Here is a 57,671-nt window from a genome sequence, read left to right as displayed (position 1 = left end):
GGTGTGATCGTGTACCAGGAGCAGGTGATGCAGATTTCAAACGTGCTGGCTGGGTACTCGCTGGGCGACTCGGACCTGCTGCGTCGAGCGATGGGTAAGAAAGATCCTGCGGAGATGGCGAAACAGCGCGATCGCTTTATGAGTGGCGCTGCTGCGAATAAACATCCAAAGGATACGGCGGGGAAGATCTTCGACCTGATGGCGCAGTTTGCAGGGTATGGGTTCAATAAGTCTCACTCGGCTGCGTATGCGCTGCTGGCGTATCACACGGCGTGGCTGAAGACTCACTACCCGGTGGAGTTTATGGCGGCGCTGCTGACGAGCGAAACGTCAAAGCCGGAGAATGTGGTCAAGTACATCTCAGAGTGCCGCGAGATGAATATTTCGGTGGTGCCGCCAAATGTGCAGGTATCAGATGCGAACTTCACGCCGATCAACGGGGCGATCGGGTTTGGATTGGCAGCGATCAAAAACGTGGGTCATAACGCGATTGAGTCGATCATCGCGGCGCGGACAGCCCTACAGGCTACGGGAAAGAAGGGGTTCTCCAGCCTTTGGGAGTTCTGCGAGAAGGTCGATCTGCGACTGTTGAATAAACGCGTGTTGGAGTCGTTGATCAAAGCGGGCGCGATGGATGCCTTTGGCGGTAGGGCGGCGCTGTGCGCTGCTCTTGATAAGGCAATGGAGCGAGCGCAGAAGTCTCAGCGCGATGAGGCGGCGGGGCAGCACGGACTGTTTGGGATCTTCGATGCAGATATCCATTCTCCTTCTTCGAATAACGGAGAGGAGGCGCTGCCCAGCGTGGCTGAGTGGGACGAACACACTCGACTGCAGAACGAAAAAGAGGTGTTGGGATTCTTTGTGTCGGGGCACCCGATGGACAAGTACCGGGAGAAACTTCGAAACATGAAGGTCGTCGATACAGTGACAGCCTGCGAGATGAAGCCTGAGCCGCAGGTATTTCGACGCGGACGAAATGAAGAGCCTCAGAATGAAATATCCATCGCGGGCGTTATTACAAGCTTAAAGGTCGCGAAGTCCAAGCGCTCGGGGGAGATGTATGCGCAGGCTTCGCTCGAAGACACCGTGGGCAAGATCGAGTTGATCGCGTTTCCGCAGTCGTACGAGAAGCTCGCGGAGAAGTTGAAGATTGATGTTCCCGTGGTGGTCCGGGGGGTACTGCGTGGGGAAGAAGATTCGGCGCCGAAGCTGGCGATCTCGAGTATTCAGGCGCTGGAGGACGTGAAGATCAAGCTGCCGGATTCGCTGCGAATCAAGGTGCCCCTGCATAATCCGGACGCGGCGTTGCTTGAGAAGCTGCATGCCATCCTAATAGGCGCTCCCGGGAAAGGAAAGCTGCTGCTCGATCTCGAAGAGCCGGGGGAGTTTTGTGCGGTGCTGGAACCTCACAACTGTCTGGTAGCTGCAGATCGGCTTTTCATCGATCAGGTGGAGGAACTGGTTGGCCGAGGAGGGGTTCGGATCATCGACTAGCCCTCGATGCCATACAATCGTTATAGAAATTAGCGAAGCATACCTAGACAATGGCAGAACACGAAACCGGAAGAACAGCGCATTCCCAGGCAGTATCCGCACCGACTCCCGAAGCGTGGATTAAGACGGAGTTGGCGCGGCACCCCCAACGTCCCTACCCGATGGATTTCATTGCAGGATTGTTCACCGATTTCAGCGAGATCCACGGCGATCGGGCCTTTGGCGACGATGCCGCGATGAGCTGTGGCATGGCGCTATTTCATGGCGAACCGGTGCTGGTGGTGGGGAACCTGAAGGGGCGGACGCTGAAGGAGCGGGTGGCGCGAAAGTTTGGAAGCCCCGATCCTGAAGGATATCGTAAGGCTCTACGGGCGATGAAGATCGCCGAGAAGTTTGGGCGTCCTGTCTTTACGTTCCTCGATCTGGCAGGGGCGAATCCTGGCATCGGAGCCGAAGAGCGCGGGCAGGGGGAGGCAATCGCACGGAATCTATTAGAGATGTCTCGGCTGCGGGTACCGACCATCGCCACCATTACCGGCGAGGGCGGTTCTGGGGGTGCGCTGGCACTGGCGGTTGCCGATCGTGTGCTAATGCTCGAAAACGCAATTTACTCGGTGATCTCCCCTGAAGGATGTGCGTCGATCATGTGGAAGGACGCCAGCAAGAAGCAGCAAGCTGCAGCGGCTTTGAAGTACACAGCCGTGGACGTCAAATTACTTGGTTGTGTCGATGAGGTGTTGCCTGAGCCGTGGGGTGGGACGCAAAACAATCCGGAAGAGGCCATGGTGCTCGTCGACGAAAGACTGCGGAACAATCTCGCAGATCTTCGCGCCTTGCCGCTCGAGTTGCTGCTGGAGCAGCGCTACACCAAGTTTCGTAATATTGCCCAGTTTTATACCACCGCTTAACGGTACGACCGTTTCTGGAGTAGCCAGCGTTGCAAGCCTTCAATTCGACACACTCAGGCCGCTCTGAGCGCACCTTGCAACTGGCGCTCTTCGTAACATCTGCGACCTGGTTCGTCGCTTCGGATGTCCTGGCGGGACGCTCAGCGCGTGGTCTTTCGGAGCGATTTGGCCTTGACGCAGAGAGACCCTTGCTTGCCGCGCTATTTCTTCTTTTCTTGCTGGCTGTGGGGTTTTCGATCCTCCAGGCAATTGCGCATCGACACTCAACCCTTCGCGAGGTTTTGGGCCTCCCGAAGCGGCCGACATCGGTGCGGGAATGGACCCTTGGGGCGGCTGTTGGCTGGGGTTGCGTGGTGCTGGCCGTCCTCCCGATGACGCTTACCGGAAAGTTGGATGTCCAACTATGGATGCAACCGCGGGCGATCTGGCTGTTGCTTTTGAATCTTCTGACTCTCGGGATCGCGGCGCTTGCGGAAGAGGTCGCGTTTCGCGGCTACCCTTTCCGGCGTCTGATTGAAGCGATTGGGCCGGTCGCGGCGACCATTGGAATGTCTATCCTCTTTGGGCTTGGACACGCACTGAATCCGGGGGCAACGTGGACTGGCGTTTTTGTGACGATGCTGGCTGGTCTGCTGTTCTCGGTGGCGTGGTTGAGAACGCATGGGCTGTGGCTATCCTGGGGACTTCACTTTGCCTGGAATGCCAGCATTGGGGTTCTGTTTGGCCTTCCAATCAGCGGAATCAGTGACTTCGCCAGCGTGGTGCAGACGCGGGCCTTCGGACCCCTCTGGCTGACTGGAGGGAGCTACGGACCTGAGGGGGCGGCCTTCACGGTGGTAGTTTTGCTGATTGGGGTCGGGGTTCTGATACCCATTACCCGTGACTATGCGTGGAATTACACCCATAAACCGATCGTCGCGGGTGGCTATGCCATTGAAGTTCAGCCGCCGCCAGCGCATGTGGCGATGGAACAGGAAGCGAAATCGGCGCCTGCGTCCTCTCTTGTCCAGATTCTTCCTGTGACCCCTCAGACGCGTTCGGTTGGCGAGGAACCGAAGCTCTGATGGCGTCAGACTAAGCCGCTTTTGTTCTAATTTTTGAGACACAAAGGCCGGTTCTATGTGGTCTGATCAAAATTCGTGAACCGGCTCTTGTCAAAGGGGAAGAGAAGGCGCAAGCTGGTGTGTATCTGAGGTGCTTCCCATGGCACTTTTCGAATACAGATCGGCTCTCCTCCTGGGTACTCTGGCGTTGTCGCTAGGGACGGCTCCTTGTCAGGTCTTTGTGGTTGGGGAAGGCACTGCGACTGCTGATATCTCCACGGATTTCTCCCCTACGCATGTCTCGCTTCCAGATACTCCAATGACGGAGCGTGGACGTCGAGAACTGGTTCGAAATCTTGAGGCGGAGCAAGGCTTTGCTCATCGTGCGTTGCCGGTGAGTGCGAGTGTGACGCTCCGAGCGAACGGACCGATTAGTCCCGGCGGGGCGGAGTACAGAAAGTTGATCTATCAAAAGGGGGAGGCTGCGGCACTCGGGGATCGCGTCATCATTACATCGATGGAGATCAAGCCCGATCGGATTGTACTGGATCTCAACGGCGGTCCATATCTAAAGCATCGCTTTCTAAGTCACATTCAGATCAACGATGCACCCGTCGCACAAACGAACGCGGAGCGGGCTAGCGGCTCGCGAATTACGCTGATCTTCGAGGGGCATGTTCCGGAGATCTCCGCGCCAGAGGTAAAGGCTCTGCTGGAGCCGGTGATCGATTTTGGAGTGAAGACCTCCGAACAGGCGTACGCGGATACGCTGCCACCCGTGTTGAAGGAAGCAATCGCTGCACATGAGGTTTTAGTAGGAATGAACCATCGAATGGTGCTGGCTGCGCTGGGCGCACCGGAAAACAAGATGCGTGACCAGCCGAGCGGGGATGCTAGCGGCGGCCGATATGAAGAGTGGATCTATGGGCATGTTCCGCAGACCATCCGGTTTGTTCGGTTTGTAGGGGACAGGGTGACGGTCGTGGAGATTGCTGCGCTGGGTAAGCCGATAGATATTCATGACAAAGATGAGATGGGCGGCTATAACTCCACTGCGCCGACGCGTGAGGTTGCGATGGGAGACAAGCCCGCTGATGGAACTGAGAAGACGAATGGGCCTCCAACATTGCTAAAGCCTGGAGAGGCAGTATCCGCCGGTCGTTCCGACAATAAGGTTCAATTTCCCGACGATAACAAGGGGGGAGCGTCTGCTCCCGCATCTCCCACGCCGCCTCCGTCGAACAACCTTGCGTTGGCCCAGTAGCCACGGTAAGGCCGTCGTCGTGTAGACTTGTAGGAGAGCTTCAATCGCAGTTCTTCTCCTCCGATTCCCGCCGTGGTTCGTCCCGGACAATCTTTACGAGAAGCACCGGATGATGAGATTCTGCTTGCCTGCAAGGGTGGCAGCCGATCGAGCCATCCAATGCGTGGGCCGAGATATTCGTAACGTTCGTATTAGGGAGAGCAAGCATTATGGCGAAGATTGCCAAGACCGGCGACCGTAAGAAGGTCATGGATACTAACAAGAGCACGGATTGTCCGAAGTGCTCCAAACCAACTCGCATTGTGAAGCGCGTGAAGGATCGCGAGCGCGGTACCCCCGGCGGAGTGTATATCTCCTGCTCAGCGTGCGATTTCTTCGAGAAACTTTAAGCGAGCGATTCCACGCAAAATCACAGGATAAGGAGCCCTACGTGGGCTCTTTGTCGTGTGTGGGCCTGCATTTTTGCAGTGTCTTCCCAAGAGCTAAGTTTCGTAGCGGACTATGCACCAAAGTTGTACAGATAATTTACAGGCGAGGACTTGACGATCGTTGCTTGAGACGGGCAGACTCGACGCTGGAAAGTAGGAACCCCGTTTTATGATGACCAGCAGCTCTGCACTGACCTCCTCTGCTTTTGCGCCTCTCCCGCACTTCAATCGCCCAACATTTCTGATGTGTCCACCTGAGTTTTATGACGTGAACTACGTCATCAACCCGTGGATGGCGGGGAATCTGCACCAGCCGTCGCGGGATACTGCGTTTATGCAGTGGAAGAATCTCTATCGGCAGTTGCAGAGGGTGGCGGATGTTCGGCTGTTGCATGCTCGGGAAGGCTCGCCGGATATGGTGTTTGTGGCGCATGCGGCGGCGGTTCAGCATGGAGTGGCGGCGGTATCGAGTTTCGCACATCCGCAGCGGCAGACGGAGGAGGGGCATCTGCGAAAGTGGTTGCAGGAAGCAGGTTTTCTGCTGTGGGAGACGCCGCGGGAGACTTCGTTCGAGGGTGAGGGGGATGCGCTTTTCGATGCGAATGGCGGGCATCTGTGGGCTGCGCATGGGGTTCGAACCTGCCGATATAGCCATAAGCATGTAGCAGATGCCTGGCATACGCGCGTAACTTCGCTGCATCTGGTGGATCCGCGGTTTTATCATCTGGATCTTTGTTTTGCGCCACTTAGCGGGGGCTATCTGGTTTACTTTCCCGGGGCGTTCGATGCGGCTTCGCTGGCAAAGATTCATGCGGCGTATGGGGCGGATAAGCGGATTATTGTCAGCGAGTTAGAGGCTACACAATTTGGATGCAATGTGATCAATGTCGGCCGGGATATTTTGATGGGGGCGGTGGAGACGGACCTGGCTAAACGGTTGATGGAGAGCGGGTTCGATGTGACTGAGATGCCATTGGGCGAGTTTCAGCGCGGGGGCGGGTCGGCGAAGTCGCTGGCACTGCGGTTGAGTGATTCGGCGTTGGCTTTGGGGGAGGTTCGGACCGAATCGGCGATCTGATTTCTACGGTAGGCGCGAATTTTTCCTGAGTGTGGTGGAGGGGCGTTTTTGCTGGGGGTTTTCCAGAAAAACGCCTTTTTCATGTGGTGTTTTGGTGGTGAAGTTGTGGTGTTTTGCGTGGTGGATGTGGTGTTTTAGCAGCGCTCTTTTTGGCTGCTAAAAATACGCCAACTTTTTAGACTTTTTTTTCGGGCGCCCCACCCAGCCACCTAACCGAACCCGTTCCTCGATTGAGGTTCTACATCTCACCCTTCGCAAGGGCGCGAAGGATGGGGCACCCGATCGTTTTGGGTGTGTCAGATTTTAGGTGGGCACCGCTTGTGTTGGGGTGGCGTCCGAACAGGATGCCTATTTACTGTTTGTTTTCGCCTGAATCTTCTCCATCGCGAGCTTCTCTGCAGTCGTCAGTGCATCGGCCGCCGGCACTTTCACATCCGGTTCCACGCCGGTCCCCTCCCAGTTTGTTCTCGTCGCTGGATCGAGCGACTTGGCAAACGGCACACCAATGGTGAAGTAGTCGGCAACCGTGTGCCCGATACCGGGTGCGCTCCGCCGCCGGTCGTCTCGCCAACAATCGTTGCGCGCTTTTAGTTCTTCAGATCAAATGCAAACTCGTCGGCTCCTGAGAATGTTCGCTTCGACGTCAGCACAAACACGGGCTGCCTGGTCAGCCTCGGTCCCGGCAGGTATGACAGGGTCCAGTTCTGCGTGGTCGAGTCCTCCTTGCGGTTGTATATGTCGATCAGGTGCGTCGGCTTATCGAACAGGTAGCTCGCAATCAGCGTGACCATCGCCGGTTGGCCGCCGCCGTTCTGCCGTAGATCGAAGATGATCGCATCCGTATGCGCTACAAAGCCCATGGCCTCGAAGGATGGGGCACCCGATTGTTATGGGTGAGTCAGAGTTTGGAGGGGCAGCCGGGCTTTAGCTCGTTCTGGATCTGCTCATGGGTCTGCTCATGGATTTGCGGTGTCGGAGTGTGGTGATTGCTCCGAGGATTCCGGTTGCCATCAGGGCCAAGGAGGAGGGTTCGGGAACGGTTGAGTTGGTGAGAGGTTCGATGGTGAGGGTACCGGGGTAAGGTGGGAGAAATGGGACGTCGATCTTGTACACGCCGTTGAAGGTTCCGGTGAGAAAGGTAGGAGCGTCAACGGGACCGGTCAAGAGAGCGGTTGTGAAGTAGATCTGCGTGAAAGCCCTTGCCGGGGGGATAGGGCCGCCCACGTAAAAGGCGTACCCGATTAACGTTTCGGTGGGCGATAGCTCGCCGATCTGGACGAGGTAGTCAACGGAGCCGGACTGGCCGAGAAAGAGGCCGCTCACGAAGGGCAGGTAGGGTTGAGGGGAGGCGGGGAGGTCGATGGTGAGGACGCCTGGGTGGCCGTCGGAGATGTGGGGGAAGTCGAAGGAGAGCTGGTCGATGGTGTCGGCGTGAGCGGTTAGGGGGATGGACAAGGCAGAGGCAAGGAGGGCAAGAGCGAAGAGAGTTTTGCGCATAAGTGGATCCCTTCTCGAATTTAAGTGAGATAAGGGTGCGCCTTGGTTTGGGGGGCGTCAAGTGAATTCCTGGCGTTGGAGGGTCGCTTCAGGTCAGTGCGCGGCTCTCGTTCTAGACCCTCACGTCGATTGAGGTTCTACACCCCACCCTTCGCAAGCGCGCGAAGGATGGGGCACCCGATTGTTATGGGTGAGTCAAATTCTGGATGGCTTCGGCGATCTCGTCGAGAATTGCCTGGGCGGCGGCGGCGGGGGCTGTGGCCTGGGTGATGGGGCGGCCTACGACCAGCATGGAGGCTCCGTCGGCGATGGCCTGGGCGGGAGTGGCGATGCGCTTCTGATCGCCGATGGCGGTGCCGGTGGGGCGGATCCCGGGGATGACGAGGAGTGTGTCGGGGCCGGTGGCTGCGCGGACGGCGGCGACCTCTTCAGCGGAGCAGACGACGCCATCTATGCCGGATTGCGTTGCGAGCTTTGCGAGGCGGAGCACCTGGTCGGCTGGAGAGGCGGTGATGCCTGTGCCTGCCAGTTGTGCGGCGTCCATGCTGGTGAGGACTGTGACGGCGAGGAGGCGGGGGGAGCCGGGGGCGCAGGCGGCTTCGGCTGCGGCGACCATCATGGCGGCTCCTCCGCTGGCGTGGAGGGTGAGGAGGCTTGCTCCTGCCTGTGTAGCGGAGCGGACGGCGCCGGCGACGGTGTTGGGAATGTCGTGGAGTTTGAGGTCGAGGAAGACGTTGAAGCCACGGTCTCGGAGTTGGTAGATGATGGTGTTGCCGGCGGCGTAGTAGAGTTCCATGCCGACTTTGAACCATTGGCAGGTCTGGCCGAGAGTGTCGACTAGTCTGAGGGCTTGCTCGGCGTCGGGATAGTCAAGGGCTACGGCAAGGCGAGCTTTGGGACCGGGCATGAGGTGAGTGTAACTTTTTGCTTCGTTGGATGCGTGGAGAAAGTTAAGAGCAGACGATTTGTGCGGGCTCTGGGTTGGATGCGCGGGTTTGATTTAAGAAGACCGTCCGCGCGGGGCGCGAATGATCACATCTGTACACGAGAGGCATTTGGGGCGCATTCGTGATGACTTCAAGAGAGCGCAGGATCTCCTTTGCTTCATCACGAGATCGACACACTGACCAAATCATCGATCCGACAATTCCGGCGTTATCCTCTTCGTGTGGAAAAGTTGCTTAGGCTGTCTGACTGGTCATGCCTAAATATCTAGTAGCCGGTACAGGAAAAAATAATCAACTGTCCTGGTGTGGTCTTACCTTGAAATGTGGCGGTGGTTGTCGTGAAGCCGGTTTCTATCCATGCCGAAGTACCCGTGGAAATACTAATCGGCTGCGGGCAGACCCACCCATGAGGGGCTTTAACATTCCCGCCCATTGTTACCGTTACGCTACAGGTGCCAGTAGCACCTGAGACAAATTGCCCTGCAGTAGAGCCACCGATGGCGCTTGTGGCTCCGCATCCGGCTATAGTGAAGGTTGATCCGCCAGATACGACGGCTGGAACACTTAGTACTTTGTTGCAGTCGATCGTCGCAGCCACGGTGCTTGTGTCGGACTGATTCGCTGCAGTCTTCTTCTCTGTATAGAAGTCAATGGATGAACTGTAGGCTGTATTGTCGCAGTTTCTGCCGATGAACTTGGCGTGGGTGTAACCCGACAAATCTGGTGTAGTGACTGACATCAAATCGCTGGACCGCAGGTACATTCCGGTTCCGGCCTGAGAGGTAGCGGTGTCCCTAACGTGAACGCCGCCTCCAGGCAGGAAATCGTAATAGCCTTGAACCGCTGTAGGGCTCTCAGCGTGGTACGCGTAGTTCCTGCCACCGTCAACTACAGACTTCTCAGAACTCGTGTCGTGAATCAGGGTTACTCTGGACCCAGAGGGCCCGCTTAGCGATAAGGGGGGGCCTCCTATAATCCTTCCATCTCCAGACGAGGAATAAATATAGGTGCAATCGCACCCAAAGGCGTCTACGGCTTCCGTGATTAAAATTCCAGATGTCACACTGATGTATGCGTCAAGAGGAGCCGTCTTATGATTGCCAAAGAAGCTAGGCGTATCAAGCGATAGGTTGCCTCCTCTCACAACCAGCGGATAGGTTGGCCACGGGATTGCCCCTGGATCTTCAAAGTGGGTGGAGTCCATTTTTATCTGGCCACCAGCGACAACTAATTGCGTATTGTCGAAGGAGCACGAACCACATTTAAGATTGAGACCGGGCCCTGAAGCCCCCCCGCCGAAAACAACACCGTTTGCAAAGATACCAAAGCCGCCACCACCGAAAACTACACCTTCGATGTCGATGTTCTCTCCAGCATTGATGCTACCCGATGTAGCAAACTGCTGAACTCCACCCTGGAGATAGAGGTGAGACATGAGCACGTGCCAAGTGTTATTGCCGATTCCCATCGTCAGCGCGCCACCGAAGAACTTGCTGTCACGAATTACAGCTCCTTCAGCTCCATTCGAACCTCCAAGAAACAAGAGTGTCGCGGAAGAGCTGGAAGCGGCAAAGTCGCAGTCCCGAATTCCTGAGCCTACTGGTCCGCTGGGAACGGTCGCTGGGCCGGTATTGATCAAGATTCCTGTCCCGCTTCCCGTATATGTCAGCGTCTCCTCTCCATTTCCTGATGCGCCGTAGCACTGGAGAATGGCGGGCTTGTGGGGATTGTCGAAGACTATTGAGGTGCCGAATTTCTCTCCCCCGACCGCTGGTTGATAAAAAATTATGCCACCGTTCGCTGGCAGATCAGCATAGGCCGCGTTGATCTTTGCGCCTGCATCTGTTCCAGGGTAGAGGTTGGCATGCTTCCATCCTGTCGGTGAACTAAAGTTTGTATTGGTGCCAGGGGTGTTGACGATGTTTTGGGTTGCGGACGGTGTAAGGTTTACGCTGCTCGCGGGCGTACCAACGGGTTTCTGAATGGGGGTAGCAAAAGTCTGGCCAAAGGATACGGCAGTCAGCATCGATGTAAAGATGCTAAACAAGAGGCCCTTCTTCATGATGTTTCTCCCGCAGAGAGTTATATCCTCACTTCGTAACTGTAACCTGTGTTCAAGACGCCACAACGAAGCCTGGAAAGCCTTCCAAAACCCAACTGTTCTTAATTTTAATGTCGAGTAGTAGATAACCTTCTGGAACTTGTGCGCCAAGGCGGAAATTTACTTCTCCTCCTTCGCGGTGCCGGGGGCCTCGTTTTGTGAGGGAATATTGGCGATAATAGAGGTCTATGTCGAAACGTGAATTTCAAACTGAAGTTAGTCAGCTGCTGCAACTGATCATCCACTCGCTTTACTCTCACCCTGAGATCTTTCTTCGTGAACTGGTCTCGAACTCTTCCGATGCGCTGGATAAGCTTCGGCATCTGACGCTCACGGATGAGGTCTATAAGGCGCTGCCGTTCGATCCGCGCATCGAGCTGGAGCTGGATGAGGAGAAGAAGACTCTTACGATCAGCGATACGGGCATCGGAATGAATGAGGAGGAGTTGACTTCGAACCTAGGTACGATTGCGCGGTCGGGTACGAAGAACTTTTTGTCGCAGCTGTCGGGCGATGCGAAGAAGGATTCGAACCTGATTGGGCAGTTTGGCGTTGGGTTCTACAGCGTGTTCATGGTTGCGGATCGCGTCGAAGTGGTATCGCGTAAGGTTGGAGAGGAGCAGGCTTGGCGCTGGGTGAGCGATGGCAAGACCGGGTTCGATATCGAACCGGCGGAGCGAGCCGTTGCTGGCACTACGCTGGTAATTCACTTCAACGAAGAAGGGAAGCAGTACGCGAATAGCTGGCGGCTGCAGGAGATCGTTAAGAAGTACTCGAACCACATTGCGTTTCCGATCTTTCTGACTTACGACAAGAGCCAGTGGAATGAGGCAGAGAAGAAGTCGGATAAGGTTCGCACGACCGAGCAGGTGAATGCGGCGAGTGCACTGTGGCGACGTCCGAAGAGCGAGCTGACGGATGAGGACTACAAGGAACTTTATAAGTCCGTGTCGGGTGGGTGGGATGATCCGCTGTTCTGGTTCCATACCAAAGCGGAGGGGAGTCTCGAGTACACGACGCTGTTCTATATTCCGGCGAAGGCTCCTCTGGATCTGTACAACTCGGAGTACAAGGTGGGGGTGAAGCTGTATGTGAAGCGCGTCTTCATTATGGATGATGCAAAAGAGCTTTTGCCGCAGTACCTGCGCTTTGTGCGGGGGATCATCGACAGCGAAGATCTTCCGCTGAATGTGAGCCGCGAGATTCTGCAGCAGAATCGCGTGCTGACGAGCATTCGTACGGCCAGCGTGAAGAAGATTCTCTCTGAGTTGAAGAACATTGCTGCGAATCAGCCGGACGAGTATTTGAAGTTTATTGCGGAGTACAACCGTCCTCTGAAAGAGGGCCTGTACGGGGATTATGCGAATCGCGAGACTCTGCTGGAGCTGGTGCGATTCAAATCGACCAAGGTGGATGGGCTGACGAGTCTTGCGGATGTGAAGTCGCGGATGAAGGATGATCAGAAGAGCATCTACTACATCACGGGGGGCGCGGAGTCTCTGCTGCGGACTTCGCCGTTGCTCGAGATCTACAAGAAGAAGGACGTTGAGGTTCTGATTCTTGATGATGACTTTGATGAGGTGATCTTCTCGGGTGTAGACAAGTATGGCGAGATCGATCTGAAGGCAGTGAATAAATCTTCTACGAGCGAAGATCTGAAGGGCGGGGAAGAGCCGGATAAGGCAGAGGGACTGAAGCCGCTGATCGAGATGCTGAAGAAGACGCTTGGGGACCGCGTGAAAGACGTGCGAGCTTCGGTGCGGCTTGCGGATAGTCCTTCGTGCATTGTGTCGGATGAAGAGGAGCCGTCGCTGAAGATGCAGCAGATGATGCGTGCGATGGGACAGAAGGATATTCCTGCACTGAAGCCTACGCTGGAGATTAATCCTGATCATGAGATTGTGAAGAAGCTGCTGGCGCGGTCGGATGATTCGGTGGCTCAGGATGCGGCGTGGCTGCTGTTTGATCAGGCTCTCCTGATGGAAGGCGTGGCGCTTCAGGACCCCGCGGCGTTTGTGCAGCGACTTAATCGTGTTCTGAATCTTTCTGTCTAGGGTGTTTCGTGGCGGCTGTGGGTGCAGGCAGCCGCCACGCGTTTCCGTTCCGAGGACGTGCGGGCTGACGGACTAAACGTTTCATTTCGTTGAAAGCGCGAATGTGATCGGTCTGTTGCAGCAGCAGTAAGAGCGGGAAGGGCCGGAGTACCGGGGTTTTGGTTGATTGCTGTGTCGCTTCGGCATTTGCATCAAATCAGCGAGAGGGACATCTGGTTTAAGTATGAAGAAGAAGAATTCCAGCGCGGAGATGACCCTGTCGGATGATCAGTTTCAGGCGATCGCTCGCGCGCTGAGTGATCCGCGGCGGTTTGCCATCCTTCAGCAGGTGGGCGCCTCTGAGGGGATGGAGTGCAGCGCGCTGCAGGAGCATGAGTGTATTAGTCCGGCTACGGTGTCGCACCATATGAAGGAGTTAAGCGAGGCAGGGCTGATTGAGATAAAACGCGTGGGTCGAGGCGCGAACCTTTATTTGCGCCGGCCAGTGTTCGACGCTTATGTCAGGCGGCTTGCTTCTATTTAGTTTCGGTAAATCGCGAATCAGATTCGACCGTCTCCGCATCTATTTGAGAGCTGCACTGTTCGATAGATATCGAATAAAGGAGATTGAGATGGGAAAGCTTGCAGGTAAGGTAGCGGTTGTGACCGGTGCGTCGAAGGGTATTGGCGCGGCCATTGCCAAGGAGTTGGCGGCGCAGGGTGCGTCTGTTGTGGTGAACTACGCATCGAGCAAAGAGGGCGCCGACAAGGTGGTCGCAGAGATTGTGAAGGCGGGCGGGAAGGCGATTGCCGTAGGGGGCAGCGTCGCGAAGGCTGCGGAGATTGATGCGCTCTTTGCCGAGACGAAGAAGGCTTATGGCAGAGTCGATATTCTGGTGAACAACGCCGGGGTGTATGAGTTCGCTCCGCTGGAGGGGATTACGGAAGAGTCGATCGACCGGATGCTTGACATCAATGTGAAGGGATTGTTGCTCGCCACCAAGGCTGGAGTGGCTCTGTTTCCGGCAGAGGGCGGCAGCGTGATCAATATTGGGTCGGTCGCGAGTGAGCAGACGCCTCCGATGTCGGCGGTGTACAGCAGCACGAAGGGCGCCGTGGATGCGATTACGCGCGTGTTTGCGAAGGAGCTGGGGCCGAAGAAGATTCGCGTCAACGCGGTGAATCCTGGGCCTGTTGTAACGGAGGGCTTCAAGTCGGCTGGTGTGGAGGGAAGCGACTTTGAAAAGCAGATGCTGCAGGGCACGCCGCTCGGCCGTATCGGACAGCCGGATGATGTGTCCACCGTGGTTGCGTTCCTGGCCTCGGACGATGCCAAGTGGGTGACCGGTTCTCTGCTGCAGGCCGCGGGTGGGATGCGATAAGGGGAGTTGCTGAAGAGCGCTTCGGGCTTTGGAAGGAAGCTCGGAGCGCTTTTTTTTGTTTGCAGGTAGGGGAATAGCAGCGTAATTACGTTGGTCAGGTTCACAAAACGCAACTTCAACCGTAATTTCAAAACAAGGAGCAGAAGATGTCTACGATGTCCAACACGGTAGCGATTCCAGCCGACGACCTGCGACGGAGTCTTGTGGTGGCAAATCCGGATAACAGCAATGCGCAGCATCTCGGAGTCGTGGGCGACACCTACACGATCCTGCTGTCCGGAGCAGATACTGCAGGTCGATTCACCCTGATCGATATGCATGTTCCTCCCGGAGGCGGACCTCCCCCGCATCGTCATGATTTCGAGGAGAGCTTTACTCTTCTCGACGGTGAACTCGAGGCTACCTTCCGAGGGGAGAAGCGTATTGTGCGCGCTGGAGAGACTATCCACATTCCAGCGAACGCTCCACACCAGTTCCATAATGGCTCGCCGGAACCGGTGAGGATGCTTTGCATCTGCTCGCCGGCAGGCCAGGAGGAGTTCTTCAAAGAGTTGGGAACAGTGGTTGCGATGCGTACCACTCCGCCTCCCGCGGTCGATGCGGCGCAGGGAGCAGCGTTCCTCAAGAAAGCGGTGGAACTGGCTCCGAAGTACCGAACCGAACTGCTCAAAGAGGCGAAGTAGAGCCGATTCGAGGCGAAGCATGGCGTGATCGTTGACCGGTGCTCGCCGGCATCGTCCTATGAGATGGAGAGAATGTAACAGCGTTTGGATCTCATAGAGAACATAGACGAGGAACTCCGGCATGTCCGGAAGGCCATCGAGGAACGTCCCCTTTTCTTCCCCATGGAGGAAAAGCGCAGCACCCGCTGCTGCTTTCGCTCGGCAATGTCCGAGATGCGACAAACCGGGGCAAGAGAATGGTGAACGCTGGAGATTTCCCGGTGCTTTTCAGCTGCTAGCCCCCGGGGCGGAGCCAGAACCGCCTGGAGGCGGCGCGCCCGCGCAGGCTGGGATTTAGGCCAATGGAGCCAGAACCCCGTGGAGGCGGTGCGCTTGAGCCAGAGCGGACAAACGGGGCGCAACTATGGCGCGCGGGCGGGGATTTAGGCCACGGAGCCAAAACCGCCTCGAGGCGGTGCGCTTGAGCCAGAGGGGACAAAACGGGGCGCAATTATGGCGCGCGGGCGGGGATTTAGGCCAACGGAGCCAAAACCGCCTGGAGGCGGTGCGCTTGAGCCAGAGGGGACGAACCGAGGCGCAACTATGCCGCGCGGGCGGGAATTTAGGCCAATGGAGCCAAAACCGCCTGGAGGCGGCGCGCTTGAGCCAGAGGGGACGAAAAGGGGCGCAACCATGGCGCGCGGGCGGGGATTTAGGCCAACGGAGCCAAAACCGCCTGGAGGCGGTGCGCTTGAACCAGAGGGGAGGAACTGAGGCTCAGCCATGCCGCGCGGGCTGCCCAAACCGCGAGCCACATGAATGGGTGCACGTTTTGTTGCTCCGCTGCCGTGTGGTGAGTTCATCATTCTACTCTGTTGGATGCTAAGGAGTATCCTCTCAACGCGTCGATCATTTGTACTGGGATCTCTGTGGTGAGTGGCACATCTTCATACTTGTGACCCGGATGACCAGCCGGACCAACTGTTATCGCTGTTGTAAATCACGAAGTTGCGGTCATCCTGCATCACCGCAAAAGCACCCCAATGGCCTTGCGTGTTTGTCGCCAAAAGAGGCCAGCCGTCGTACGTCTGCCACACTAAGTTGCCGTCGCCCTGCATGACCACCTTATTGATCAAATGGTATTGATCGTAAAAGTTCGAGACAGCCCAACCTGAAAAATTCCCAGCTGAGCCATAGATGACAAAGTTGCCGTCCGTCTGCATGGCGACATAAAATTGTCGGTCGAACGAAATTAGCCGGTCCCCTCTTACCATCGTCCCATTCGTCGGCGACGCGAGACCGCCCCCCGGCGGGGGATCATACCAAACCCAAGGAGCTAGGATGCCGCCCGAAATATCTGCCATCTTCCACCTCCCGATGTATTTTTGAAAGGCTTCTTGGGACTAGCCCGGCGCGATTTTCGATGGAAAATTGGCCTGCCTGCTAGCCCTCTCCACGGCGTCCAGAACGCATCGCGTTACCTACCGGACGCTGACGCTACGCCTTCTACTTAGGCGTTGTCAAGCGAAACCAATCGACAAAATAGTACGTTAACGCACGGAAATTCCGCTAACTCTATAAGGCTTTATTAATTCACGTTCTGCTTGCGTTCCTGTGCTTGTCGCCGACCGCGTAAGTGCCAAAAAACACAAGGTTCGCTGATCGTTGGCGTACGATTTCTGACGTTCTGTATGGTGACCCATGATTCATGGTCCTCCTTCAAAAAATTACGCTTCGTCACAGAATTATCGGTAGAACGCGCGCTTTACGCCACTGTGACTCCCGGATCTCCGGTTAGTCGGAAGCTGCGCGCTTCTTCCTTTATGCTGAAGGGAAGCGAATGATGCAGACAGTTTTGACGATCGCTGGATTTGATCCGTCTTCGGGTGCGGGTGTGACCGCGGACCTGATGGTGTTTGCGGCGCATGGGCTGTTTGGGACTTCGTGCATTACGAGTTTGACGGTGCAGTCGACGCAGGGGGTGCGGGATAGTCTGCCGGTGCCGGTGGAGATGGTGAGGGCTACACTCGATTGCCTGGAGAGCGATCTGCCGGCGGCGGGGATCAAGATTGGAATGCTGGCTACTGCGGAGAACGTGGTCGCAGTGGCGGAGTTTCTGGAGGGGCTGCGCGGACGCGGGTTGCGGGTTCCGGTGGTGCTTGATCCGGTGATCCGGTCGAGCTCGGGAAGGGAACTGCTCGATGCGGAGGGGGTGGGGGTGCTGCGGGAGAGATTGCTGCCGCTGGTGGATTGGGTGACGCCGAATCTTGAGGAGCTGGGGATTCTGGCGGGGCGGATTGTGATGCAGCGGGGAGATCTGCCGGAGGCGGCGCGGGATCTGCAGGCGATGTGGACTGGATTGAACGTGGTGGCGACGGGTGGGCATCTGATGCCGCCGGACGATCTGCTACTGCGAGCGAATGGTGAGTTGGACTGGCTGCAGGGGGAGCAGATTGTGAGCCGGTCCACCCATGGGACGGGGTGTGCGTTTTCGAGCGCTCTGCTAAGCCGGGTGGTGCTGGGAGATGATCCGCTGGGCGCGGCGAAGATGGCCAAGCGGTATGTTGCGGAGGCGATTCGGACGGCTGAGCCGAGAGGCAAGGGGCTGGGGCCGGTGAATTCGCTTTGGCCGCTGCGGGATGAGTAGTGGTCTTCGGGTGGTGGGGTGGGCTTTCCGTCGCGTCGAGATTTCCATTGTGCTGAATCGGGAACCGTGGAGTGGCGGTACGGTTTCTGGGTGGACGATGGCGGGGAATAAAGACAGTTAAGTGCAGAAACTACATCGATTGGGTCATTGCGACGTTCTTCCTGGACTGTTTCGATATCGGTGAGGGTTTTCAGGTTGAGTTGTCGTCATCGGAACATTCCGGATAATGCCGCGGTGGGGTTCGCCGATAGGGATTAGGACGGAGGATTCAGGTCCATGTCCACAGTAGCTTTTCCCGGGGTCTTTCGACCCGAACTCGTAAACCAGAACGCCTCGAGCGTTCCAACTCTTTCGCCTGGGAACCCCCAGCCGAAAAACGCAGACCTGACGATTCATCGGATCAGCCAGACGCATCACGGGCGCACGCTGCTGACGCTGGGACATGCAGCCGAGTACCTTGCGAACTCGCGGCGTTATTCGATCCAGGCGTTCGACAATAAATCTGACGATGAGGCGATCCACATCCTGATGGGGCTGAGCCGGAGTGTGTTCGAAGACCTTGCCCAACCAGCAGCGCTGACACGCCGGATCTGGAACTGGTTGATCGAACGGGTGGTGCGTTTGTTGGCTTAGACGGCGATGCTGCTAGGCTGGATGGGTATGGCACTTACGGTGATTTTGAACGGCCAGTCCCGCAGCTTTGACGCACTTGAGGAAGCTGCCAACCTTGAACAGCTTGTCGTGGAGCTTGGATTGAAGGGCGACCGGGTAGCGATCGAACACAATGGCGAGATCGCTCCTCGGTCGAGTTGGTCCCAGACAGCTTTACATGGAGGGGATCGGCTCGAGGTGGTTCACTTTGTCGGCGGCGGGGTGTGATGGGTCGGTTCGTTCGCTGTCTCTCTTGCTACCAGATGCTTCAGAAGCGACTCCCAGCGGTCGCCGTAGTCGTCCCAGCCTCCGAGAAGCTGGACGCGACGAAGGGCGGCCTCGCTCATCTGCGATTGGAGGGCGGGGTCGTCGGCGAGTTGCTGCATGCGCTCGGTGAGGGCGGCTGCGTCGCGGACAGGAACTACAAAGCCTTCGACGCCGTTGGTAAAGAGATCTTCGCCGCCTGTGTTGGTGGAGCAGAGAACGGGACAGCCACAGGCGAGGGCCTGACCCTGCACGAGTGCCAGACCCTCTTCGATGCTGGGGAGGACCATGACGTGACTGGTGCTCATGAGGTGGGGGAGTTGCTCCTGCGGGAGCGGGCCGAGGAACTCGACTTGTTGTTGAGGGAGGCGGTCGAGAACGGACTTCATGTCGGGATGAATGGAGCCGGCCAGGCGCAGGCGTTTTGCGGGGTGGCGTAGTTGGGCGAAGGCCTCCAGCAGATAGGGAACTCCCTTACGCAGGGTGACGGAGCCGGCGAAGAGGACCTCGAAGCGATCGGTGGGGGACTCTCCAGTGCGGGTGAATTTTTCGAGGCGAACGCCGTAAGGGATGACGTGGACCTTGTCGGTTGGGATGCCCATTTCGACGAAGGAACGGGCTGCGAAGCTGGATGGGACGGTGATGGCGTCGGCAAGGGCGTAGATCTTTTCTTCGCGGACGATGTCGCGAATGTCGGTGACGGGGCGGTCTACGTTCCAGCGCTGGTACTCCTCGGAGACGATAGTTTCCTGGTAGCGCTGGTGGGAGGAGCCGCGGTCGCAGATAAGGCGGCCGCCACGGGACTGTATCTCGTGACCAGTCTTGAGGCTGGAGCCGGAGATAGCGATGACGGCGTCGGGCGTTGCGGCGGCGCGGACTTTGCGCAGGGTCCACTCATCGAATGAGAGCGCATTCGCATAACTTATTTGATCCATTAGCCATGGATGGTGGATACCAAAGCGTTGCATGAGGATTTCAGGGGTGTGGACCCAAGGGAACGTCTCGACGATTTCGTGGGGGAGGCCTTCGCGTTTGAGGCGTGTCCAAGGCCAGGTAGAGTAAATGCGCTGGAGATGACCTCGGCGATGCAGCTGGCGGGCGAGTTCAAAGTGATGAAAGACACCGAAGACCGTCTGAACGATTTGCATAGCGCCGGTGGGCGATTGACCTCGGTTCATCGTAACAAAGGTCTTTGGCGGACTAGGGAAAGGGTGTTCTGGGCGGGTGGCAGCCAAGTGCTGTGCCCACCGCCGCAGTGCCACTATACATAATATGTGTTATCGGACACAAAAACAGTTTTCCCGGCCCGGCCTCGGCGATCGAGATCATGGACAGAATGAGATCGAGTTCCTCTGCGAATCGTGTGCGTTTCATAAGACAGCCTCCTACCGTTGTTAATGTCCCGGTCGGAGTGGTTTTGTGCGGGTGGAGAAAACTTTCTTATTCAGACCAGGAGGTTGCTTATTTCAGGCCCAGATTCTGACTGCCCGGATACCCAACATAAAACAACCGATTACTAGAAGAATGATCCCAATTGAAATCTCCGCCGGCTTGAGTTTCACCGGCGAAGGTATATTCTTTCGCCGCTGAATTTGAATCCCCATATACACGGCATAAAGACCTGCCAGGGTCGTTACCCACAAGCTGATATTGGAACTATGTTCGAAGACCCATGTCATATGAAACCTCTCCAGTTAGCAGAATACGTGCTGTCCCCAGGTCGCCGCGACTGACGATCCGCCGCCCCACACTACATAGTATCTATCGCAAAGGTGGTCGATTCGCTACAGGCTCCCTTTTTACCACCACCACCACCGCCGACAGGTGGTGGCAGCAACCAGTCCGGTGAGGGAACCTTCAGAGTGATCGTAGTTCCGCTAGCCGCTTCCGCGTACCTGGCAGCCTGTTGCATAGCAGCCGTAAAGTACTGGACGATGCCTCCCTGACGAATACTCGTGAGAAAGTTGTTCACGTCACTTGTCGCCATCCCATCAACTATGGCCCATCCAGCCTGCAACTGAGCTAACGTCACCTGAGGGTAAGAGGCCTGCATGTTCGCCAGGATCTGATTCTGGTTGAGGTAAGAGCTCTTGCAGTCATAGGACTGGAGGTTGGCGTAGTACGAGGCGAGCTGACCATCAATATTATTGGCCTGCCAGTCATTTGCAGCTGAGATGAGCGTGTTTCGATAGGCGTTCCAGTTCCCTGCGCTCGTTGTTGGTGAAACAATTGTGTTGCCAGCTGTAAGACATGCGACTCCGGCTGAGGTCGAGTAGATGGGGTTCGATGATTGTGCGGTTGCTCTGCGGGGGGATAGTCCGACCGTAGCTGCGAGCGCTACGGAGCTGGAGGCTGAAGTCAGGAATGCTCTGCGGTTCATATCTCCGTTGTGTTTCTGTGGTGTGCGGAAAGGCTATGCGTTTCTCCTGCCAGCGATACTCTTTTATTTCAGATATTTACTTCATGACTCTGTCGTGTTCCTGACACTTCGCTACAGAAGTGCATAAAAACGCTGGCGCGATTTGTGATCACGCCAGCGGGGTGGTGAGATCACAAGCTATCGAACCAGGCAAGGAGCGCCGCCACAACCATTCCCGAGAGTACAGGTTGGATCGTTGGGGCTACAGTTTGACGGACGCAGGCTGTTCTTGTGGGTTGGCTGAATGCTCGGCACGAATAGTCAGGTGAAGGCGAGAACGAAGAGCGATAGTTTTAGTTTCATAAAGAAACTGTATGTACTTGAATCTACGAACCAAAGCCTATGACAAATGGCGAAGGTTTGCGATAGGGTACTTGAACCGTTCGAACTCAGTTCCCTTCAATCGGTGTGCCTTCTTCCATGGCTCCGTCGATATCCGGCGGCAAGTAGAGGCCGTGCCAGTGAACGACCTCCGAATCTTTCGTGAGGTTCCGAATCTCAACAGACTGCGTTTCTCCTTCACGCATACGGAACAACGGTCCGGGAATCTGCCCGTTGTAAGCTACGGTCCGTATGTGATGTTTCGGCGAAGCCTCTAGGGTGTATGGCGCAATCTCAAGCGTCACGTCCGGCGCCGCAGCGGCCGCGCCGGACAGCGCGAATGATCCGACCGCCATTCCAGAAAGTTGAGTGAAACGTCTGCGTGTCAGTGCATGGGGAGACACGGAATTGGGCATAGTTCTTTGTAGCTCCGACTGAGTTCAACGAAATGCGAAGCAGTTAGACCGAAATGGGCCTATTTCAACGTACGAGCAAGACGGTCAGCTAGTTGGAAACCTGGCCAACGAGATTAAGATCAATCGCAACGTCATTCTCAGCTTTCCAGAACATGAAGCTTGGATTCTTGAGGCCCCACTGAACATAGGGAACGACAAATTGCGCCCTCGCCGTTGCCTTCGATCCGTCCATGTGAATCTGCATCGGAATCGTCAGGTCGTGAGCAGTGCCGAGCAGAGTGAATACTCCGCTCACCTGAATAGCCGAGTCGCCTGAAGCAGCAATTGTTCCGTTGTACGCTTTAGGCGCGAAAGAGACGGTGGCGAACTGGTCCACCTTGAGGATATCTTTGTACATCTTTTTATCGCGACTATCGTTTCCCGTCTTACCGCTGCCCGTTGCCACGATGACTATCCCCGATATATGGGAAGCAGTGCGATCGAAATTGATCGATCCAGACTGAATGTGAAACGTGCCGTTGACTACCTCGTGGGTCGTGTTGAGCTTCATCTTGACGTCGCTGGCATCGGGGTTGACGGCGAAGGTCTGATACTGGGCGAGTGCGGCTGGAGCGAATATGAGCGCGAGGGCTACGACTGCGAAGGATTTCATTGCATCACATCCCCTAAGGTTTAACTGCCGAGAGTTGTTTTGGCGGGGCTCGACTTCAGTTGGCGAACGCCTGTGGAGCAACAGCGGCGGGCTGGGTGACACGCGTGAGTCTAGCCGTTACGCGCATCGCGCCGGGCCAGACCCTGAGGCAGAACGGCAGTACCGCGCGCGCGAGTGCGTTGTTCAAGCCGTTGGCGGCGACCTCGGCAAGACGCATCTGGGGCAGCAGTGTGGAGCGTAGTTTTGGCTGAAAGACCGGCGCTGGCTCCGCGGCAAGATAGGCGGCGGCTGCACGGCGGGCAGTATGCAGGGCGATGGATATGCCATCTCCGGTGAACGAGGGGATTACGGCTGCTTGATCGCCGATACAGTAGAGCCCATCCTCGGTTGCGCGGCGGAGGTAACCGTACGGGATATGAGTGATGGTGATCGGTTTGCCGAGCAGCGGCTCCGCACCGTCAAGCCGCATCGCGAGATGGGGACAGTCCTGCTGCATCCTTGCAAGGAGGCCCTCCCAGCGAAGACCCGCACGTGCAAAATACCGCCGTTGCACCACACAGCAGAAGTTCGTAATGCCGTCTTCCACGGGTTGGATACCACCGTAGCCTCCGGAATAGAGCGTCAACTCGGAGGCGTCCGCCAGGTCTGCGGTCTGGGCGGCGGACAGTCGGTAATACATCTTGAAGGCGACCCATTGGTGAGGGTCCTTCGGGCGACCGTGGCCGCGCAGATCGTGCTTGCCCGTGGCGAGAAAGGCGGTTGGAGCTTCGTAGGTGGTGCCGTCGTCGAGTGTAGCCTGCCAGAGGTTGGCGGTCGCGTGGCTGAGCGACTGCACACTGCGACCACGCTTAACGCGGACTCCCGCGGCGATGGCTGCGGCGATGAGCGCTGTATCGAGCGCCTTGCGCGTGAGCGAGGCTGCGGGAAAAGGCAACGGAGCCTCCGCGGCTCGTCTGGCTGCGGCGAGGCGAACGTAATCGATAGGCACCGCGCCAAGCGAGGCCACGTCGATACCAAGTGCGTGCAGGTCTTCAAGCGCCTCACCGCTTAGAAATTCTCCGCAGACCTTATGGCGCGGTGTGGGCTCGCGTTCAATCAGCGTGACGCTTCTTCCCTTTCGAGCGAGCGCGATCGAAGCCGCACAGCCTGCCACTCCACCACCGAGGATCAGTACTTCGTCTTGCAAAGCATTCCCTCCTAATTCACTGGATGTTCAATCAATTTGTAGCGGGATTCCATCTTTCTAGTAGACGTCCAAAAAAACAGTTCGGCACTTCATTCTGTACAAATCGTCATTTTGAAGCCGGTAGAGCGCTGGCTGGACGGATGCACATGTCGACGTGAAATTATGCCGGGTTCACCGGGGGGATCGGAAGGCGTCTAAGTTGTTAGAACGGGGTATTTGATGGAGCAAAGCAATTTCTTTGTAGCCGCTTTCTTGGTGATAATGTTGGGCACCGCAGCGCCAGCAGAACAAATTTCAGTGAGACATATCCAAAGCCCGATGCATCGGTTTATGGTGGCGCGCTCTGAGGCTGGAAAAATCATCGCCAGTGGTGAGTTTTCGCAGGTCGTGCAGGGGGATGAAGTGACGATGCGCCTGACCTATCACTTCGTGGATGGATCGATTGACGATGAGACGACGACATACCGGCAGCAGGGCACATTTCGGCTGGTGAGCAACCATCACATGCAGAAAGGGCCGTTCTTTATGAAGCCGGTCGACTTTACGGTGGAAGCTGCTACCGGTATAGCGACCAGCCGCACAGCGGACAAGAATGGCAACATACACGTCGAGAGCCACCGCATTGACCTGCCGGATGATCTGGCGAATGGATTCGTTGGAACGTTGCTGCTGAATGTGCCGCAGAATACGACGCCGTTTCGGGTGGGGATGCTTGCGCCAGTCGCCGGAGGGCGGTTGATTCAGCTCCTCATCTCTTCGGAGGGCGAGCAGCCGTTTCACACGACAGGACAGACACTCAAGGCGACGGTGTTTCGCATCCATCCGGAGTTGGGCGGCATCGTGGGCGTGATCGCGCGGCTAATCGGCCTGCAGCCCAAAGATGTGATGGTATGGGTTTTGGAAGGTCAGGAGCCTGCCGTAATGAGGATTGTCGGACAGCTAGGTGGTTACGGCCCTCTGGTCAGCTCGGATCTCGAAGGAATCAGCTTCGCGAAATAGGACATTTGCAAAACCCAAATCACCAGGGTGGGCTGTGGATCGCCCGCATTTATGACGATGCCCTGAAAGTCTGATGGCCTCCTAGTCGACGATCAGTCACGACGGGTGGTGAGTTCGCGCCAGTTGAGGCCGAGGTCCACGACCAGCAGCGAGGCAAGTGTGAACGCAATCACGCCGACGGCGGATAAGACGTCGCCCAGGTGGCTCCAGTAACGCGGCCAGAGGTTGAGCACGCGGCTGGAGACGAAGGTAAAGGTAACTGCATAGGAGCGGGCCATCCATTGGCGGTGCTGTGTGATTTGGCGGTTGCGCGCGGTGATGAAAGCGGCGGTGGTGCAGACCATCCAGGCGGCGGCCTGCATGGAGGTTCCGGGAAGGCCCGGACGGCCAGCTGCGAGAGCAATCCCCGTGAAGGAACCAACAAACACGGAGATGACGTAGATGCGGCCGAGGATGCGATGGAGTTGGAGGTGACGCTGGCGGATCCGCGAGGAGAAATTGATGGGGCCGATCAGAAGAGCGAAGATTCCGGCGAGTGTATGCGGGATGAGGAGATGGCGGTCGGCAATGACCTGCAGACGGTAGGCGTGGTACATCGGATAGTCAGTGACGAGGAGCAGCTCTGAGGTAATGAAGACGAAGAGTACGGTGAGACCAAGCGAAACCCAGAGAATAGTCTTGAATCTGGAACCGGCGGAGCTGGGTGCTGGCAGAGTGGAAATTGGCATTATTCGCTTCTCAGATGGTTAGACGTGATGAGGTGCGCCATGAGGGCGACTGGGGCGAGAGGCTTCATATCTCTTAGTCTAACGAGACGCTTTAGAATCACCGATCTCACTTCCACCGCCCCACGCACAACCGTCCCGGACGCCACTTCTCCACCGTCGCTGCCTCTCGCGGGACCTCAGCCGCAGCCAGCAGGCGTACCCAATCCTCCTTCCGGAAGGCCCGCCGGAACGACACCGGCCCATCATGCCGCACAAGCCAGTGCCAACGCACCCACCCAAACATCCGACTACTCCACTCCGCCCGCTCCAGATCATTGATAAACCAACCTACCTGCACGGTCGCTTCCATCCACCTCTGCAGCGCGACGATCTCCTCGTCCTCCAGATGATGTGCCAGCAGCGAACTCACGACGATATCGACCGGCTTCTTCGGTCGATACTCCAGAGCATCGCCGGTCACCCATTCGATTTCTAGTTCCTTTGGCGTGGACTCCGCTGCTGCACGTGCCGCATAAGGATTCAAGTCGATCCCCGTTAACTGCACAGCAATGCCCCGTCTCCGTGCCCAGCCTGAAATCTGCCGCAGTAGATCGCCGCCGCCACTGCCCACATCGACGATGTGTACCGGATCACGCAATCCATGCGGCAACCGCTCCAGCCAAGCCAGCGTCGGCCGATAGCCCAGTAGCCAGCGATTGACTGTTTCCAGACTGCGCAGGCAGTCACGGAAATCTTCATAACTACAGTCACCATCCATGAGCTCCGGCAACTCACGCGGAGAGGCCCGCCGACTGAAGTCGATCTGTGCACTAGACCCCATGGAAGCGCATCGTCTCCGCTGTTAGGCCCGGCCCAAACGACATCGCACACCCACGCTGCCCCGGGCGCGCTTGCTGCATTATTCGCTGCAACACAAACATCACCGTCGCCGACGACATGTTGCCGAAGCACGATAGCACTTCGCGCGACGCTGCCAGCGCATCCGTCGGCAGCTCCAGTCCCTTCTCCACCGCATCCAGAATCGACCGTCCGCCGGGATGCACCGCCCACAGGTCGATGCCGTCGCGCTCCGCCATCAGTTCGCCCTCATGCAGCGCGCGGCCCAGCTCTCCGGGCACCTGCCCGGAGAGCAGCATGTCGAAACCTAGCCCGCGAATCTTCCAGGTGATGAGCCCGCGTGTCTTCGGCACCATCACCGCCTTGAAGCTGTCCAGCGCGAGACCCTGCTCGCGAGCAGTAATTAGGCTCGCCGCTGCGCCATCGGCAAACACCAGGAAGGAGAGCACCTGCTCCAGCTCCTGCGTCTCCTGGAAGTGCAGCGTACACAGCTCCAGGTTGACCATCAGAACACCCGCCTTCGGATCTGAGCGCACAATGTGCCGCGCCAGCTTCAGCGCATTGATCGCGGCATAGCATCCCATGAATCCAACCATCGTGCGCTCCACGCCCGCCGAAAGTCCGAGATGGTCGACGATCTCAAAGTCCAATCCCGGCGCATAGAGCCCCGTGCAGCAGGTCACCAGCACATGCGTAATACCGGAGCGTTCCTTCTCATTGAGCGCAAGCCGATCCACGGCCTTCTTCATCAACACCGGAGCGCTCTGTTCAAACAACTCCATACGGCGCGCCGTGTTGGGAAAATTGCCTAGCTGGTAAAACTCATGCGCGTAATGCGACGAAAATTGGGCGGAGTCTTTCTGCGGATCGAGGAAGGAATAGCGATGCGCGACGTCGGCGCGGCTCACCATGCGGCGAAAGACCGTGCGTAGCCGCGGGTCGGCGAGCATCTTCTCTGCGAAGACAACGAAGGTGTCATGCACGTCGTGCTCTGGTACGGCAGTAGCGATGCGGTTCAGGTAAGCCGTAGTCAAGCGGAATATGTCCTCAGCCCGGATCATCGGGGATTAAATGTCGCGTGTGTGTGTTTGGGAAGCTGGACCACGAAGAGACGACAATCCAGCGACAGTCGACTACTTGAGAGAACAGGCCCCGTATTCTCAATACAACGGCTACTCGTTGAGACGAGACCTTTGCTCTTTTGATAGCACTTTGCAGGAAGGGATAGGATGACGATTTGTTCATGGAGGGCGCAATCACCGGAGCGTCCCCTCAATTTCGTCCTTCCACATGCTAAGTTACGGAAGAGCAAGGCAAGATGCACGACCACGAGTGTTCTTCGGAATCGGCATTCGGCGCTCTGCCAGCGCCTAAAATTTGCGAGGTCGATACTCCGAAATGACATTTGCAGCATCGCTCCAATCCATCGCTCCATGCATCGATTCTTTGCCGCCACAGCACTTGCACTTGCGGTATCAACGTGTACGGGCCTCATAATGGGGCCGGAAATCGATCGTTCTGCTCACCTTTACGTCAGGAGTCGTTATTCGGCTATCTTCTTCTTTGTCTAGCCTTTCCCGATTCGTCCACCGCTGAATGGACGTAGATGACCGAATCGTCATCTTGCAGCTTCCTGAAGTGTGCGAATCGTGAATCAAAATGGCTTACCATCACTTCATGCAGCTCCTGCTCGTGGAGGACGAACTCGAGATCCAGCGCTTCCTCAAGCAATCGCTCACTGATGCGGGTTACGAGGTGGATGCCGCCAAGGATGGGCGAGCCGCCGCTCAACTTGCGTCTGGAAAGAAGTATGACGTTCTGATCGTCGACCTTGGCCTTCCGGATCAAGATGGCATTGACTTGATTCTTCAGCTTCGACAATCTGGCGTAAGCAGCCCTGTATTGATACTTTCGGCCAGAAGATCAGTCGACGACAGAGTCAAGGGACTGGAACAAGGTGGCGACGACTACCTGACCAAACCCTTTGCTCTCGCCGAATTGTTGGCTCGACTGCGCAACCTCTTGAGACGAAACCTGGCTGCGAGCGAAGAAGCCTCACGTTTGTGTGTACTCGACCTGGAATTGGACTTCATCAGGCGTAGAGCCTCCCGTGGGGGCGAAGTCCTGAATCTAAGCCCACAGGAGTTTGTTCTCCTGGAGTACCTTTGTCGCCATGCCGGGAGAGTTGTCACTCGATCCATGCTTCTCTCGGAGGTATGGGGAATGCGAATTCAGCCGGACACTAACGTTGTCGACGTCCATATCTACCGGTTGCGCGGCAAGGTGGATATTGAAGGCCGCGAGCCGCTAATCAAGACTTTACGAGGTATTGGTTATGTCCTCAAAGACCGCTAATCCCATCATGCACAGTGCCGCATGGCGTATCTCCCTCTGGGCAACACTAGCCTTTGCCATTGGAACAATGCTGGTTTTTGCGATGCTCCATCGCTTCGTAGCGAACGACATTCAGCGTCGGAGCGACGCGTGGCTTACTGGTGAGGTGGCAGTACTCGGCGATGTAGCCGGGCGAACGCCAAAGGACCGCCTCTACGGTCGGGTAGTGAGAGAAGTCGCGGAACTTGCAAGTAGAGAGGTGCCAAACAAACTGCGCTCGAACGGCAACGAGAACGACTCGGTCTTCTTTCTTCAGGCCGGAGACGACGGTAGTCTGAAACTTTGGGTTGGTGTTGGTGACGGGACGCCGCACTTAGCAGCCATTCGCGCACATAAGGTCGTTTCCGATGTGCCTTACGACTTGAATGTCAAGGGATTCAAGCACCCCTTTCGGGTGGCGTCGGTGCGCATGGAGGATGGAAGCCACATTTACCTCGGACTCTCGGAGCGAGACGAATTGCGTGTACTCAGGAACCTCCGATTCCGCTTCTTCTGCCTTTGGCTGCTCATCGTCTTGTTTGGCTTTGCGATCGTCTTCTACGCTACCCGACGCATGCTCAACTATGTCCGCGAGATCACTGAGGCCGCATCCAGAATTGGACAATCTGATTTGAGCAGTAGAGTTCCAACCAACAAGCGCAACGACGAAGTAGGACATCTGGCGTTAACGCTCAACCACATGCTGGACCGGATAGAAAGCTCAATGCACCAGCTGCACACTATTACCGAGTCGCTTGCCCACGATCTTCGTAGCCCTTTGACGGCGATTCGGGGGAAACTGGAGATCGTTTTGTCGGGCGATCTGAAAGTCGAGCAGAGTGAGCCAATTGTCTCGGCCATTGATGAACTGGATCGACTAACGGAATTCCTGAATACTTCGCTCGATGTTGCGGAAGCGAAAGCTGACGCGCTGAGGTTGTCGCGCACGGAAGTCGATCTCGATGAACTGCTTCGAGTCATGATCGATCTGTACGAGCCTTGTATGTCGGAGAAAGGACTTCGTGTGGATCTGCGCAGCGCCGGTCCTGTCATGGTCCAGGCAGACGCTGCCCTTCTTCATCGAGTAATCGCAAACCTGCTCGATAACGAACTCAACCACCTGCCCGCTGCATGCACTGTTTCCATACGACTTGGAGCAAGTGAGAACACCGTGATCTTGACTGTGGAGGATGATGGCCCGGGATTTTCCTCGGAGATTGGCCTCCAGATGTTCGAGCAGCGCGTGAAGGGGAGAGATTCGAAAGGTCGTGGGTTGGGGCTTGCATTCGTTGAAGCGGTGGTGCGCGCTCATGGAGGAAGTGTAACGGCGTCAAACCCTCGACAGGGAGGGGCTCTTCTGACAATAAACTGGCCTCGCGCTGCAGGAGAGACGGTTGATGCTCCGCACTCTCTAAGATTGGTCGCCGGCCGGTAGAGGATGCCCCTAAATTCAGCCGGGCCTTAGATCTTGATGAGGCTTCATTCTAGCTTAATATTTTTTCTGATATCGTATCTCGATAACGAGGTTCGATAATGAAGGATGATCCGAACAACCGCGATCTGTACTCCGGCATGATTCGTCTTCACATTCTTCATCATGCGGAACATGAAGCTATTTTTGGGGCGGGAATGGCGGAGGAGCTTGCCCGGCATGGATACAAGATCAGCCCAGGAACTCTCTATCCGATCCTCCACGGTTTAGAAAAGCGCGGCTATCTCACATCAGAGGAAGAGCGGTCCGGTAGGAGTATTCGCCGCCTCTACAAGATCACGGCTTCCGGTCGGCGCGCGCTTAAGACAGCAAAGCTCCGGGTCCGCGAGCTTTTTGGAGAGTTGATTGAAGGCAAATAGCCCATTCACGCGAGATGTCCGCAGAATTCGAGGGATCGTTGTCGGCTGCCTCCTCGCAGCGAGTGGCTCTACCGTTGCCTTAGCGCAATCCTCGGTCACAGCTACTCCCGCTGTGACGCTTGATCTCACGATTGTTCAAGTCGTTCAGGATGCCGAGCAGAACTATCCTGCGATTCATGTCTCTGAGCAGGATCTCAACGCGGCTGTGGCAAATATCCGGTTAGCAAGGACTGCCTATCTTCCACGTCTCGACGGGATCGTAGAGATCAACAGGGCTACACGAAACAACGTCTTCGGCACTCTGCTTCCACAGAGCACGCTGCCAAGCATGTCCGGGCCAGTCATTGGAACGAATAATGCCGGCTCCGTATGGGGGAGCGCTGCAGGGCTTCTGATCAACTGGCAGCCATTCGACTTCGGTTTCCGGAACGCCAAAGTGGAAGCGGCCGCAGCAGCACGTGACCGAGCGAATGCGTCTGTTCAGAGGAGCCAGCTTGAGGTCTCCAGTGCGGCGGCGGACGCGTTTCTAACGGTTCTTGCGGCTCGTCAGATACAGAATTCCGCTCAGGCTGCCGTCGACAATTGGGAAATCCTACGGAAAAGCATCCACGCTCTCACGGCTGCGGAGCTGCGTCCCGGCGCCGACGAATCGCGGGTTGAAGCGGAGAAGGCGGCTGCGAACACTCAATTGGCTCTAGCCACAGAAGCGGTCGAAATGGGCGAGGCAACTCTCGCGAAGTTTCTCTCGAAGCCGGATGACATAACGAAACCACTCAATTCCGAACATCTTCTTGGAGAGTTCCCAATGGGAGTCGAAGATGACGGCGTATTTCATCCAGAAAGCACTCCTGCGATGCTGGAGCAACATGCAGCCGTCTCTCAATCCGCTTCGGAACTTCGCGCCACAGACCGAAGTTGGGTGCCACAGTTCAATCTGGAAGCGGCAGGGTACGGCCGAGGCACCGGCGCGGCGACAAACGGACAGCGCCTGAACGGAGCCAACGGCCTCGCTCCAACCGTAGGAAACTACGCGGTCGGACTGAACGTTACCTTTGGCTTTCTTGATTTTGCCAATATCCACGCCCGTGAAGCCTCGCAAGCGGCCACGTTGAAGGCCGAGCAATCTCGCGAGACATTGGTTGGCAGACAGCTCCAGGAGCAGTTCAGCCAAGCACGAGCCGCCTTACGGGCGATGCGCGGCATTGCGAAGAATACTCCTATCCAGGTCGAGGCTGCTCGAACCGCTCTTGCTCAAGCTACGGCTCGTTACAAAGCGGGGCTGACTTCGATTGATGATGTGGCGCAGACGCAACGGCTATTAGTGCAGGCAGAGATGGATGATTCGATTGCCCGCCTGAACGTCTGGCGTGCGTTCCTCCAATTGCAGTCAGTACGTGGCGATCTTCAGTCCTTTCTTCGGGCAGCTCAGTAGTTCAGGTGATTATTTGACATGCGTTTAGTCCTCGCAGCTCTGAGTCGTCCGCTTACCGTGATCGTCGCGTTGATTGCGATCATCGCCGGATTTTTTTTGGCAGTTGGAAGGATGCGCATGGACATCTTTCCAGAGGTTGGCAATCCTGTGATCTATGTCGCCCAGCCCTATGGCGGCATGACGCCCGCGCAGATGGAAGGATTTCTTACCTACTACTACGAGTATCACTTCCTCTACATCACAGGCATTCAGTCGGTGGATAGCAAGAGTGTTCAAGGCGCAGCTCTGATGAAACTGACGTTCCGCGAAGGAACGAACATGCAGCAGGCTATGGCTGAGACAGTCGGCTATGTAAATCGCGCGCGCGCCTTCATGCCGCCTGGTACGGTTCCACCCTTCATCACGCGTTTCGATCCTGGAAGTGTCGCCGTTGGTCTTCTCCTGTTTACGAGCAACAGTCACACGCAAGGCGAGCTGCAAAATATCGCTCTGAATCAAGTGCGCCCGCTTTTTGCGACCCTCCCCGGCGTCTCAGCGCCTCCCCCTTTTGGCGGCAACCAGCGCACTATCGTTGTCACACTCGATCCTGACAAACTCAAGCAATATGGTGTCTCCCCTGAACAGGCGATCGCGGCAGTAACCAACGGTACGGTCGTATCGCCCTCAGGCAATCTCTACGATGGCACTCTGAATCGCATCGTTCAAACAAACTCGACGCTAGGCCCGGAGCTCAACGCTTTGATGAGTACTCCGATCCATCCCCGCTCTGGAGTGAACGTTTATCTGCGTGACATCGGCACTATCGAAAATGGGACGGATATCATTACGGCTTACGCGCATGTCGATGGCCGCCGAACCGTCTACATCCCGGTTACGAAGCGGTCGGACGCATCGACTCTGGCAGTGATTCAGGCGGTGAAGGCAGCAATCCCGAGCTTTAAAAAAGTTATGCCAGATGATGTCGAAGTGCAGCTTGCCTTCGATCAGTCCGGCTATGTATCGAATGCCATCAGTGGTCTCGTCAGAGAAGCGGCGCTTGGCGCGATCCTTACCGGACTAGTTGTCCTGTTGTTTCTCAGAGACTGGCGCGGCGCTCTGATTGTCGTGGCGAACATCCCGTTCGCTCTCTTTACTGCCGTACTCCTCTTATGGGCCACAGGCCAGACGATCAACATCATGACCCTGGGTGGATTGGCACTCGCGGTTGGAGTCCTCGTGGACGAGGCAACGGTCGAAGTCGAGAACATCCACACGCAGTTGCTTCCAGGTGTCTATCGGGCAAGAGCGGTTCTCGAAGCTTGCCGCCGCACTGTTCTGGCGCGTCTCCTTTCGATGCTCTGCGTGCTGGCGGTGTTTGTTCCGTCCTTTTTCATGAAAGGGGTGGGACGACAACTCTTTGTCCCGTTGTCTCTCGCCCTGGGCTTCGCGATGGTCGCTTCATATTTTCTGTCGAGCAGTCTGGTGCCGGTCTTTGCCACCTGGATCATGAAGGAGTCACATAAGGGAGAAGAGAAAGAAGGCAGCTTCGGCAAGTTGAGAACACGCTATGAACGGTATCTGAATGCCGTATTGGATCGCCGTTGGCCCATCATCATCGGATACTTCGCGGCGACGGCACTCATTCTCATTTTGGTCACGCCTCGCATCGGAAGTGAGATATTTCCGGATTCCAATGAACCCGTTCTACGGATGCGGCTAAAGGCGCCCATCGGGACGAGAATCGAAGAGACGGAGCCTATGGTGATGCAGGCTCTCGATCTTATCCGCAAGACAGTAGGCAAGGATAACGTAGAGATCACCTCCGACTATGTCGGCGTTCAACCATCGAGCTATCCAGTCAATCTCATTCATCTCTTCACAAGCGGCCCGGAAGAAGCTCTGGTGCAGGTCCAACTCCGACCTGGGCATCCCGACGACGAGAAGCTACGAGAGGATCTCCGCGCCGCATTTCACAAAGAGATGCCGAAACTGACAGTGGCATTCGAAGCAGGGGACATCATTTCTCAGGTTATGAGCTTCGGATCGCCCACTCCCATTCAGATCGACGTTCAAGGAGTAGATATCGACCAGGACTACACGTATCTCGCAAAAGTGGAAACCGAGCTTCGCAAGCTCGACTTCCTGCGGGACGTCTCCACCGTTCAGCCTCACCTTTATCCCACGGTCGAGGTGACGGTAAACCGCGATTATGCTGGCCAGTTCGGTCTGACGATGGCCGACGTGACGAACTCCCTGACGCCGGCTACAGGCTCGTCTCGATTCACTGCGCCCAATTACTGGCGCGATCCCAAGACGGGTAACGCATTCCAGATTCAAGTGCAATTCCCTCCAAACCGGATGCAGGGTCTCGGCGCGCTTTCTACCTTACCGCTGATGCGCGATGGACAATCTCAGCCGCAGCTTGATCAGGTTGCCAAGCTGGAATACGGGACGATGCCCGAGATGATCGAACGCTTGAGCGGGCAGCGGATCGTCAGCGTGACTGCCAACCTGCATGGAATGCCTCTCGGTGAAGCTCAGAATCGCATCGCGGTACTTCTGAAGAATCTTCCGGCGGCTCCCAAGGGTTCAACCATTGCGGTACGAGGACAAATACCCGCTCTTGAAGAGACAATATCGGGCCTGCGCACAGGGCTCCTTTTGGCCATCGCTGCAATATTCTTGTTGCTCATGGCGAACTTCCAATCTCTTCGTCTTCCTCTCGCCATACTGTCGACAATCCCGGGTGTCCTCTGCGGTGTGGTTCTTATGCTGCTCTTCACAGGAACCACACTCAATATTCAGTCCTTCATGGGAGCGATCATGGCAGTCGGCATTTCGGTCGCGAACTCCATCCTCCTGGTCAGCTTCGCAGAACAGGCAAGGCACCAGAATGAAGATGTCGAAACCGCGACCCGGACGGGAGCAACGAGCCGCATTCGGGCAATTTTGATGACAGCGACCGCCATGATATGCGGCATGATTCCCATGGCAATTGGCTTTGGAGAAGGAAGTGCTCAATCCGCTCCGCTTGGCAGGGCTGTTATAGGCGGACTTGTCTTGTCTACATTGGCGACCCTCACGGTGCTTCCGGCTATCTACGCGTTGCTGCAACGCAAAGCGTCCACCACCTCAAATTCACTCAATCCCGAAGATCCATCGAGCCGATACTATGTTCATCCATAAACGCATCTGCCTTGTCTTCCCTTTGGTGTGCTGCCTCTCCGCCTTCTCTCAGAGTCTTGCGCACGTGGAGATGGTAAAGGTCGAGAGCCGTCCATCCGCTCGAACGGTGCCTCTGACGGCGGAGCTCGCTCCATTCCTGCAGACTGATATTGAAGCCCGCGCTCCTGGATATGTGGAGAAAGTACTAGTTGATCGGGGCAGCCAGGTCCACAAGGGGCAGCTATTGGTTCAGCTCTCCGCGCCAGAAATCAATTCGCAGACGGCAGCTTCAGAAGCAAACCTCCATCAGGCGGAAGCCGAAGCTGCGCAGGCCGAAGCTCAAGAAGCCGCAGCCGAAAGCACCTCGGCGAAGCTGCAAGAGGCTGCTAAGACTCCCGGTGCCGTAGCGGGCAATGAACTGTTGCAGGCCCAAAAGCAGCGGGATGCGGCGCAGGCATTAGTCGATAGCCGAAGGGCCGCGGTTCGGACCGCAAAAGAACGTCTCCAGGCGAGCCAAGCAATGGAGTCGTATCTTCGAGTGATCGCTCCGTTCGATGGAATGATTACCGACCGATTCGTGAATCCTGGAATGCTGATTGATGGCGGTCATACTCCGATGTTCAGACTCCAGCAGGTTGCGCATCTGAGATTGATTGTGCCCGTTCCGGAGACCTATACCGGCTCGATCGTCAAGGGAACATCGGCGGTCTTCCATGTTCCGGCACATCCTGGAAAAAGTTATTCAGCGAAAGTTGCACGAATCCCAAATGCTCTCGATCAGCAGAGCCGGGCCATGATGGTTGAACTGGATGTGTACAACAAAGACGGAGGCCTGGCTCCTGGCATGTACCCAACCGTTGATTGGCCGGTAGGAGGTATTGGAGAGAATCTTCTCCTTGTTCCCGCGACTAGCGTCGTAACCACAACTGAGCGAACGTTCGTGATCGCGTCGGTTAATGGTCGAGCACACTGGATTGATGTGCGAAAGGGCCCGCCTATTGGGGACAATGTTCCCGTCCGAGGTCAAATCTTTGCTGGCCAATCGATCGTCAAAAGGGCTTCCGATGAGATTCGCGAAGGTGCGCCGCTCAGCTGATAACTCCGGTTTCTCAGCCGCTTGAGAATCACTCGCGCGATAAGTTACGAAAACGCTTCTGGCTATCCGTTTCCGATCAACCCCCAGCCTCCTGCGATGCCCGGTCAAATTGCCTTATCCGCTGATGAACGGTGTATGTAGGTGAGCAGGATCGATAATGCTTTGAAGCTGCGGATCGCTGGTCGTGGGCTCGAGAAGTCTTCGTGGATGCCGAGGTCGTCGCGCAGCCAGGATATATAGATTGATGCACATCTTATACGGATTCGGTGGTCGCCTTACCAATAGCTGGTTCGTTCCTGGGCAGCGTGATAAGCCCCAGTTTCTCCGCCCACGTCCGGGGCAGCTTTACGGTCAGACTTGGCACAACACCTCCAGAGAGTTCGACTGAGGTTGAGCCTTCGAACTGGAAGCCCTGCAACTCCAGATAGACGTTCTCTTCGTCGAATACCTCGTTGTATAGATGGAACGCTGTTGGTTACCATTGTCGGTTTCGTGTTGTATTGTCGATTTGGTGCTCATTGCTTGCAGTCCTTTGCTTTTGTTGCTTTGGACGGATGAAAACTATCATTAGAGCGCAAGACATGCGCGAGCACCTTGCTACACACGGTTACCTGAAACGGTCAATCTCGGCTCCCGCTCTGGAGACCACAAAATGATCGGTGCATCTCGTAATCTCCTCGCAGCCTGTGACCGGATAGTGTTTTGCATGCGCCAAAGCCCAGCGATAAATGGCTCGCCGCTTGTTATCCTTGGGCTGATGGCACGATCTTCCTGCCCATCGGCAGTAAAACGCCATCCTCGTCGCAGAATCCTACGTCAATTCCCTTCGCGGGCGAACGAGTCCGGCTCGCATGAACTGGTTCGAGAACTCTATAACAAGTCCCCCAGCGCTAGGATCGCTTCCGGACAGGTTTAGTGCGTCGAAGTTCTTGCAGAAGCAACTGCAGACTTATACGGCCAACCCGGTAACTCTTTGGTCGGATTAAAAGCTTGTTCGGGGGCATTTCCTTGGCCAAGCTAGATGCGTGGTGTTTATTGTTAAAAACTTAATTCGAGCAAAACGTCTGTCCCGTACAAAAGTTCCGAGTCCACTCAGCTACGAGCCATCCATTCGCTGATGCGAGCGTGAAAGCTGCGGCTCATCGCAATTTTTTGACCGTCCACCAGCACGACCGTAAACTCTCCACTGGGTTCAGTCCGCACTTCCTTTAGATACTGCAAATTGACGATCGCGGAACGATGCACACGAAGGAACATTTGCGGGTCAAGCTTCTCTTCCAGATGGCTCATGGTCTCGCGCAGCAGGTGCTTTTCGGTTCCGGTGCAGATGCGCGCATAGTTCTCTTCCGCTCTGATCCAACGGATATCCGAGACAGGAAGAAACAAAATACGGCCGTGAGATTTGAAGACGATGCGTGTCGTGTAAGCGGGAGGATACTGGGTGCGGCCATTGCTTCGCCCGGCATTTTCCTTTGAGGTGTAAATCTCTTCACGGGCGCGTTGCACTGCCGAATGCAAACGCTCGGAGGTGAAGGGCTTTAGCAGATAGTCGACTGCGTGTATCTCGAACGCGCGCAATGCGTAGCAGTCGTATGCGGTGGTGAAGATGATGCGGGGCACAACGGAGTCGCTACCGACAGAGAGTTTGCCGATGATATCGAAGCCGTCCATGCCTGGCATTCGAATATCGAGAAAAAGTAACTCCGGTGCAGTAGCACGCACTAGGTCGATCGTTTCGGAAGCTGACGCTCCTTCACCAACAATTTTGATCTCAGGCTCGTCGCGAAGCAACTGGCGCAGCTTCTGTCTCGCTAAGACTTCATCGTCCGCCAAGATAGCGTGGATCATCATGCACCAAACCTTGTCAGCGTCTCTGTAGGACTAGCAGAGAACTGTAGTGGGAGCGTTATAGTTACCTCGACCTGATCCCGTGCGACCTCGCGTATACAAAATGTATGTTGATCTCCATAGTGCAGCTGCAGGCGGCTCTTAATGTTGGCCAGCCCGACGCCTTGACCGTCAGAGGGTTTGGAGGGATTCGAATTCAAGCCTGCACCGTTATTGAGAACACTCAGCTTCAGGCGCGATTCTTTTCTTGATGCCTCGATGTGAAGCAGGCCATTGCTGTCGAGCCTGGAAAGGCCATGAGTGTAGGCGTTTTCGATGAGCGGTTGGAGAATCATTGCAGGCACAAGAGCATCATGCAACTCCGGATGTACCCATAGTTGCTGGTGGACACGGCCTGTGAATCTGCGCTCCTGCATTGCGAGATACATCTCCACAAACTCCATTTCGTCATTGAGACGAATGAACTGCACTGCGCCGCGCTCGAGGGTGATACGCAAGAGGCTGCCGAGTTGTTCCAACATTGTGTCGGCGGCAGCGATGTCGGTCCGCATGAGGCTGGAGATGCTGTTCATGGTGTTGAAGAGGAAATGCGGATTCAACTGCATGCGGAGAGCGGCTATCTGGGCCTGAGCCAGTTGCACCGACAATTGAGCGGCCGCAGCCTCTTTCTCACGGAATTTATGGTAGTAGCCTACGCCGCGAAAGAGGGTGAATGCACCCCAGAAGATGACCATGTTGTCGACAAACTCTGCGTCTAAATGAAACGCCAGCCTGTGCCAATAAGTCATGTGCGGGCGGTTGAGCGGGAGTTGCGGGAAGCAAGCGACCCAGATCATCTCTTCCACAACACTGGTAACTATGCTGAGCGGAAGCACATGCGTGACAATACAGGATGTTTTTACCCGTTGAATCCGGGGCCCACACCATCTCCACAGCAACCAGCAGATGACACCCCACAAAAAATATTGCACCCACCATGCTGCAAAAAGGATGCCTATGCCGATACGGTAGCTCCATAGGCGCATAGTCATCCACTCCTGCAGGGCGAACAGGGTGCCCAGCAGGACCGACGCGCCCACAAAGATTACCGGATGCATGAAGAGTGGTTGTGCGCGTGTGCGACTTGTTGGCGGAAGGTTCAGGTAATCATCCTCTGCCTTCTTCCTTTACGGACGAATAGGAATGCAACCACACATTCTATTCCCCGGCCTTGTCACGAGGCGGGCACGTAGAGCAGTTGACCAGCGTGAAGACCAGCCGTCGAGACTGCAAGTGCTGATGCGGGAAAGCGTTGCCGCTTGTCACTGTCTTTATTGACGAAGAGAAGAGGGGTGCGGTGCAGCCTGTACCAGGTATTTGCATCCGAGTCGAGCGCTCCGACCAGCTGAGTCCCCAGCCTTTTTGCCAGCGTCGCCAGGTCGTATTTGACCAGGCTCATCGCCAACTCTCCACCTTGGAGAACGGCCGTACGGAAGTGAAGGTAGGCAGCTTTGCTGTCTGCGGGAACACCTTTGCCGTCGCGTGCAAGGGCTCCGAGCACTACGGAAGATTTCCAGTAACCTGCGCTCGCTGCGGTTTCCAGGAGGGATGGTCCCTCCTGTGGAGACGTTGCTAGATCAGGATGGTTGACCAGGAGCAGGCCCACCGAGTGAATGGCCGGAATGTACCCATCGGCGGCAGATGAGCGCAAAAAAGCCTCGGCTTTGCGAAGATCGTGGGGATGGTCGGCATCCACCGAGAAGAGTGTGCCGAGATTGTAGGCGGCGACAGGATCATGGAACTGCGCGCCGGTTTTGTACCAGGTTTCGGCGGCTGCTTTATCCTGCTTCACACCGATCCCAAAGTAATAGAGGTCGCCCAGATAACTGGCGGCTGCTCCGTCTCCCCTGCTGGCCGCTTCGCGAAAGAACTGCATGGCCAGCTCCTCATCTTTAGCCACACCGAGTCCCCATACGTACACTACGCCAAGGTTCACTTTGGCTCTGGTGAGGCCAGAGGCGGCGGCGAGTTGGTACCAGTGCAAGGCACGTGCTTGATCGACCGGAACACCTATGCCAGCCTGATAGAAGAAGCCGATCTCATTTTCCGCCTCAGGATCTCCGGCTTCAGCGGCTTTTTGGTACCAGTACGCGGCCTGCTTCGCATCCTGCGTTACTCCGTTGCCTGTGAAGTAAGCCGCGGCCAGTTCAATTTGTCGAGAAGCGTAGCCCTTTTGAGCATCTGCCTTTAGCTGAGTGATATCTATTCCCTCTGCTGAAGCCGCGTAGCCTACAAGCAGGGTTACACCGATAGCGAGTAACAGGGCTCTTACGAGTTTTACGGAGACCAAGAGAGGGTTGCTAGTTGTTCGAACCATGATTTCCTCCAGCTTGTGGGATCTGGCCATGTCTCTGGGTCTTTCAACTAACTACATCCCATGAAGCGTAGCCGGCGCTACATAGACTTGCGCGATTACGGGCGGGTGATCGGTTGGTTTCATGATTATGGGATCACTCGTCACCTGCAAAGACAACTCAACGACACTGGCATGCTGTTGATCGTGGCCAGGAGCAACTCGTCACATAATTGGAACTAATGTAATCGCGCCGCTCTTGTCTGCCTGGCAATTTCGTTGAGAGGCGGAAGTGTAGTTATCGGTTCCGCTGAATAATTTTTCTGACAATAAGTCACTGGCCTCGACACAGGAACTTACTGTGCAACCATACATCTGAAATGTGTGCTGACTAGCTGACATGTGACGGATAGCGGCGCGGAGTGACGAAGCTAGCTAAATTCGGGAAGAATGTGAGTCGGCGGAGAATAAATGAACTGTTGAATCCTTTCCGCAGGCGGCGTCTCCCATCAGTCATCAGTCGCAGTAATCAGTTCTCGGTGCGCGGAGATTCGTCACCTGCAAATCGACCCGCAGATTCTGCCGTTTGTCACATTCTGCGGGGCACTCGTCACAACGCTGTTGTTGACCCAGAAGTTAGGCACATAATGCACTGCACCGGGTTGCGGGTTGTGAATCTGTTTGCCTTGCAAGACGATCCATGCTCCGGGAGAGTGCGAAACAGCACGCGGCACGAGCAGTAACTGCCTTCGCTACGAGTGGCTCAGATGTGACTTGAAGTCAACGATACGAAGGCCTTGAAGCCTTCCATTTTGCGATGATTCGGAGTCGGAACGGAAGGCCGGCTCGCATCAACACTTGAAGGAGTCCAGCCATGTTCAAACGCATCTCGGTTCACGCGTCGATTCTTTTCGTCCTGCTTTTCCTGTCTGTTTCTCCAGCTCTGCTAACAGCGCAGACCGATTCCGGCATCGTGTCGGGACTAGCGGTCGATCAAAGTGGGGCTCTCGTCTCCGATGCTACGGTAACGCTCACCAATACGGGGACAAACGCTGAACGGACGGTGACTACGAATCATAGTGGCGAGTACACGTTTCCTCCTGTGGCTGCCGGCATTTATACGGTCAGGGCGGACGCTCCAGGCTTTCAGCGGTTTGAGGCGCGGGTCGAAGTCACTGTTGGTGGGCACGCGACGGTTCCGATAAAGTTCGCTCTCAGTGGTGCGCAACAGACAGTGACCGTGATTGATCAGGGCGGGACGACCGTCAATACGCAGACTCAGGAAGTGTCGCAGATCGTGAGCAGTGTCCAGGTCTCGGAGCTGCCCAGCCTTACTCGCAATCCCTACGATTTTGTCTCGATCTCCGGCAATATCAGCTCTGGAGACAAAGTAGCGCAGAGTGGCGCGACAAAGACCACCGGCGATCAGAATGACACGACGCGTGGCGTTGGATATTCGCTCAACGGCCAACGGTCCAGTGGCACAGAGATCCTGTTGGATGGGGTTGAGAATGTTGACTCCTACGTGACCGGCCCCGAGGTCACGGTGCCGATCGATGCGGTGCAGGAGTATCGCATTACGACCAGCAACTTTGAGCCACAGTACGGTCGCGCGTCAGGCGGTGTCGTCAGCGTCGTTACCAAATCGGGGACCAATCGATTTCATGGGGGCGCCTGGGAGTTCAATCGCTTGGCGGCCTATACTGCCAATACTGTTCAGAATGCGCAGAGTGGGGTGCCGAAGGGCGGCTATACGCGCAACCAGTTTGGCTACGACGTCGGTGGACCAATCTTGAAAGATCGACTGTTCTTCTTCCAGAGTACTGAGTGGGTGAGGGTGCGTAGCGCGGGCAATCAGATCTCGTTGGTGCCGACGCCGCAGTTCTTGGCGGCCTCCAATTCGGCCACGCAGGCCTTCTTCACGCAATATGGTTCTCCGGCTCCGGCTTTTACCCAGACGTTGAGCAAGGACGACGTAGTGGCTTCGGGTGTGACTCCGACTGCTGGTGGGCCGTTTGATCTTTTGTCGGGAAGCACGCCGGTGTTCGGAATAGCTCCGTTCACTTCTCCTACCAACGCCGGAGGTGGCTCTCCGCAGAACACGTATTACTTGATTGGACGTGTGGATTTTAATGCAACCCCAAGAACTCAGATGTACGGGCGGTATGTCTTTTACAACGAGCTGGATGAGACTGGCGCCATGTTCAGTACGCCGTACTCGCAATATAACGTTGGGAGTTCCGAGCGGGATAACGCCGCTCTCTTCGGTCTGACGCACGAGTTTTCCGGTTCCCTGGTGTCCAGCACGAAGTTGAGCTTTACTCGTCACACGCTAAGTCAACCGTTCGATACGTCGCAGCAGCACACCCCTACCTTATTTCTTTATAACAATGCGACGATTGGAGGAAATCTGGTTCAGTTTCCTGGCTTCTACAGTCAGTTTGAAGGAACAGGAGGACTTCCATCCGGAGGACCACAGAATACTGTCCAGATAAGCCAGGACATCGACTGGACGAAGGGTCAACACTCCTTCAAGGCCGGTACTCAATTGCTTTATATCCAGAACAACATCACCTATGGCGCCTATGCGCAGGCAGTTGAGGGGATCGGTACAAGTGCTCCAACGGGACTGGATAACTTTTTGAACGGCACGCTCTCGATCTTTGAGGGCGCCGTTGACCCACAAGGAGCGCTGCCTTGTGTACGGGACTACGCGACTGGCGATCTGGTCCAGACGCCGCAATGCCAGATCACTCTACCCGCGTCGCAACCGAACTTTGCCCGTAGCGACCGGTTCAAGGACTGGGCGGTGTACGCGCAGGATGCATGGAAGATCACACCGCGCTTCACGCTCAACTATGGTGTGCGCTACGAATACTACGGGATTCAGCACAACAATAAGCAGGACCTCGATGCCAACTTCTACTACGGCCCTGGTGCTACGCTTCAAGAACAGATTCGTAGTGGCCAGGTGTTCACGGCTCCTAATAGTCCGATCGGTAAATTGTGGAATCCGCAGTACGGCACTGTGGGACCTCGTATCGGCTTTGCTTACGACATCAACGGTGATGGCAAGACAAGTCTGCGTGGCGGATATGGAATAGCTTACGAGAGGAACTTTGGAAATGTGACGTTCAATGTCATCCAGAATCCTCCCAACTACGCCGTGGTCCAGATCACGACACCCTCGCCTATAACGACGAACAACGCTGGTCCCATTGGCGGCTCCAGCGGAACGGTCCCGCTTCCGCCAACCAGCTTGAGAAATGTAGATGAAAACATTCGTACGGCGGCAACGCAGTTTTATAGCCTGACGGTTGAGAGGCAGCTCGCGAATAACGTCGTTGCATCCGTCGCTTATGTCGGTTCGCGGGGGACACATCTTTACGACGTGAAGGGCTACAACATGCTTGGCGCCGGGAACGTCTATCTCGGCGACCTTGTTCAGGACGCTAGCGGCAACTTCATCTACTCGCGGCTTAATAATCAGTATGGGTCGATCAATAATCGTGGGAGTGAGGGAGATTCTTACTACAACGGCTTGAACCTTGGTTTTCAGATGACAGATCTCGAACGCACGGGGCTCATTATCACGGCCAACTATACAGTCGCGCATTCGACTGACAATCTGAGCTCGACGTTTTCAGAGAGCAATAGCTCGGTGAATGGCATTGGGAATCTTGGTTATCTCGATCCCTTCAATCCTGGACTGGACCATGGGGCATCTGACTTTGACATCCGTCAGCGATTCGTTTTGGCGCCGATTTACAGAACCCAGTGGTTTAAAAATAATCACTCCTTCGCCGGGAGACTCCTGGGAGGATATGAGGTGACTGGTATTTACACTGTCCGCACTGGAACGCCATTCACGGTCTCAGATAGCAGTAACTCGCTGAACCGCAGCGCCGGGGTCGGCATACCTCGCTACACGCCGGGCACAACCATCTCGAACTACAGTTTCACAAAAGCGAAAGATAAGAATGGCTCCGGCGCGAACCTCTACGACCTGGTCTCTTTACCGGCAGCCGTAAGCTACGGAAATCCGGCTCTGGGTGGGATATCCGACTTCGGGCCATATCCCTTTGCAATGACTCATCGGAACGCGTTCTCCGGACCTGGCGCGTGGAACTTCGATCTTGCGGCAAGTAAAAGCCTTCTGATTAGAGAAGGTATTGAGATTGAATTGAGAGCAGAAGGCTTTGATATCTTCAACCACCATAACCTTTACATTACTGAGTCCAATAACGACGTTGCCAACTACGGCTATGATGGCGCAACCATCCCTATCCAGGCAAAGAAAGGTGGCGTCAATGGTGGTGCGAACGATGAGCGTCGCTTCGGTCAGTTTGCTCTGAAGGTTAAGTTCTGAGGCATTCTCCTCAGAGAAACGCCTTCGCCTCCACGGCAGCGGCGTAGGGATTGTTGTTCGAATGGACGATGTATGTCCTAGTGAAACCCTTCAGCGCTGCCAACCGGTCGGCTTGCTCATATGTAATCTGGCGTAATCCTTAGCTTGCTGCAATCCCTGTGTTTGAGAGATCTTGCTCGGGAAAGCGAGAATGATGATTCGAAGGCGAGCAACGCGGATAGAGCTATCTACTGGCGGATCTTCAGATGGGGCGAGCAAGCGTCTGAGAATGGATTAGCCAGGAACGTACCCGCTATTCCAGAGACAAGAATGGTTCCGTCGGAGTTGAAGTGTGCGGAGCGGAACTCCTCTTCTGGGAGATCGTTGAGCCTCCTCCAGCTTTCACCACTGTCCTGACTGGTGTAGACGCCTGTGAGCGAGGTCACGACCTCTCGGTTTGGTTTGGACGGGTCGACCTCTATGCTGTAGGCCCGAACGTTGGAACCTGTTTCATCTGTGGTTCTGTGCAGTAGAAATCTTGCATTGGTGACTCTCCTTACGGTGCCCGGACCTGAAGGGTTATAGACACCCCAGCATGCAGCTAAATGAAGACCGCCCACGACACTCATTCCATGGATCGCAGAGTCAGGGCCCACTCCCTCGATGCGGCTCCATTTCATGGAGTGGAGGTTGAGAAGATAGACCTGATCGCCGGTTCCCACATAGAGGAAGCCTGGATCCAGTTTTTTTGAATCATCAAACTGGGCGGAGAGAAGATCCATCTTGGTTGGAAGATGAAGGATGGGCCCTTCTTCGATCCATGATTCATCTTTATCTTTGTGGTAGCGGAAGAGCTGAGGCTCGCGGTCAAAGTAGCCATAACCGATAATGAGATGATTTCCGTCGGCCGTTAGTTCGACCACATTTGCCCTGATGGGATCACCTGCTTTTTTCGTAATGGGCGTCTTGGGAGGTGAATCAGGAACGCGAGGACCGACAATAGGTTTCACCAAGCTATCCGATTTATTTGGTTGAGGAAATACCTGAAAGGCTCCCCGTTGCGTTGTGATCACAAAGTAGGTTCCACCAGGAGACACAATAAATCCGTTACGCAGCCCTTCACCGATGCGCGCATCGAAGTATCTGGAATCCACTCGTGCGATCTGAGTCCATGTCGCGCCGCCATTGGTAGATTTCGAGATGTACATGGCTCGATCCTGGGACGGGACCTCACTGCTGAGGTCTGCAGTAAGACCCCAAATTACGTCGGGATCGCTGGCGTCAGGATCGGGGTCGCTGGCTATGGCTTCGATAAAATCACTTGCGAACCGATGACTTCCTGGAAGGCTGGTTACTCGATGAACGAAACAGCTGTCTGTGTCACTTCCTGAATTGGCCGGCGACGAGTTGGTGACGACAGCGTGGTTCGGTGCGGGAGTTTGAGGTGGTGAAGTCTGTCCCGTCCCCGTCAAGGGAAGCGCCAGCATCAGGAATAGACTTCTCCCGCTGCGGGCGACGCGACTTGTGTGTCTGTGTGCCATAACCAGAACGCCTTCGATTTGGCTGGAACCAACACCTCAAATTTACTTCAAGGTGCAGGATCTGCCGAGCGTATCTGGGTGATTGGCGGGAATCAGTCTCCTGCAACTGCCATCTCGTAGTGATTCCCTGTTTGACTACGGAGGGACTGCTCGAAGGCGGCGATCTGTGTTTCGATATTAGACTCCGCGTTTCGTCGTTTGACAATGTCTTCGCGATAACGACGCAGGAAGTAGTCGATCGTCTCAACGCGAATACGGATTGAACCAGAGGGTTTGTTTTCATCTAGATCTTTGAAGGAGAAATAGGGTGTGCCTGACTGTTCGATGATGCCTTCGATGACCCCGTAGATCGGGGCGTCGTGACCGCATTTGAAGCTTGAGACCTCGAGAGCGACCAGATTTGGATGGCGAGCCGTGAACTTCGCTGCCCACACCTTATGGTTGGTGCTGGTCGAGTAGCGATTCTTCCACACATCACTGATGTCGAGGGGATGGGTGATAAGACCTGCACGAACCTCTTCTCCGAAGAGACGGTCAAGCAGGTCTTCGTCGAGAGGCAAGGTGCTCTGTGAGAAGACCGGGTAGCCGAGCTTCTGAAACTCCTCCATGATCTCGTGGTTCAGGCCTGGGTCGTGGTGGTAGACGCGACCCAGCATGACGATGCCAATGCGGTCTTCGCGTTCGAGCTGGTCGAGCGTCTCACGCGCTTGTCGCCGGATGTCGGCTTCGCACTCGTGCAGAGATTTGAAGCCTACGGCGATGGCCCGCTCGTTCTCTTCCCTGGTGAGGCCGAGGATGGGGCCCCAGGTCTTGAACATCTGGTCCGCGCAGATTTTTTCGTCCTGGAGGTTCAGGATTGGATCGAGGTAGAGGACATTGTTTTCGGCAAAGATGTCGCTCTCTTTGGTGAAGGCAGCTTTGACCGTCTCCGGTGTTGCGGTCACGGTCGGGCAGGCGTTCGAACCGGTTAGATTTACGAGATGCGAATGCAGTACGTCGTACATTGGGAACCAGATTGCGTGAAGAGGCTTCTTCGTGTGCTTGGCAGCTAGTAAGTTATAGACGTGAGCGATCCCGATCTTCGATGGGTAGCAGGGATCGATGGCGCCTCGACTTGCGCCCGCGCGGTATAGCTCGGGAGTCGTGTAATCGGAGTAGATTATGTTTTCGGATTTCAGTCCTAGACTAGTGAAGTATGCGTTGAAGAATGGCGCGTAGGTGTAGGTATTCAGGAGACGTGGGATCCCGACGCGGAAATCTTTACGCTGCGTCATTCGAGCGACTCGTTCTTTAGTGGCCTTTGAGATGAACAGACCTTTGGTGGACGGCAATGGGTCCGAGACAACCCCCACGTCACGTTGACGGAAGACATCGTGGGCCGCGATGTCGACGTAGTTCGGATTGACGGCTTTGATTTCGTCGATGTCGGCCTTGATGTCCTTCATCTCGTCGAGATCTTCTACGGTTCCCTTTTCGCAGGTTGCGATGATCAGACGCTGTTCACCCTTTCGTAGAGGAACTTTGGTTTTACGAGGCTGGAATTCTACGGGCTTTGGTAGTTCGACCACTTTGCTTGATCCGGGCGCAAGTTGGATCTGAACGAGAGGCTCGATCTTGGCCTTGAACACAGATGGCGAACTGAGGCTTCCACTTGTGCTGCATGACCCGTGAGATTCGACGGGAGGGAGATTGGCTTCGATTTGTTCGAGCGGCGGCAGAGTATTCATGACCTCCGCAACTTCTGCCGGAGTGGCAGCACGATCTTCATGGACAGCATGGGGGTGAGAGTGTTCGGAGTTTTGTTGTCCGGTTACGTCGACGTCGATGAAGGTTCTAAGGCAGTTGTTTTTGCAGAAGTAGCAGCGCGTGTCTTCGTTGCGCGTAGTGCGATAGCGAATGTTCGCGACAGCTTCGAGGCCGACGAATGTGGTTTTCCGACCGTTGCGCCAGAGACGCAGAGACTCCTGGGCCGCACCGATTGCGCCGGATTCGCCACAGTGCTCGTGCACGATGATCTCCGGCTCTTTGCCGTTGGCGCGGAAGCTTGATTTGATGAAGTCCACTTCGGCTTTGACTACGGCGAGATTATTTTGCGTTCCGCCTTGAAGCACGAAACGTGAACCGAGAGCTGCCAGATTTGGGATGCTGGCTACGTATAGAAAGACATTTTTGGGTAGCACATCTGCTAGACCTGCGAGGATCTCCTCCGAGCGCCAGCCTTGACGTTGGAAGTTAACGATGTCCGACTGCATGAAGACAGCGCAACCGTAGCCGAAGGATGGCATTGATTTTGCGGAGAAGGCCAGATCGGCGAACTCCTCGACTTTCATGCCGAATCCCTCGACAGTCGATTGCAGGAAGTATCCGTTCCCTGCTGAGCACTGAGTGTTTAGTTTGAAGTCTTTTACGCGACCGTCTTTTAGGACGATGAGTTTGATGTCCTGGCCCCCCACATCCACGATGACGTGGGGATCTTCATAGAATTTCAGCGCTGATTCTGTATGGGCCACGGTTTCGACGAGCGCCACATCTGCGTTTAAGACATCCTTGATGATGTCCTTTGCGTAGCCGGTTGAGCCGACGCCGAGCACCTCGAGGGTTGCGCCCTTGCTCTCGATCTGTTCGCGGAGATGCTCAAACATCTCGATCGTATCCTGAATCGGATTGCCGTTTGAAAGCTGGTAGGTCTTGCAGAGAATCTCTCCATCCGTACCGAGTACGACTGCCTTAGTCGAAGTGGAACCGCCATCGATTCCGACGAATCCGGAGACGACTTGACCTGGCAGAAACTCCGCCGGGGTGAACTTCTTTCTCTTGTACTCGGACTTGAAGGCAACGAGTTCTGCGTCCTCTGCGACGAGGCCCTTTCCTCCTGATATGGCCTTCTCTTCTGCGCGACCGTAGTCGATGTAATAGACAAGCTTGTCGGCGCCAAGATATCGTCCTACCTCTGACTCTTCCTCTCTACCGAACTCGACCGATCCCAGAGCCGCGAAGTATTGGGCGTTTTCAGGGACTTTGATCAACTCTTCGGGAGTCATGCCGTCGGGAATCTCAACCTTGCGCTCCTTCCACATACGCGGAATGTTGGTCTGCCACGCTTCGCGCATGCCGCGGATGAAACCGTTCGGGCCACCAAGCAGAAGGACGTGGGGACGGAGCGTGTGCCCGCGAGTTAGGACGCTGAGATTTTGCAGCACGATGGCTTCAAAGAGCGAGGCCATCAGTTCGTCCGAAGGGGTGCCGGTTTTCTGCAGGCCGTTGATGTCGGTTTCAGCAAAGACACCGCACTTCCCTGCTACCTTGTGCAGCTTGATGTCGTGGTATCCCTGATTTGCGAGCTCTGCTGCAGGAATTTTCAGCTTGGCGTTGATCTTGTCGATGACCGCTCCTGTGCCGCCGGCGCATTTGTCGTTCATCGATGGGATCTTCTTCTTGCGGCCCGTCTCTTCGTCGTCTTTGAAGACAATGATCTTCGCGTCCTGTCCGCCTAACTCGATGACGGAGTACACCTCGGGATGAAGTTTTTCGACTGCGAGTGAGACAGCATGGACCTCCTGGACGAACTTCGCACCGATCATCTCGGCGATTGTTCCCCCGCCGGATCCTGTGATGAAGATGCGTGTATTACCCGGTGAGATTCCGGTGTCCGCTTCCATGCGGCGCAGGAACTCGAGGACTTTTTCTGGTTGGCGTGTCTCGTGACGCTGGTAGTCCTGCCAGATGGTCTTGTCAGACGCGGCATCGACCACAATCGCTTTAACGGTTGTAGAACCTACGTCCAGGCCAACCAGAAACTGGTCCATTCTCTTCTCCTCTATGACGATTCTTTGAATGGAGAGCTAGACTGCTTACGCCACTTGCTGCAGTGGCGCAGACGTGCGGGCCGTTCGACGATAAGCGCTATCTTTGTCGATGAGGTCGCTGACGTGCAAGGCAAACTGGGCTGCAGTCCCCGCGATGCCGTTCCGATGCGGGACCTTATAGAGCGCTTGTTTCAGGATGGGATGATGCTCGACGTAGGCTCGCAGTTCTTCGAGTGATTTCCCTGTCTGCTCCAGAACACCGTCGAATTCAGCGCGCGCTTTAGCCTTGGCTTCGGCGAGTGCCATTTGAACTCGGCTGTGCGCGTTCACCTCGCCCTCGCCGGAGGTTTCGATTGGAAGAAAGATCATGTCTTTGTACTTATTCACGACTCTGGATTGAACTCCGTCCGATTGTGTGGAGGGCATGCAACCGAAGGGTTTCAGAGCGAGGACCATGTGGCATAGGTGATTCACGGTGTAGTAGACGTTCTTGCCAACTTCCATGTAGCCCTCTCCACCGCGAGCTAGCTGATGGTAGAAGGGATGTGCCAGGCGCGAGAGTTCTTTTTGCGGGATCAAATGGTGGGCCGTGTCTCCCAGATGTTTGATCGTGCGGTGATAGAAGAAAGTCCACATGGCGCTGCCGGCGCTGAGGCCTCCGGTTTTTTTGAATACTTTGAAGTCGTTTGCGAGCCTTTTTTTAAGTTCGTACCACTTGGGGTCGCGGTAGGGAGCCTCGGCGTCGGCGCGGGCCTTCGCTCCTTCTTTGGCGACGTACATCATGTATGCGATCCAAGTGGCGATCGGTTCGACCAACACCTGCGCGCCTTCCTTTTCAAGGAAGGCAAACATGTTGAAGTTGCCGTCCCCTTCGGTGGTCTGAGCCCAGAACTCTCCGGTAATCTTTATGACTGGCTTTACGCGAAGGCGGTCTACTTGGATTGCGTTGATGCTGTCGCGGCATGCGTGCAGCGCATCCACATACTCCTTGCCGTATAGATTATGACCGACCTTCCCAAGAGTGCAGCCAATGCCGGATAGTATCTTATTCTTCTCGATGTATGGTCTTGCCCACGCTGGGGCCGCCTCCATGATGTGCCACCGCTTGCGGTCACGCAAAGTGTCGGTTAATACCTTCACCGAATCATGTATGACGCGGTCTGTCTCGCCTTTATTAACTTCGAAGGGGCGCACCTGGTAGACCAGTTCGTTGATTACGTCTCCGAGATTGAGGGCATTCAACATTCCCATTCCAAAGTCGACTGAAAATTTTAGACCGGGCTCTCCGCTTGCGGCCTTGATGCCGTCGGTTTGTTGAAATAACAGCACGCGAAAGCCCTCGAAGCCCGCATTTTGAAGGGCAAATCGGTACTCAGCTTCATACATGCCAAAGCGGCAAGGTCCGCAGGATCCTGCCGTGAAGAAGACATAGTTATCGATAATCTGTTTACGCGTCTGGCCTTGTTGTTCCAGCATCTGAAGATAGCGCACCAGATTGCCCACAGTGAAGTAGGTCGGATTGCACTGTCCGTTGTTGCCGAACTCCTTCCCTGCCTGAAAATCAGCGACGACCGGTGTGGGAATGTTCTCGCAGCGATAGCCGCTGCCGTGGAAGACCGCCTTGATCATCTCCTCGTGCTTCCAGGTGAGTCCGCCAAAGAGAATCGTAACGTAGTCGCGTTCGTCCGCCTTGAATGTGCGCTCTATCGGCTTTTTGAACTCGCGCATGCGCGCCAATCCAGCTTCGGCACGAAGACGGGCACGTTCGGCGTCGATACGAGCCTGGATCTCTACTTCGAAGTCGGTTTGAACGATCTCTTCGATTTCCGGCATTTGCGTCTCCTTATACTTACTCTGTGGTTTTTCGATGGGTCGGATCTCGGGATTTCTTCGGCGCTACATCTGGCCTTTCACTCCCTGGAATCCGTGAGCCAGCTGTTTGAAGAAATATTTGATGACACGCTGGTCGTTGTAGCACCAGCCCAGGATGTGATTGAGAGTTGAGAAGCAGTGCGTCTGGCAGGTCTCTTTCTGATGATCGAGTTGCTTGGTTTCGAATTTGTGATTACCGACCACGCCCCAGTCATAACTCGCTGTGTACATCGGGAAACAAGGAGCCAATGTTCCGTCGACGCGAATGATCATTGAGTTTTGACCGGCGCGGCAGTTCCAGGGAAAGTGGTTCCCTTTCATGAAGTCGACCATCTGCCAGAGGCGCGAGTTGGAGTTGACCATCTTGTACCCGGCGTCCTGCTTCTGGGTCAACCACTGAATCGTCTCTTCGACAGCGGGCCAGTCATCCTTGGTGATGTAGGTGACGTTGTTGGCTGCGTGCTTGAAGTGCTCGTCCTGTTCAAGGAGCGGAGACTCGTTGATGTGATAGTCGGTCGCGATACCGTTGTCATGAGCTATCTCGGTCAGCTCTCGGACATCGTCCAAATTGTTGCGGCAGATGTTGATGTTGAGGAAGACGGAGTATCCGTATCCGTACTGCTTTCGTACGAGGTAGTCGAACTGCTTGCGAATCGGAACAAGCGCCTTCGGCAATCCTTGTTTTACGTCGACTGCGTCGACGGCGATGTTGAACGTCGACATGCCTGCGTCAGCCAACTTGTCGATCACATCGGTGCGCAAAAGGCGCGCGTTGGTGGGGAGATAGATCCAGAAGTTCTTCTTCGCCGCGTAGTAGGTAATGCGGTGAATCAAGTCGGGCCGGAGAAGGGGTTCGCCTCCCATGTAGGCAAGTACCCGGCACCCTGTACCGTGAAGCCAGTCGATGGACCGCTTCGCCGTATCCTCAGTCATTCCCTTCACTTGATTGTCGAAAGCCCAGCAATAATGGCAGTCGAGATTGCACTTGAATTCAGTGAAGAGGTATGCGATGAGTGGATGGAAGTCGCCTGCAGTGACTCTCGAACGAACATAAGGGAAGAGCCAGCCCTGCATTGCATGGTAGATCTGGCCGGGAGCCCATTTGCGCTTTTCAGGTGTGACCCACCCATCATTCCAATCGATTGGTCCGAGAAGTTCAGGATGCTGCGGAAACACAGGGTCGGGAAAAGTTTGTGGTGTTCCGACGGGCTGCAAGCCCGGTGTGTTTGCGGTGGATTTGGTGAGTAGGTCGTGCAATGGGACATCAAGCCGAAAGCTCGGTGGTGGTTCGGTGTGTTCCTCGAGGTGCATCCGGGCCCCCCTTTGAAAGATAGAGACACTATTCCGAGATACTGGAAGATGGAGCGCTTAGTCGCAGGTACGACCCACCCAGAGCAACCGCAGGGCCACACGATCTACAATTTTGTTTCGACCGTAAACTCTTGATGACAAAAGAGGCAATGTCTGTCGTACTCTATGGAAGACGCAGGGATCCGACGATGTATGCCAGCCTGTTGACTGGGTGCCAATCAATTGGCAGCCATATGCCGATCTGAGTTACGCTGTTGGTTGACGCAAACGGGAAGTCCCGAATCTATCAATGTTTGCCACTTTAATCCTCTAATTTTCATCTATCAGAAATCGATGGAAGGAGGGAGGTTATCAGTCGGGTATGAGGAGTTCGCCTCTCCACCATATTTCCCCGGTCGATATCGCTACAAACGTCGAACAAATGGGGGATCTTTTACGCTTCGCGCACAACCTGGATGCTTATCGCGATCCGGAACAACTTTTGCGTTGTCTGCCGGCGGAACTGTCGTCTGTTGTGGTCTCCAATACGACTGCGTTGATTCAGATGACCGGTACGGATCTTTCCTGGTACGCGGTAGACGGTGAGACATCTGCAATCGGCCTGGAAACCGATCTGCCGCAAAGGCGAGATGAGATCAGTGAGTTTTTAACCGCGCATCAGCAGCCAGTCGTTTTGGCATCGCTTGATAGGGAGGCCAGATTTCCTGGGATTGTTCGATTCTTCCGCACGCACGGAAATCAATCGCTTTGTGTACTTCCTCTAAATAAGGCAGGCGGTCGCGCGGGGGCTCTCTGCTTTGCACGAAAGGAACCTGATGGCTTCTCGGAAAGAGAGGTCGGCCTTCTCTCTTTCTTATCGGACTATGTTGGTTTGGCGATTGACGACAGACTCAACCTGGCACATTCGGAGGCCGTTCGAGCCCAGTTGGAGAGCGAACAGACCAAGCTTAATCTCATTCTCGATCTGAATAACAGCGTAGTTTCCAACCTGGAACTTGGAGAAGTGCTTCGGTCCGTTTCGCCAAATATTCGCAAAACCATGCGGCTGGAAGGCGTAGCTGTCATGCTACCCGATACTGCACACGAACATCTTCAACTCTATGCCGTGGATTTTTCAGATCGTAAAGAGAATCTTTTCCAGCACATGTCGGGGCCAGTCGAAGGTTCACTCGCGGGGCAGGTCTTTTGCTCCGGGAAGCCGTGGGTGGGTGATCGCGAAGAGTGGAATATATCTAGTTCTGAGAACAGGGCCAGCTTGGGCGATGGCACGGTGACCATCTGCATGATCCCGCTGATCCGTTGCAAGAATGTATTGGGCGTCCTCTGTTTAGCGAGGGCGCAGAAGAGCGGATTCACGAGGGAAGATATTGAATTTCTCTCGCAAATCGCAGGCCAAGTGGCTATTGCCATCGACAATGCATTTGCCTATCAGCGCATTACCGAGCTTTCCGACAAGCTCAGGCAGGAGAAGCTTTACCTTGAAGATGAGATCCGCAGCGAGCTTAACTTCGAGGAGATCATTGGGAACAGTGCTGTGCTCCGACAGGTGCTACGCCAGGTTGAAGCAGTTGCGCCAACTAACTCAACCGTTCTTATCCAAGGAGAGACGGGAAGCGGAAAGGAGCTGATCGCTCGTGCGGTCCACAACCTCAGCCGCCGTCGCACCCACCCCTTTGTGAAGCTGAACTGCGCTGCCATTCCGACGGGTTTACTGGAGAGCGAACTCTTCGGGCATGAGAAGGGAGCATTCACCGGCGCCATCGCTCAGAGGATGGGCCGTTTCGAACTAGCGTCGCAAGGGACCATCTTTCTTGATGAAGTCAGTGAGATCCCTCTGGATCTTCAGCCGAAGCTCTTACGTGTCCTGCAGGAGCGGGAGTTCGAACGGTTAGGAAACTCGCGCACTCTGCGTACTGACGCCCGTCTCATTGCAGCCACGAACCGCGATCTGAATGCGATGGTGGAAGAACAACGGTTTCGATCCGACTTGTTCTATCGGTTGAACGTGTTCCCAATCTATGTGCCACCACTGAGAGAGCGCAAGGAAGATATCCCGTTTCTCGTCAGGCACTTTGCCCAGCATTTTGCTCGCAACATGTCGAAGGAGATCGATACGATCTCGACTGAAACGATGAATTCGATGGTCAGTTATCCGTGGCCCGGGAATATTCGTGAACTTCAAAACGTCATCGAACGGGCGGTCATTTTATCGAAGGGGCCTGAGCTTCAGGTGCCGCTCGCAGGACTGAAGACGAAACCCACCGATGCGAACGGTCAGTTGAACGGAGCTACGACCCTGGAAGAGATTGAAAGAAAGCATATTCTCTCGATTCTGGAGCAGACTAACTGGGTCTTTGCGGGGCCGAACGGAGCTGCCGCAAGGCTTGGAATTAAGCGTCCCACGCTGCAATTTAGGATGCAAAAGCTGGGAATTTCTCGCCCTAGAAAACTTTGAAACTTAAGTTTGGCACGAAAGAAGCGGTGAGAAACGTGCCAACGATCTGGCATCCTGCCAACTTATCGGCATCTACCCGACAGTGTTCGGCACATCGATTTATTACTAATCGCCTCAACTACCAACATCAATAGACTGGTCGCATTTTAGGTATGCGGATTGCTTGCAGAGAGAGATGCCAGGTATACCCTGCGAGGCCGGGGATGAGGTGTGTCGGGACGTCGCCGACTCTTGAGCATGCGATCCGGATGGGAGAATCAGTGATGTAGTGAATCTGGAAGACACTCACCGACACATCGGATTGTAAGGACGAGCAAGATGTTACGAATCACGATGACCGAGGACAAGTCGGAGCAGCGGTGGGTGCTTCAAGGTCGGCTGACAGCATCGTTTCTGGAGGAACTGATAGCAAGTTGGCGCGCCAATCGAGATCGTCGACCAACTTTGAACCGTGTTGTTGATCTCGACGAGGTTACGTGCATCGATAAAGACGGTGAACAGGTCCTCCTCATGATGATCAGGGATAGAGCTAAGTTCGTAGCAAGTGGTTTGTATACCAAGCATCTGCTGGAATCGCTTTCACGGAGCGATGCGAACTCTCAAGTCGAGTCCGAAAAAACGTAGACAAACTAAGACGTCGGATTTGTTTCGATCTGCCTACAGCAGAATCCAAAAACTTTGGCTAGCGCCAGGACTCGATGGTTGCGTGCATCGGGACTGGATGGTTTAGATTGGGGCACGGGTTCGGCAGAAGTATTCTGTTCTCACTAATCTGAATCTGAGACGTCTTATTTCTGGCGAGGTGCCGCTTCGTGTACACAAACCGAATCGTCTGCAGCGTTCGACGCAACGATTCGATACCTTTTTTTGTGATTCTGGTTTGTACTCTGCTGGGTCAGCAGATGCGTTGTCCCGCCCAGATTGGCGGCACCGCAGGAGCAGGCACGTCGATTGCGAGTTCAGGGGCTCCCGACCTGGTCTCCGGGACGGTGATAAATGCTGCCACCGACCAACCGGTTCGGAGAGCGCTGGTTCGGTTGAACAACCGGGCAGTACTAACCGATAGCGAGGGCAGGTTTCGGTTCGAACAGAACAAAGAAAGCAGCGTCAACATTCTGGTTACCAAGCCCGGATTTTATGCCAGCGCGGAGTATGGCGATGCCGGTAATCTCTATCTCCAGTCCAGCCAACTAGCCGCACCGCTTGAACTTCGAATCTTTCCGGAAGCACTGCTCACCGGCGTAGTGCTGGCTCCCGATGGAACCCCGCTTCCAGGTATTTCGGTGAATGCGATCAGAAGTGTGTACGACGATTTGGGGCGTCGTTGGATTCCCGTTGATCAGCGCCAAACAGACTCATATGGACGTTTCCGAATTCCTGTTCCAGCAGGCGAATATCGAGTGCAAACGCACTACTCTCTACTAAATACGCCCATTGCCGAAGCTGTGCTTCCAGTTGCAGTTCCGAGTGGAAGCACAAGTAACGCTTCACCGTTAGTTCGGATTCACAGTGGAGAAGAACAAACTTTTGAGCTGAGGCCAACAGTCAGTCCGATCCGTACCGTCGGAATCTCGCAATCTTCGGCCGATCGAGGTTTCATGAGGGTCTCTGCCCGCGCCAGCGATGGAGACGCGTTGCAGGTCAACTCGATGCTGGAGAATGGCGGCGAGAGGAAGATACAGCTTCCTCAGGGAACCTATGCGTTGACGGTCCGAACGGTGGCCGATATAGATAGTGCCGAGATGGCGGAGACAACGGTTACGGTTCCGGATCACGATATCTCTGGGGTGGTTCTGCGGTTCTCGCCTGTGCCGTCTATTCCGGTGGAGCTGTTGATCGATGAATCTTCTTCGTCCGACATAACTCCGCCTGGACTGCAGCAGCTAGGCCTCAGCCTGCAAAGCGGGCAGACTGATCTGGACGGCGGGTACGCGAGTCTGGGGTTGTCTCCCCGGGCTAATCAGGCCTTCTTCTTCTCGGCTCCTCCAGGCAGTTATCGGTTGGCGGGGCGCAATAGCGGCGCCTGGTATATCAAGTCTGCCAGCTATGGCGACTCTGATCTGCTGGAACAGGAACTGGTCGTAGCGCCGGGAGCCTCCGGCACTCCGATACGCGTTCTAGTCAGCAATCAGACAGGGGCTTTGCAGGGAACGGTGCACCTCGACGGCGCCCCTGTGGCTAGTTGGGTGTGTGTGATTCCGAGAGGCCCAAGCGCACAGGTGGAGTACAGTACCCGCAGCAGTTCGACAGGCAGCTACAGTTTTTCTCATCTCCCGCCCGGAAGTTATCAGGCTATTGCATTTCC

At 55.5% G+C, this 57,671-nt stretch carries 45 protein-coding genes (2 of these 45 cut by a window edge); 24 read left to right on the top strand and 21 right to left on the bottom strand.

Annotated features, from left to right (window positions below):
• The 6 genes from dnaE to RBB81_RS16130 form a co-directional block, all read left to right on the top strand.
• Positions 1–1,494, top strand: partial view of a DNA polymerase III subunit alpha gene (gene dnaE, locus RBB81_RS16155; RefSeq protein ID WP_353071364.1) — the final stretch only. Its footprint begins 2,043 nt before the window's first position; the window shows 1,494 of its 3,537 coding nt (coding positions 2,044–3,537); the start codon falls outside the window, past its left edge; it ends in the stop codon at positions 1,492–1,494.
• A gap of 50 nt (positions 1,495–1,544) precedes the next feature.
• A complete protein-coding gene (locus RBB81_RS16150; RefSeq protein WP_353071363.1) occupies positions 1,545–2,402 on the top strand; it encodes an acetyl-CoA carboxylase carboxyltransferase subunit alpha in 858 nt (285 codons plus the stop codon).
• A gap of 188 nt (positions 2,403–2,590) precedes the next feature.
• Positions 2,591–3,466, top strand: a complete 876-nt coding sequence (locus tag RBB81_RS16145) for a CPBP family intramembrane glutamic endopeptidase (protein WP_353071362.1) — start codon at positions 2,591–2,593, stop codon at positions 3,464–3,466.
• 139 nt (positions 3,467–3,605) lie between these two features.
• Positions 3,606–4,709, top strand: a complete 1,104-nt coding sequence (locus RBB81_RS16140) for a hypothetical protein (RefSeq protein ID WP_353071361.1) — start codon at positions 3,606–3,608, stop codon at positions 4,707–4,709.
• Positions 4,710–4,918: 209 nt separating this feature from the next.
• On the top strand, positions 4,919–5,098 hold the full coding sequence (locus RBB81_RS16135) for a hypothetical protein (RefSeq protein WP_020713649.1): 180 nt from the start codon (positions 4,919–4,921) through the stop codon (positions 5,096–5,098).
• Positions 5,099–5,306: 208 nt separating this feature from the next.
• On the top strand, positions 5,307–6,215 hold the full coding sequence (locus tag RBB81_RS16130; RefSeq protein ID WP_257025631.1) for a dimethylarginine dimethylaminohydrolase family protein: 909 nt from the start codon (positions 5,307–5,309) through the stop codon (positions 6,213–6,215).
• 587 nt (positions 6,216–6,802) lie between these two features.
• On the opposite strand, the gene RBB81_RS16125 is transcribed toward RBB81_RS16130, so the two are convergent.
• The 4 genes from RBB81_RS16125 to RBB81_RS16110 form a co-directional block, all read right to left on the bottom strand.
• The gene (locus tag RBB81_RS16125) at positions 6,803–7,075 is read right to left on the bottom strand and encodes a S41 family peptidase (RefSeq protein ID WP_183788161.1); all 273 of its coding nucleotides are present in this window, start codon (positions 7,073–7,075) and stop codon (positions 6,803–6,805) included.
• Positions 7,076–7,139: 64 nt separating this feature from the next.
• Positions 7,140–7,712 (bottom strand): PEP-CTERM sorting domain-containing protein, encoded by a 573-nt coding sequence (locus RBB81_RS16120; RefSeq protein WP_179583735.1) that lies wholly within the window; start codon positions 7,710–7,712, stop codon positions 7,140–7,142.
• Positions 7,713–7,896: 184 nt separating this feature from the next.
• Positions 7,897–8,619: an orotidine-5'-phosphate decarboxylase gene (gene pyrF, locus RBB81_RS16115; RefSeq protein WP_353071360.1), complete on the bottom strand. Its 723-nt coding sequence runs from the start codon at positions 8,617–8,619 to the stop codon at positions 7,897–7,899.
• A 305-nt stretch (positions 8,620–8,924) separates the two neighbouring features.
• Positions 8,925–10,871, bottom strand: a complete 1,947-nt coding sequence (locus tag RBB81_RS16110; protein ID WP_353071359.1) for a hypothetical protein — start codon at positions 10,869–10,871, stop codon at positions 8,925–8,927.
• A 77-nt stretch (positions 10,872–10,948) separates the two neighbouring features.
• Here RBB81_RS16110 and htpG point away from each other — a divergent pair, with 77 nt between their 5' ends.
• From htpG to RBB81_RS16090, 4 genes are all read left to right on the top strand, one after another.
• Positions 10,949–12,814, top strand: a complete 1,866-nt coding sequence (gene htpG, locus RBB81_RS16105) for a molecular chaperone HtpG (protein ID WP_353071358.1) — start codon at positions 10,949–10,951, stop codon at positions 12,812–12,814.
• 223 nt (positions 12,815–13,037) lie between these two features.
• Complete coding sequence (locus RBB81_RS16100; RefSeq protein WP_179583727.1) at positions 13,038–13,337, top strand: winged helix-turn-helix domain-containing protein; 300 nt, start codon at positions 13,038–13,040, stop codon at positions 13,335–13,337.
• Between the two features lie 88 nt (positions 13,338–13,425).
• Positions 13,426–14,175: an SDR family NAD(P)-dependent oxidoreductase gene (locus RBB81_RS16095; protein WP_353071357.1), complete on the top strand. Its 750-nt coding sequence runs from the start codon at positions 13,426–13,428 to the stop codon at positions 14,173–14,175.
• A 146-nt stretch (positions 14,176–14,321) separates the two neighbouring features.
• Positions 14,322–14,858 (top strand): cupin domain-containing protein, encoded by a 537-nt coding sequence (locus RBB81_RS16090; RefSeq protein ID WP_183788170.1) that lies wholly within the window; start codon positions 14,322–14,324, stop codon positions 14,856–14,858.
• Between the two features lie 926 nt (positions 14,859–15,784).
• On the opposite strand, the gene RBB81_RS16085 is transcribed toward RBB81_RS16090, so the two are convergent.
• Positions 15,785–16,201 carry a hypothetical protein gene (locus RBB81_RS16085; RefSeq protein ID WP_183788171.1) on the bottom strand — a complete coding sequence of 139 codons (417 nt, stop codon included), beginning with the start codon at positions 16,199–16,201 and terminating at the stop codon, positions 15,785–15,787.
• Positions 16,202–16,677: 476 nt separating this feature from the next.
• Between RBB81_RS16085 and thiD the strand changes: the two genes are divergently transcribed.
• The 3 genes from thiD (at position 16,678) to thiS (ending at position 18,363) form a co-directional block, all read left to right on the top strand.
• Complete coding sequence (gene thiD, locus RBB81_RS16080) at positions 16,678–17,484, top strand: bifunctional hydroxymethylpyrimidine kinase/phosphomethylpyrimidine kinase (protein WP_353071356.1); 807 nt, start codon at positions 16,678–16,680, stop codon at positions 17,482–17,484.
• Positions 17,485–17,760: 276 nt separating this feature from the next.
• On the top strand, positions 17,761–18,117 hold the full coding sequence (locus RBB81_RS16075) for a hypothetical protein (RefSeq protein WP_179583720.1): 357 nt from the start codon (positions 17,761–17,763) through the stop codon (positions 18,115–18,117).
• Between the two features lie 27 nt (positions 18,118–18,144).
• Positions 18,145–18,363, top strand: a complete 219-nt coding sequence (thiS, locus tag RBB81_RS16070) for a sulfur carrier protein ThiS (protein ID WP_179583718.1) — start codon at positions 18,145–18,147, stop codon at positions 18,361–18,363.
• Here thiS and RBB81_RS16065 read toward each other — a convergent pair.
• The 5 genes from RBB81_RS16065 to RBB81_RS16045 all read right to left on the bottom strand — a co-directional run bounded on the left by RBB81_RS16065 (position 18,339) and on the right by RBB81_RS16045 (position 23,393).
• Positions 18,339–19,577 (bottom strand): glycosyltransferase family 4 protein, encoded by a 1,239-nt coding sequence (locus tag RBB81_RS16065; protein ID WP_353071355.1) that lies wholly within the window; start codon positions 19,575–19,577, stop codon positions 18,339–18,341. The genes thiS and RBB81_RS16065 overlap by 25 nt on opposite strands.
• Before the next feature lie 572 nt (positions 19,578–20,149).
• On the bottom strand, positions 20,150–20,779 hold the full coding sequence (locus RBB81_RS16060) for a hypothetical protein (protein ID WP_353071354.1): 630 nt from the start codon (positions 20,777–20,779) through the stop codon (positions 20,150–20,152).
• A gap of 428 nt (positions 20,780–21,207) precedes the next feature.
• The gene (locus RBB81_RS16055) at positions 21,208–21,555 is read right to left on the bottom strand and encodes a multicopper oxidase domain-containing protein (RefSeq protein WP_353071353.1); all 348 of its coding nucleotides are present in this window, start codon (positions 21,553–21,555) and stop codon (positions 21,208–21,210) included.
• An 88-nt stretch (positions 21,556–21,643) separates the two neighbouring features.
• Positions 21,644–22,207, bottom strand: coding sequence for a YceI family protein (locus RBB81_RS16050; RefSeq protein ID WP_353071352.1), 564 nt, complete (start codon positions 22,205–22,207; stop codon positions 21,644–21,646).
• Between the two features lie 55 nt (positions 22,208–22,262).
• The gene (locus tag RBB81_RS16045; RefSeq protein ID WP_353071351.1) at positions 22,263–23,393 is read right to left on the bottom strand and encodes an NAD(P)/FAD-dependent oxidoreductase; all 1,131 of its coding nucleotides are present in this window, start codon (positions 23,391–23,393) and stop codon (positions 22,263–22,265) included.
• A gap of 318 nt (positions 23,394–23,711) precedes the next feature.
• Here RBB81_RS16045 and RBB81_RS16040 point away from each other — a divergent pair, with 318 nt between their 5' ends.
• Positions 23,712–24,392: a hypothetical protein gene (locus RBB81_RS16040; protein ID WP_353071350.1), complete on the top strand. Its 681-nt coding sequence runs from the start codon at positions 23,712–23,714 to the stop codon at positions 24,390–24,392.
• A 92-nt stretch (positions 24,393–24,484) separates the two neighbouring features.
• On the opposite strand, the gene RBB81_RS16035 is transcribed toward RBB81_RS16040, so the two are convergent.
• The 3 genes from RBB81_RS16035 to RBB81_RS16025 all read right to left on the bottom strand — a co-directional run bounded on the left by RBB81_RS16035 (position 24,485) and on the right by RBB81_RS16025 (position 26,991).
• On the bottom strand, positions 24,485–25,120 hold the full coding sequence (locus tag RBB81_RS16035) for a DUF2306 domain-containing protein (protein ID WP_353071349.1): 636 nt from the start codon (positions 25,118–25,120) through the stop codon (positions 24,485–24,487).
• 106 nt (positions 25,121–25,226) lie between these two features.
• The gene (locus RBB81_RS16030; protein WP_183788177.1) at positions 25,227–25,940 is read right to left on the bottom strand and encodes a methyltransferase domain-containing protein; all 714 of its coding nucleotides are present in this window, start codon (positions 25,938–25,940) and stop codon (positions 25,227–25,229) included.
• Positions 25,930–26,991, bottom strand: a complete 1,062-nt coding sequence (locus tag RBB81_RS16025; protein ID WP_353071348.1) for a type III polyketide synthase — start codon at positions 26,989–26,991, stop codon at positions 25,930–25,932. The genes RBB81_RS16030 and RBB81_RS16025 overlap by 11 nt, the downstream gene beginning before the upstream one ends.
• Positions 26,992–27,634: 643 nt before the next feature.
• Here RBB81_RS16025 and RBB81_RS16020 point away from each other — a divergent pair.
• The gene (locus tag RBB81_RS16020; RefSeq protein ID WP_183792090.1) at positions 27,635–28,312 is read left to right on the top strand and encodes a response regulator; all 678 of its coding nucleotides are present in this window, start codon (positions 27,635–27,637) and stop codon (positions 28,310–28,312) included.
• 46 nt (positions 28,313–28,358) lie between these two features.
• On the opposite strand, the gene RBB81_RS16015 is transcribed toward RBB81_RS16020, so the two are convergent.
• Positions 28,359–28,664: a hypothetical protein gene (locus RBB81_RS16015; protein WP_353071347.1), complete on the bottom strand. Its 306-nt coding sequence runs from the start codon at positions 28,662–28,664 to the stop codon at positions 28,359–28,361.
• A 36-nt stretch (positions 28,665–28,700) separates the two neighbouring features.
• Between RBB81_RS16015 and RBB81_RS16010 the strand changes: the two genes are divergently transcribed.
• The 5 genes from RBB81_RS16010 to RBB81_RS15990 all read left to right on the top strand — a co-directional run bounded on the left by RBB81_RS16010 (position 28,701) and on the right by RBB81_RS15990 (position 35,853).
• The gene (locus tag RBB81_RS16010; protein ID WP_353071346.1) at positions 28,701–29,765 is read left to right on the top strand and encodes an ATP-binding protein; all 1,065 of its coding nucleotides are present in this window, start codon (positions 28,701–28,703) and stop codon (positions 29,763–29,765) included.
• Positions 29,766–29,863: 98 nt separating this feature from the next.
• A complete protein-coding gene (locus RBB81_RS16005; RefSeq protein ID WP_179583142.1) occupies positions 29,864–30,181 on the top strand; it encodes a PadR family transcriptional regulator in 318 nt (105 codons plus the stop codon).
• Entirely contained in the window at positions 30,168–31,613 is a 1,446-nt protein-coding gene (locus RBB81_RS16000) for a TolC family protein (RefSeq protein WP_353071345.1), read from the top strand. The genes RBB81_RS16005 and RBB81_RS16000 overlap by 14 nt, the downstream gene beginning before the upstream one ends.
• Positions 31,614–31,631: 18 nt before the next feature.
• Complete coding sequence (locus RBB81_RS15995; RefSeq protein WP_353071344.1) at positions 31,632–34,778, top strand: efflux RND transporter permease subunit; 3,147 nt, start codon at positions 31,632–31,634, stop codon at positions 34,776–34,778.
• Complete coding sequence (locus RBB81_RS15990) at positions 34,765–35,853, top strand: efflux RND transporter periplasmic adaptor subunit (protein ID WP_183788189.1); 1,089 nt, start codon at positions 34,765–34,767, stop codon at positions 35,851–35,853. Before RBB81_RS15995 ends, RBB81_RS15990 begins: the two co-directional genes overlap by 14 nt.
• A gap of 1,092 nt (positions 35,854–36,945) precedes the next feature.
• Here the strand turns inward: RBB81_RS15990 and RBB81_RS15985 are convergent.
• The 3 genes from RBB81_RS15985 to RBB81_RS15975 form a co-directional block, all read right to left on the bottom strand.
• Positions 36,946–37,704 (bottom strand): LytR/AlgR family response regulator transcription factor, encoded by a 759-nt coding sequence (locus RBB81_RS15985; RefSeq protein ID WP_183788191.1) that lies wholly within the window; start codon positions 37,702–37,704, stop codon positions 36,946–36,948.
• Complete coding sequence (locus RBB81_RS15980) at positions 37,701–38,798, bottom strand: sensor histidine kinase (RefSeq protein ID WP_353071343.1); 1,098 nt, start codon at positions 38,796–38,798, stop codon at positions 37,701–37,703. Before RBB81_RS15980 ends, RBB81_RS15985 begins: the two co-directional genes overlap by 4 nt.
• Before the next feature lie 116 nt (positions 38,799–38,914).
• Positions 38,915–40,057 (bottom strand): tetratricopeptide repeat protein, encoded by a 1,143-nt coding sequence (locus RBB81_RS15975; RefSeq protein ID WP_353071342.1) that lies wholly within the window; start codon positions 40,055–40,057, stop codon positions 38,915–38,917.
• An 850-nt stretch (positions 40,058–40,907) separates the two neighbouring features.
• On the opposite strand from RBB81_RS15975, the gene RBB81_RS15970 reads away from it, so the two are divergent.
• Positions 40,908–44,402: a TonB-dependent receptor gene (locus RBB81_RS15970; protein WP_353071341.1), complete on the top strand. Its 3,495-nt coding sequence runs from the start codon at positions 40,908–40,910 to the stop codon at positions 44,400–44,402.
• A 227-nt stretch (positions 44,403–44,629) separates the two neighbouring features.
• Here RBB81_RS15970 and RBB81_RS15965 read toward each other — a convergent pair whose 3' ends face one another.
• From RBB81_RS15965 to RBB81_RS15950, 4 genes are all read right to left on the bottom strand, one after another.
• Positions 44,630–45,922, bottom strand: coding sequence for a WD40/YVTN/BNR-like repeat-containing protein (locus tag RBB81_RS15965; RefSeq protein ID WP_353071340.1), 1,293 nt, complete (start codon positions 45,920–45,922; stop codon positions 44,630–44,632).
• A gap of 92 nt (positions 45,923–46,014) precedes the next feature.
• Complete coding sequence (locus tag RBB81_RS15960) at positions 46,015–49,728, bottom strand: BadF/BadG/BcrA/BcrD ATPase family protein (protein ID WP_353071339.1); 3,714 nt, start codon at positions 49,726–49,728, stop codon at positions 46,015–46,017.
• A 45-nt stretch (positions 49,729–49,773) separates the two neighbouring features.
• Positions 49,774–51,561 (bottom strand): hypothetical protein, encoded by a 1,788-nt coding sequence (locus tag RBB81_RS15955; protein ID WP_353071338.1) that lies wholly within the window; start codon positions 51,559–51,561, stop codon positions 49,774–49,776.
• Positions 51,562–51,624: 63 nt separating this feature from the next.
• Positions 51,625–52,911 (bottom strand): radical SAM protein, encoded by a 1,287-nt coding sequence (locus RBB81_RS15950; protein WP_353071337.1) that lies wholly within the window; start codon positions 52,909–52,911, stop codon positions 51,625–51,627.
• A 361-nt stretch (positions 52,912–53,272) separates the two neighbouring features.
• Here RBB81_RS15950 and RBB81_RS15945 point away from each other — a divergent pair, with 361 nt between their 5' ends.
• From RBB81_RS15945 to RBB81_RS15935, 3 genes are all read left to right on the top strand, one after another.
• Positions 53,273–55,366 (top strand): sigma 54-interacting transcriptional regulator, encoded by a 2,094-nt coding sequence (locus RBB81_RS15945; protein WP_353071336.1) that lies wholly within the window; start codon positions 53,273–53,275, stop codon positions 55,364–55,366.
• A gap of 333 nt (positions 55,367–55,699) precedes the next feature.
• Positions 55,700–55,990 carry a hypothetical protein gene (locus tag RBB81_RS15940; protein ID WP_218892356.1) on the top strand — a complete coding sequence of 97 codons (291 nt, stop codon included), beginning with the start codon at positions 55,700–55,702 and terminating at the stop codon, positions 55,988–55,990.
• Between the two features lie 188 nt (positions 55,991–56,178).
• A protein-coding gene (locus tag RBB81_RS15935) for a carboxypeptidase-like regulatory domain-containing protein (RefSeq protein WP_353071335.1) crosses the window boundary here: on the top strand, positions 56,179–57,671 show its 5' portion. 130 nt of this gene lie beyond the right edge of the window; the window shows 1,493 of its 1,623 coding nt (coding positions 1–1,493); it begins with the start codon at positions 56,179–56,181; the stop codon falls past the right edge of the window.

The organism is Tunturibacter gelidoferens (assembly GCF_040358255.1).
Lineage (GTDB): Bacteria > Acidobacteriota > Terriglobia > Terriglobales > Acidobacteriaceae > Edaphobacter > Edaphobacter gelidiferens.
Note: the sequence above shows the minus strand (reverse complement) of the source record. Positions and strands in the feature narration are given on the sequence as shown.

Excerpts from the sequence above, each read along its gene's own strand:
- RBB81_RS16150 (WP_353071363.1), top strand. The coding sequence starts at position 1,545 with ATGGCAGAACACGAAACCGGAAGAACAGCGCATTCCCAGGCAGTATCC.
- RBB81_RS16140 (WP_353071361.1), top strand. The coding sequence starts at position 3,606 with ATGGCACTTTTCGAATACAGATCGGCTCTCCTCCTGGGTACTCTGGCG.
- RBB81_RS16135 (WP_020713649.1), top strand. The coding sequence starts at position 4,919 with ATGGCGAAGATTGCCAAGACCGGCGACCGTAAGAAGGTCATGGATACT.
- RBB81_RS16130 (WP_257025631.1), top strand. The coding sequence starts at position 5,307 with ATGATGACCAGCAGCTCTGCACTGACCTCCTCTGCTTTTGCGCCTCTC.
- RBB81_RS16125 (WP_183788161.1), bottom strand. The coding sequence starts at position 7,075 with ATGGGCTTTGTAGCGCATACGGATGCGATCATCTTCGATCTACGGCAG.
- RBB81_RS16120 (WP_179583735.1), bottom strand. The coding sequence starts at position 7,712 with ATGCGCAAAACTCTCTTCGCTCTTGCCCTCCTTGCCTCTGCCTTGTCC.
- pyrF (WP_353071360.1), bottom strand. The coding sequence starts at position 8,619 with ATGCCCGGTCCCAAAGCTCGCCTTGCCGTAGCCCTTGACTATCCCGAC.
- htpG (WP_353071358.1), top strand. The coding sequence starts at position 10,949 with ATGTCGAAACGTGAATTTCAAACTGAAGTTAGTCAGCTGCTGCAACTG.
- RBB81_RS16100 (WP_179583727.1), top strand. The coding sequence starts at position 13,038 with ATGAAGAAGAAGAATTCCAGCGCGGAGATGACCCTGTCGGATGATCAG.
- RBB81_RS16095 (WP_353071357.1), top strand. The coding sequence starts at position 13,426 with ATGGGAAAGCTTGCAGGTAAGGTAGCGGTTGTGACCGGTGCGTCGAAG.
- RBB81_RS16090 (WP_183788170.1), top strand. The coding sequence starts at position 14,322 with ATGTCTACGATGTCCAACACGGTAGCGATTCCAGCCGACGACCTGCGA.
- RBB81_RS16085 (WP_183788171.1), bottom strand. The coding sequence starts at position 16,201 with ATGGCAGATATTTCGGGCGGCATCCTAGCTCCTTGGGTTTGGTATGAT.
- thiD (WP_353071356.1), top strand. The coding sequence starts at position 16,678 with ATGATGCAGACAGTTTTGACGATCGCTGGATTTGATCCGTCTTCGGGT.
- RBB81_RS16075 (WP_179583720.1), top strand. The coding sequence starts at position 17,761 with ATGTCCACAGTAGCTTTTCCCGGGGTCTTTCGACCCGAACTCGTAAAC.
- thiS (WP_179583718.1), top strand. The coding sequence starts at position 18,145 with ATGGCACTTACGGTGATTTTGAACGGCCAGTCCCGCAGCTTTGACGCA.
- RBB81_RS16065 (WP_353071355.1), bottom strand. The coding sequence starts at position 19,577 with ATGAACCGAGGTCAATCGCCCACCGGCGCTATGCAAATCGTTCAGACG.
- RBB81_RS16060 (WP_353071354.1), bottom strand. The coding sequence starts at position 20,779 with ATGAACCGCAGAGCATTCCTGACTTCAGCCTCCAGCTCCGTAGCGCTC.
- RBB81_RS16055 (WP_353071353.1), bottom strand. The coding sequence starts at position 21,555 with ATGCCCAATTCCGTGTCTCCCCATGCACTGACACGCAGACGTTTCACT.
- RBB81_RS16050 (WP_353071352.1), bottom strand. The coding sequence starts at position 22,207 with ATGAAATCCTTCGCAGTCGTAGCCCTCGCGCTCATATTCGCTCCAGCC.
- RBB81_RS16040 (WP_353071350.1), top strand. The coding sequence starts at position 23,712 with ATGCATCGGTTTATGGTGGCGCGCTCTGAGGCTGGAAAAATCATCGCC.
- RBB81_RS16035 (WP_353071349.1), bottom strand. The coding sequence starts at position 25,120 with ATGCCAATTTCCACTCTGCCAGCACCCAGCTCCGCCGGTTCCAGATTC.
- RBB81_RS16030 (WP_183788177.1), bottom strand. The coding sequence starts at position 25,940 with ATGGGGTCTAGTGCACAGATCGACTTCAGTCGGCGGGCCTCTCCGCGT.
- RBB81_RS16020 (WP_183792090.1), top strand. The coding sequence starts at position 27,635 with ATGCAGCTCCTGCTCGTGGAGGACGAACTCGAGATCCAGCGCTTCCTC.
- RBB81_RS16005 (WP_179583142.1), top strand. The coding sequence starts at position 29,864 with ATGAAGGATGATCCGAACAACCGCGATCTGTACTCCGGCATGATTCGT.
- RBB81_RS15995 (WP_353071344.1), top strand. The coding sequence starts at position 31,632 with ATGCGTTTAGTCCTCGCAGCTCTGAGTCGTCCGCTTACCGTGATCGTC.
- RBB81_RS15990 (WP_183788189.1), top strand. The coding sequence starts at position 34,765 with ATGTTCATCCATAAACGCATCTGCCTTGTCTTCCCTTTGGTGTGCTGC.
- RBB81_RS15985 (WP_183788191.1), bottom strand. The coding sequence starts at position 37,704 with ATGATGATCCACGCTATCTTGGCGGACGATGAAGTCTTAGCGAGACAG.
- RBB81_RS15980 (WP_353071343.1), bottom strand. The coding sequence starts at position 38,798 with ATGCATCCGGTAATCTTTGTGGGCGCGTCGGTCCTGCTGGGCACCCTG.
- RBB81_RS15975 (WP_353071342.1), bottom strand. The coding sequence starts at position 40,057 with ATGGTTCGAACAACTAGCAACCCTCTCTTGGTCTCCGTAAAACTCGTA.
- RBB81_RS15970 (WP_353071341.1), top strand. The coding sequence starts at position 40,908 with ATGTTCAAACGCATCTCGGTTCACGCGTCGATTCTTTTCGTCCTGCTT.
- RBB81_RS15965 (WP_353071340.1), bottom strand. The coding sequence starts at position 45,922 with ATGGCACACAGACACACAAGTCGCGTCGCCCGCAGCGGGAGAAGTCTA.
- RBB81_RS15960 (WP_353071339.1), bottom strand. The coding sequence starts at position 49,728 with ATGGACCAGTTTCTGGTTGGCCTGGACGTAGGTTCTACAACCGTTAAA.
- RBB81_RS15955 (WP_353071338.1), bottom strand. The coding sequence starts at position 51,561 with ATGCCGGAAATCGAAGAGATCGTTCAAACCGACTTCGAAGTAGAGATC.
- RBB81_RS15950 (WP_353071337.1), bottom strand. The coding sequence starts at position 52,911 with ATGCACCTCGAGGAACACACCGAACCACCACCGAGCTTTCGGCTTGAT.
- RBB81_RS15945 (WP_353071336.1), top strand. The coding sequence starts at position 53,273 with ATGAGGAGTTCGCCTCTCCACCATATTTCCCCGGTCGATATCGCTACA.
- RBB81_RS15940 (WP_218892356.1), top strand. The coding sequence starts at position 55,700 with ATGACCGAGGACAAGTCGGAGCAGCGGTGGGTGCTTCAAGGTCGGCTG.